General features: G+C 58.6%; 56 protein-coding genes and 4 pseudogenes (2 of these 60 cut by a window edge). 43 read left to right on the top strand and 17 right to left on the bottom strand.

The features are described from left to right. From AC13C0_RS19720 to flhB, 11 genes are all read left to right on the top strand, one after another. Positions 1-678 carry the 3' portion of a PP2C family protein-serine/threonine phosphatase gene (locus tag AC13C0_RS19720; protein ID WP_341582212.1) on the top strand. Its footprint begins 1,086 nt before the window's first position, so only the last 678 of its 1,764 coding nucleotides appear in the window; its start codon lies off the left edge, out of view; it ends in the stop codon at positions 676-678. 29 nt (positions 679-707) lie between these two features. After that, positions 708-1,055 carry an Hpt domain-containing protein gene (locus AC13C0_RS19715; RefSeq protein ID WP_117617611.1) on the top strand — a complete coding sequence of 116 codons (348 nt, stop codon included), beginning with the start codon at positions 708-710 and terminating at the stop codon, positions 1,053-1,055. Between the two features lie 277 nt (positions 1,056-1,332). Then, complete coding sequence (locus AC13C0_RS19710) at positions 1,333-2,388, top strand: flagellar hook-length control protein FliK (protein WP_482954905.1); 1,056 nt, start codon at positions 1,333-1,335, stop codon at positions 2,386-2,388. A gap of 165 nt (positions 2,389-2,553) precedes the next feature. Further along, entirely contained in the window at positions 2,554-3,063 is a 510-nt protein-coding gene (locus AC13C0_RS19705; protein ID WP_117617609.1) for a flagellar basal body-associated FliL family protein, read from the top strand. Between the two features lie 35 nt (positions 3,064-3,098). Continuing rightward, positions 3,099-4,097, top strand: coding sequence for a flagellar motor switch protein FliM (gene fliM / locus AC13C0_RS19700; protein ID WP_117617608.1), 999 nt, complete (start codon positions 3,099-3,101; stop codon positions 4,095-4,097). Then, the gene (fliN, locus tag AC13C0_RS19695; protein ID WP_117617607.1) at positions 4,090-4,581 is read left to right on the top strand and encodes a flagellar motor switch protein FliN; all 492 of its coding nucleotides are present in this window, start codon (positions 4,090-4,092) and stop codon (positions 4,579-4,581) included. Before fliM ends, fliN begins: the two co-directional genes overlap by 8 nt. Position 4,582: 1 nt before the next feature. Then, on the top strand, positions 4,583-5,032 hold the full coding sequence (gene fliO / locus AC13C0_RS19690) for a flagellar biosynthetic protein FliO (RefSeq protein WP_117617606.1): 450 nt from the start codon (positions 4,583-4,585) through the stop codon (positions 5,030-5,032). Between the two features lie 4 nt (positions 5,033-5,036). Next, on the top strand, positions 5,037-5,813 hold the full coding sequence (gene fliP / locus AC13C0_RS19685) for a flagellar type III secretion system pore protein FliP (RefSeq protein WP_117617605.1): 777 nt from the start codon (positions 5,037-5,039) through the stop codon (positions 5,811-5,813). 8 nt (positions 5,814-5,821) lie between these two features. Beyond that, entirely contained in the window at positions 5,822-6,091 is a 270-nt protein-coding gene (gene fliQ / locus AC13C0_RS19680) for a flagellar biosynthesis protein FliQ (RefSeq protein WP_053112477.1), read from the top strand. A gap of 3 nt (positions 6,092-6,094) precedes the next feature. Next, positions 6,095-6,880 carry a flagellar biosynthetic protein FliR gene (fliR, locus tag AC13C0_RS19675; protein WP_341582209.1) on the top strand — a complete coding sequence of 262 codons (786 nt, stop codon included), beginning with the start codon at positions 6,095-6,097 and terminating at the stop codon, positions 6,878-6,880. Between the two features lie 85 nt (positions 6,881-6,965). Next, the gene (gene flhB / locus AC13C0_RS19670; RefSeq protein ID WP_482954904.1) at positions 6,966-8,102 is read left to right on the top strand and encodes a flagellar biosynthesis protein FlhB; all 1,137 of its coding nucleotides are present in this window, start codon (positions 6,966-6,968) and stop codon (positions 8,100-8,102) included. Between the two features lie 358 nt (positions 8,103-8,460). Here the strand turns inward: flhB and AC13C0_RS19665 are convergent, their stop codons facing one another. From AC13C0_RS19665 to upp, 3 genes are read right to left on the bottom strand one after another with little or no spacing between them, the layout of a single operon-like run. After that, positions 8,461-9,315: a class I SAM-dependent methyltransferase gene (locus AC13C0_RS19665; RefSeq protein ID WP_482954903.1), complete on the bottom strand. Its 855-nt coding sequence runs from the start codon at positions 9,313-9,315 to the stop codon at positions 8,461-8,463. Continuing rightward, positions 9,296-10,552, bottom strand: a complete 1,257-nt coding sequence (locus AC13C0_RS19660) for a uracil-xanthine permease family protein (protein ID WP_117617601.1) — start codon at positions 10,550-10,552, stop codon at positions 9,296-9,298. Before AC13C0_RS19660 ends, AC13C0_RS19665 begins: the two co-directional genes overlap by 20 nt. 2 nt (positions 10,553-10,554) lie before the next feature. After that, a complete protein-coding gene (upp, locus tag AC13C0_RS19655) occupies positions 10,555-11,193 on the bottom strand; it encodes a uracil phosphoribosyltransferase (RefSeq protein WP_117617600.1) in 639 nt (212 codons plus the stop codon). A gap of 218 nt (positions 11,194-11,411) precedes the next feature. Between upp and flhA the strand changes: the two genes are divergently transcribed. The 15 genes and pseudogenes from flhA to AC13C0_RS19580 all read left to right on the top strand — a co-directional run. After that, positions 11,412-13,592, top strand: coding sequence for a flagellar biosynthesis protein FlhA (gene flhA / locus AC13C0_RS19650; RefSeq protein WP_117617599.1), 2,181 nt, complete (start codon positions 11,412-11,414; stop codon positions 13,590-13,592). A 60-nt stretch (positions 13,593-13,652) separates the two neighbouring features. Then, the gene (gene flhF, locus AC13C0_RS19645) at positions 13,653-14,945 is read left to right on the top strand and encodes a flagellar biosynthesis GTPase FlhF (protein WP_341582206.1); all 1,293 of its coding nucleotides are present in this window, start codon (positions 13,653-13,655) and stop codon (positions 14,943-14,945) included. Between the two features lie 87 nt (positions 14,946-15,032). Then, a complete protein-coding gene (locus AC13C0_RS19640; RefSeq protein WP_117617597.1) occupies positions 15,033-15,845 on the top strand; it encodes a MinD/ParA family protein in 813 nt (270 codons plus the stop codon). 32 nt (positions 15,846-15,877) lie between these two features. After that, positions 15,878-16,621, top strand: coding sequence for an RNA polymerase sigma factor FliA (locus tag AC13C0_RS19635; protein ID WP_117617596.1), 744 nt, complete (start codon positions 15,878-15,880; stop codon positions 16,619-16,621). A gap of 162 nt (positions 16,622-16,783) precedes the next feature. After that, complete coding sequence (gene cheY, locus AC13C0_RS19630; protein ID WP_008173086.1) at positions 16,784-17,167, top strand: chemotaxis response regulator CheY; 384 nt, start codon at positions 16,784-16,786, stop codon at positions 17,165-17,167. A 20-nt stretch (positions 17,168-17,187) separates the two neighbouring features. Beyond that, positions 17,188-17,973 (top strand): protein phosphatase CheZ, encoded by a 786-nt coding sequence (locus AC13C0_RS19625; protein WP_117620283.1) that lies wholly within the window; start codon positions 17,188-17,190, stop codon positions 17,971-17,973. A 16-nt stretch (positions 17,974-17,989) separates the two neighbouring features. Continuing rightward, positions 17,990-20,104 (top strand): chemotaxis protein CheA, encoded by a 2,115-nt coding sequence (locus tag AC13C0_RS19620; RefSeq protein WP_117617595.1) that lies wholly within the window; start codon positions 17,990-17,992, stop codon positions 20,102-20,104. 42 nt (positions 20,105-20,146) lie between these two features. After that, a complete protein-coding gene (locus AC13C0_RS19615; RefSeq protein ID WP_117617594.1) occupies positions 20,147-21,316 on the top strand; it encodes a protein-glutamate methylesterase/protein-glutamine glutaminase in 1,170 nt (389 codons plus the stop codon). Beyond that, a complete protein-coding gene (locus AC13C0_RS19610; RefSeq protein ID WP_117617593.1) occupies positions 21,316-22,056 on the top strand; it encodes a flagellar motor protein in 741 nt (246 codons plus the stop codon). Before AC13C0_RS19615 ends, AC13C0_RS19610 begins: the two co-directional genes overlap by 1 nt. 18 nt (positions 22,057-22,074) lie before the next feature. Further along, positions 22,075-22,857: a flagellar motor protein MotD gene (motD, locus tag AC13C0_RS19605; RefSeq protein WP_117617592.1), complete on the top strand. Its 783-nt coding sequence runs from the start codon at positions 22,075-22,077 to the stop codon at positions 22,855-22,857. Between the two features lie 194 nt (positions 22,858-23,051). After that, positions 23,052-23,849 (top strand): ParA family protein, encoded by a 798-nt coding sequence (locus AC13C0_RS19600; RefSeq protein WP_205422269.1) that lies wholly within the window; start codon positions 23,052-23,054, stop codon positions 23,847-23,849. Beyond that, positions 23,842-24,591, top strand: coding sequence for a chemotaxis protein CheW (locus AC13C0_RS19595; RefSeq protein WP_117617590.1), 750 nt, complete (start codon positions 23,842-23,844; stop codon positions 24,589-24,591). Before AC13C0_RS19600 ends, AC13C0_RS19595 begins: the two co-directional genes overlap by 8 nt. 134 nt (positions 24,592-24,725) lie before the next feature. Beyond that, positions 24,726-25,214 carry a chemotaxis protein CheW gene (locus tag AC13C0_RS19590; RefSeq protein WP_117617589.1) on the top strand — a complete coding sequence of 163 codons (489 nt, stop codon included), beginning with the start codon at positions 24,726-24,728 and terminating at the stop codon, positions 25,212-25,214. 67 nt (positions 25,215-25,281) lie between these two features. Then, positions 25,282-25,674, top strand: coding sequence for a DUF2802 domain-containing protein (locus AC13C0_RS19585; RefSeq protein WP_117617588.1), 393 nt, complete (start codon positions 25,282-25,284; stop codon positions 25,672-25,674). 248 nt (positions 25,675-25,922) lie between these two features. Further along, positions 25,923-26,191: pseudogene (locus AC13C0_RS19580) on the top strand (IS630-like element ISCARN21 family transposase); the annotation flags it as partial. A gap of 27 nt (positions 26,192-26,218) precedes the next feature. On the opposite strand, the pseudogene AC13C0_RS19575 reads toward AC13C0_RS19580, so the two are convergent. From AC13C0_RS19575 to AC13C0_RS19565, 3 genes and pseudogenes are all read right to left on the bottom strand, one after another. Beyond that, positions 26,219-26,360 (bottom strand): annotated as a pseudogene (locus AC13C0_RS19575) (IS66 family transposase); the annotation flags it as partial. 24 nt (positions 26,361-26,384) lie between these two features. After that, complete coding sequence (locus AC13C0_RS19570; protein ID WP_117617587.1) at positions 26,385-26,687, bottom strand: type II toxin-antitoxin system RelE/ParE family toxin; 303 nt, start codon at positions 26,685-26,687, stop codon at positions 26,385-26,387. Continuing rightward, positions 26,681-26,869: a hypothetical protein gene (locus AC13C0_RS19565; protein WP_117617586.1), complete on the bottom strand. Its 189-nt coding sequence runs from the start codon at positions 26,867-26,869 to the stop codon at positions 26,681-26,683. Before AC13C0_RS19565 ends, AC13C0_RS19570 begins: the two co-directional genes overlap by 7 nt. A 30-nt stretch (positions 26,870-26,899) precedes the next feature. Between AC13C0_RS19565 and AC13C0_RS19560 the strand changes: the two are divergent. Continuing rightward, positions 26,900-27,010, top strand: a pseudogene (locus tag AC13C0_RS19560) (hypothetical protein); the annotation flags it as partial. On the opposite strand, the gene AC13C0_RS19555 reads toward AC13C0_RS19560, so the two are convergent. Together AC13C0_RS19555 and AC13C0_RS19550 are read right to left on the bottom strand one after the other, a co-directional pair. Further along, the gene (locus tag AC13C0_RS19555; RefSeq protein WP_117617585.1) at positions 27,003-27,203 is read right to left on the bottom strand and encodes a hypothetical protein; all 201 of its coding nucleotides are present in this window, start codon (positions 27,201-27,203) and stop codon (positions 27,003-27,005) included. The pseudogene AC13C0_RS19560 and the gene AC13C0_RS19555 overlap by 8 nt on opposite strands. A 5-nt stretch (positions 27,204-27,208) precedes the next feature. Then, a complete protein-coding gene (locus AC13C0_RS19550; RefSeq protein WP_117617584.1) occupies positions 27,209-27,505 on the bottom strand; it encodes a BrnT family toxin in 297 nt (98 codons plus the stop codon). 154 nt (positions 27,506-27,659) lie between these two features. Here AC13C0_RS19550 and AC13C0_RS19545 point away from each other — a divergent pair. From AC13C0_RS19545 to AC13C0_RS19535, 3 genes and pseudogenes are all read left to right on the top strand, one after another. Continuing rightward, a pseudogene (locus tag AC13C0_RS19545) lies at positions 27,660-27,779 on the top strand (DUF2802 domain-containing protein); the annotation flags it as partial. A 26-nt stretch (positions 27,780-27,805) separates the two neighbouring features. Further along, the gene (locus AC13C0_RS19540) at positions 27,806-30,088 is read left to right on the top strand and encodes an ATPase, T2SS/T4P/T4SS family (protein WP_117617583.1); all 2,283 of its coding nucleotides are present in this window, start codon (positions 27,806-27,808) and stop codon (positions 30,086-30,088) included. Continuing rightward, positions 30,085-31,188, top strand: a complete 1,104-nt coding sequence (locus tag AC13C0_RS19535; protein WP_117617582.1) for an ATP-binding protein — start codon at positions 30,085-30,087, stop codon at positions 31,186-31,188. The genes AC13C0_RS19540 and AC13C0_RS19535 overlap by 4 nt, the downstream gene beginning before the upstream one ends. Here the strand turns inward: AC13C0_RS19535 and AC13C0_RS19530 are convergent. After that, entirely contained in the window at positions 31,174-31,482 is a 309-nt protein-coding gene (locus AC13C0_RS19530) for an EscU/YscU/HrcU family type III secretion system export apparatus switch protein (protein ID WP_341582205.1), read from the bottom strand. The two genes, AC13C0_RS19535 and AC13C0_RS19530, sit on opposite strands and share 15 nt — an antisense overlap. Continuing rightward, a complete protein-coding gene (gene fliK, locus AC13C0_RS19525) occupies positions 31,479-32,855 on the bottom strand; it encodes a flagellar hook-length control protein FliK (RefSeq protein WP_227539444.1) in 1,377 nt (458 codons plus the stop codon). Before fliK ends, AC13C0_RS19530 begins: the two co-directional genes overlap by 4 nt. Before the next feature lie 134 nt (positions 32,856-32,989). On the opposite strand from fliK, the gene ccmA reads away from it, so the two are divergent. The 9 genes from ccmA (at position 32,990) to ccmI (ending at position 40,242) form a co-directional block, all read left to right on the top strand. Continuing rightward, complete coding sequence (ccmA, locus tag AC13C0_RS19520; RefSeq protein ID WP_117617579.1) at positions 32,990-33,628, top strand: cytochrome c biogenesis heme-transporting ATPase CcmA; 639 nt, start codon at positions 32,990-32,992, stop codon at positions 33,626-33,628. Then, the gene (gene ccmB, locus AC13C0_RS19515; RefSeq protein WP_117617578.1) at positions 33,618-34,343 is read left to right on the top strand and encodes a heme exporter protein CcmB; all 726 of its coding nucleotides are present in this window, start codon (positions 33,618-33,620) and stop codon (positions 34,341-34,343) included. Before ccmA ends, ccmB begins: the two co-directional genes overlap by 11 nt. Positions 34,344-34,374: 31 nt before the next feature. Continuing rightward, a complete protein-coding gene (locus tag AC13C0_RS19510) occupies positions 34,375-35,118 on the top strand; it encodes a heme ABC transporter permease (protein WP_341582204.1) in 744 nt (247 codons plus the stop codon). Positions 35,119-35,121: 3 nt separating this feature from the next. Continuing rightward, positions 35,122-35,361, top strand: a complete 240-nt coding sequence (ccmD, locus tag AC13C0_RS19505) for a heme exporter protein CcmD (protein WP_341582203.1) — start codon at positions 35,122-35,124, stop codon at positions 35,359-35,361. Positions 35,362-35,374: 13 nt separating this feature from the next. Then, positions 35,375-35,845 carry a cytochrome c maturation protein CcmE gene (ccmE, locus tag AC13C0_RS19500; protein ID WP_117617575.1) on the top strand — a complete coding sequence of 157 codons (471 nt, stop codon included), beginning with the start codon at positions 35,375-35,377 and terminating at the stop codon, positions 35,843-35,845. 43 nt (positions 35,846-35,888) lie between these two features. Beyond that, positions 35,889-37,895 (top strand): heme lyase CcmF/NrfE family subunit, encoded by a 2,007-nt coding sequence (locus tag AC13C0_RS19495; protein ID WP_341582202.1) that lies wholly within the window; start codon positions 35,889-35,891, stop codon positions 37,893-37,895. Then, positions 37,892-38,428 (top strand): DsbE family thiol:disulfide interchange protein, encoded by a 537-nt coding sequence (locus AC13C0_RS19490; RefSeq protein ID WP_341582201.1) that lies wholly within the window; start codon positions 37,892-37,894, stop codon positions 38,426-38,428. The genes AC13C0_RS19495 and AC13C0_RS19490 overlap by 4 nt, the downstream gene beginning before the upstream one ends. Then, positions 38,428-38,910, top strand: a complete 483-nt coding sequence (locus AC13C0_RS19485; protein ID WP_341582200.1) for a cytochrome c-type biogenesis protein — start codon at positions 38,428-38,430, stop codon at positions 38,908-38,910. Before AC13C0_RS19490 ends, AC13C0_RS19485 begins: the two co-directional genes overlap by 1 nt. A gap of 63 nt (positions 38,911-38,973) precedes the next feature. Next, positions 38,974-40,242, top strand: coding sequence for a c-type cytochrome biogenesis protein CcmI (gene ccmI / locus AC13C0_RS19480; protein ID WP_341582199.1), 1,269 nt, complete (start codon positions 38,974-38,976; stop codon positions 40,240-40,242). A 16-nt stretch (positions 40,243-40,258) separates the two neighbouring features. Here ccmI and AC13C0_RS19475 read toward each other — a convergent pair whose 3' ends face one another. From AC13C0_RS19475 to AC13C0_RS19450, 6 genes are read right to left on the bottom strand one after another with little or no spacing between them, the layout of a single operon-like run. Continuing rightward, positions 40,259-41,980, bottom strand: a complete 1,722-nt coding sequence (locus AC13C0_RS19475; RefSeq protein ID WP_341582198.1) for a BatD family protein — start codon at positions 41,978-41,980, stop codon at positions 40,259-40,261. Then, positions 41,974-43,773: a VWA domain-containing protein gene (locus tag AC13C0_RS19470; protein ID WP_341582197.1), complete on the bottom strand. Its 1,800-nt coding sequence runs from the start codon at positions 43,771-43,773 to the stop codon at positions 41,974-41,976. The genes AC13C0_RS19475 and AC13C0_RS19470 overlap by 7 nt, the downstream gene beginning before the upstream one ends. After that, positions 43,763-44,791, bottom strand: a complete 1,029-nt coding sequence (locus tag AC13C0_RS19465) for a vWA domain-containing protein (protein WP_117617568.1) — start codon at positions 44,789-44,791, stop codon at positions 43,763-43,765. Before AC13C0_RS19465 ends, AC13C0_RS19470 begins: the two co-directional genes overlap by 11 nt. Further along, positions 44,785-45,255 carry a DUF4381 domain-containing protein gene (locus tag AC13C0_RS19460; protein WP_117617567.1) on the bottom strand — a complete coding sequence of 157 codons (471 nt, stop codon included), beginning with the start codon at positions 45,253-45,255 and terminating at the stop codon, positions 44,785-44,787. The genes AC13C0_RS19465 and AC13C0_RS19460 overlap by 7 nt, the downstream gene beginning before the upstream one ends. Further along, positions 45,252-46,193 (bottom strand): DUF58 domain-containing protein, encoded by a 942-nt coding sequence (locus tag AC13C0_RS19455; protein ID WP_117617566.1) that lies wholly within the window; start codon positions 46,191-46,193, stop codon positions 45,252-45,254. Before AC13C0_RS19455 ends, AC13C0_RS19460 begins: the two co-directional genes overlap by 4 nt. Before the next feature lie 37 nt (positions 46,194-46,230). Then, positions 46,231-47,193 carry an AAA family ATPase gene (locus AC13C0_RS19450; RefSeq protein ID WP_117617565.1) on the bottom strand — a complete coding sequence of 321 codons (963 nt, stop codon included), beginning with the start codon at positions 47,191-47,193 and terminating at the stop codon, positions 46,231-46,233. A 165-nt stretch (positions 47,194-47,358) separates the two neighbouring features. Between AC13C0_RS19450 and AC13C0_RS19445 the strand changes: the two genes are divergently transcribed. Then, positions 47,359-52,251: an NAD-glutamate dehydrogenase gene (locus AC13C0_RS19445; RefSeq protein ID WP_482954902.1), complete on the top strand. Its 4,893-nt coding sequence runs from the start codon at positions 47,359-47,361 to the stop codon at positions 52,249-52,251. A 65-nt stretch (positions 52,252-52,316) separates the two neighbouring features. Beyond that, entirely contained in the window at positions 52,317-52,997 is a 681-nt protein-coding gene (can, locus tag AC13C0_RS19440) for a carbonate dehydratase (protein ID WP_117617563.1), read from the top strand. A 331-nt stretch (positions 52,998-53,328) separates the two neighbouring features. Here the strand turns inward: can and AC13C0_RS19435 are convergent, their stop codons facing one another. Next, a complete protein-coding gene (locus AC13C0_RS19435) occupies positions 53,329-54,513 on the bottom strand; it encodes a Fic family protein (RefSeq protein ID WP_341582196.1) in 1,185 nt (394 codons plus the stop codon). Positions 54,514-54,807: 294 nt separating this feature from the next. On the opposite strand from AC13C0_RS19435, the gene AC13C0_RS19430 reads away from it, so the two are divergent. Together AC13C0_RS19430 and AC13C0_RS19425 are read left to right on the top strand one after the other, a co-directional pair. After that, positions 54,808-55,857, top strand: a complete 1,050-nt coding sequence (locus tag AC13C0_RS19430; RefSeq protein WP_117617561.1) for a class I SAM-dependent methyltransferase — start codon at positions 54,808-54,810, stop codon at positions 55,855-55,857. 165 nt (positions 55,858-56,022) lie between these two features. Then, positions 56,023-56,221, top strand: the 5' portion of a protein-coding gene (locus AC13C0_RS19425) for a class I SAM-dependent methyltransferase (protein ID WP_341582195.1). The gene runs 947 nt beyond the window's last position; 199 of the gene's 1,146 nt are visible here — the first part of the coding sequence; its start codon is at positions 56,023-56,025; the stop codon falls past the right edge of the window.

The following is a 56,221-nucleotide window of genomic DNA, read 5'->3' as shown; positions in this document are numbered from 1 at the left end:
ATGATGTCGGCGGTACACCGGTTTACCGGGGACCTCAAAGATGGCGACGATCTGACGCTCTGTTGTCTGGAAATGAGCGACCAGGCGGGTTTTTCCGCTTTGCCGGACCGGACGGTGCCTTCCTCGCTTGCCGGCCCTGCGGAGTGGCGTTGCAGCTATGAGATCCGGGAGCAGACCCTCGGGGAGTTCAGTCCGCTGCCGCTGCTTCTGCATATCTGCATGGAGGTCCCGGGCCTTCGCCGGCGAAGCGGCGAGATCTATACGCTGCTGGCGGAGCTCTACAACAATGCCCTCGAACACGGGGTGCTGGAACTGCCGTCGGAGTGGAAACATTCCCCGGAAGGGTTTGGCCGTTACTATCTGGAGCGTAAGCGGCGTCTGGGCAATGTCGAGGGCCATTATATTCGCTTTACCCTTCATCATTCCCTGAAACCGGATGGCGGCCGGCTGCGTGTGGTGTGTGAGGACAGCGGACGGGGGTTTGATTTCCAAAGCCATCCGGGTGTCACATCCAGCGCTTACCCCGAAGGTAGTAAGCGATATGCCGGGCGGGGCCTGCTGCTGTTGAAACGTCTTTCTGAATCCGTCAGGTTTCATGAGCAGGGTAATCATGTTGAAATTGTCTATGATTGGCACTTCAGTGGCGCCGCGGCAAACCAGGGCGATATGGCCCGTTAAATGTCATCAAACGTACCAGGGGGTCGGTCATGAGTGATAAACCACACCTTGACGAGGAAGCGCTGGCTGAGCTTCAGGACGTCATGGAAGACGAATTCGACGTTTTGATACAGACCTATCTTGCGGATTCCCGGGACAGGATCCGGAGTTTGCGGGAAGCGCTGGAGGCAAATGACAGCGATGCCTTCATCAAAACAGCCCATAGTTTCAAGGGCAGCTGTATCAATATCGGCGCTCCCCGGCTCGGTGAACTGAGCCTGAATGCCGAAATGGCCGGAAAAGAATCTCGTCTGGAAGAGGCTCCGGCATTGCTGGATGCCATTGAGGCGGAATTTCATCAGGTAACCCAAAGGCTGGAGGGTCTGCTGGTGCGTTAATTGGCGCCCGCTTTATCAAACCAGAGTGCCTGGCACCGCATTTGCTTAGCCTTTTGCAATAGTGGAACAATCGCCCGTGCATCGGCCAGAGTCCGGCAAGGTAAGGGCGCCAACGTGACAAAAGCGGCAAGAGGTTGCCATGGCCCAAATGGTTCTTCCCCAAACTCCTGCGCCCGGGATTCAGAAGGAATCCGGCCCTTCCAGATCCGCCAGCAGTGGCGATACGGCTGAAAGAAAACGCGATTTTGAGTCGGTCTCAGAGGCGGAGCAAAAACGTATGGATCGCCAGAAGGCGGAGCGAAACGACAAGGCAAGTTCCACCGATGAGCAACAGCCTGCCCAATCTGACACCGGCCAGAGTGAGGCTTCCGGCGCCACAGGCACCGTCACGAAAGGTGATGAAGAAGCCGTCGGGTCCTTTGACGCGGCGAGCTCAACCTCCGCTGAGACTGAGGTCGCCGAGGATGGAACAGACCCGGACGCTACTGTGCTCCCGCTTACCTTTGCCGAATTGCAGGCCTGGCTAAGTCCGCAATCCGCTAGCCCGGGCGAGGCCAGCCTGTTTGCAGCCGCACCCAAAACCGGGTCCGGGGTGCCGGCCGGAGTAGCCGGTCAGTTGACCCCGGGCAATGGACTGTTCAACGGGCTCCTGTCGAACGTTCCTGGCCAGAACGCCAAGACCCCTGCCGGTGTCACATCGGATGCAACGGTGACGGAAGCCGTGAAAGCTGCGGCGCTCACGGACCTTGGCCGGAACGCGGATTCGGGCACAGTGCTTACCTCCGGTCGTTTCCAGTCGGCCCTTGACCTGGTGTCGCAGCAAGGGGCAAGCGGCACCAATGCCGCTGCAAAGCTGACTGCCGAGACGGCGGGCCCGCTGAGGAGTTACGCCACCTCCATTGATGTACCGGTTGGCCACGCTGAGTGGGGTGACAAACTGGTCGGTAAGCTCAGTTGGCTGACCGCCCGGAATATGTCGGTGGCGGAAATTCACCTGACTCCGCCCGACATGGGGCCGATGGAGGTTAAGGTCCGGGTTCAGAATGAACAGGCGAACATCACTGTTCACTCTGCCAACCCTGTGGTGCGGGACCAGCTGGAACTGCATTCCCACCGGTTGCGGGACATGCTGGGAGAGCAGGGTCTGTCTCTGGCAGGATTTGATGTTTCTGATTCGCCCCGGCAGCAGACCGGTGACCAGGGAGCCGGCGACAGCCATGCCTCTGGTACAGCCACGGCATCGCCACTTGCCGATACCGGGCAGGATGACGACAGCCTGAACTCGGTTAACCTTGATCTCAGTTGGAAAGGCGAAGTGGACATCTTCGCCTGACGGCTCCCGACATGCTCTTCCAATCTCTTTTGCCCATCCTTCCCGGCAACGCTAAACTGCTGTCCTGAACGGGAAGGTTGGGGTTTCTGGCCCATCCCTTGCATCCAATCTGAAAAAGTCACGGAAAAACGCTCCCTCTGACGGATTTCTGGCAAAGCGAACACTATGGCTGAAAATAACGCGTCTGAAACGGCTCCCGCCAAAAAAGGCAAACTGAAGCTGATCATCATGCTGGTGGTGGTCGTGATTCTGGCGATTGTACTGTCTGTTGTGGGCACCCTGTGGTTTCTCGGTGGTGGTTTGCCAGGAATGGGCGAAGACGATGGGGAAGCGGGCGAGGCAGCAGAAGAAAGCTTTGTTCCCAGCACCTACGTACTGATTGACAAGGCTCTGGTTACGACGGTGCAAGCCCAGGGGCGCCAGCGTTATGCCCAGGTCTACCTGGCGCTGGAAGCGACTGATCCGCAGGCTCTGGCAGCGGCGCAACTGCACTTGCCACTGATTCGCAGCCAGTTGGTCATGGTTCTTGGTAACAGTGAGTTCAATGAGTTGCAGACACCCGAGGGGCGCCGGGGCCTGGCCGAGCGAATGCTGACGACCGTGAACCAGGTGCTGGAACAGGAAGGTGAGCCCGCCGTCAAACGGGTGCTATTCAGAAATTTTGTCGTGCAATAGGGCATGGGCGAAGCCTATCAGGGGCAGGATTAAGTATGCAGGACTTGTTGTCACAGGATGAAATCGATGCCCTCCTCCACGGGGTGGATGATGGTGACATAGATACCTACGAAGAGGCCGATGATTCCGGCATCAAGCCCTACGACCTCTCCAGTCAGGACCGCATCGTCCGTGGTCGCATGCCGACCCTGGAAATGATCAATGAGCGGTTTGCCCGCTATACCCGAATCAGTCTGTTCAACCTCATGCGCCGCAACGCCGACGTTTCCACCGGCGGCGTCAAGATCATGAAATTTGGTGAGTACATTCACACGCTGTATGTGCCCACCAGCCTTAACCTGTGCAAGGTACGCCCGTTGCGGGGCACCTCCCTGTTCGTGCTGGACGCCAAGCTGGTGTTCAAGCTGGTGGACAATTTCTTCGGCGGGGAAGGGCGCCATGCCAAGATCGAAGGCCGGGAATTCACCCCGACCGAGACCCGCATCGTCCAGATGGTTCTGAACCAGGTATTTCAGGATATGAAAGAAGCCTGGCATGCGGTGCTCAAGGTCGATTTCGAGTACCTCAGTTCGGAAGTAAATCCGGCTATGGCCAACATCGTCAGTCCCAGCGAAGTGGTGGTGGTCAGCACCTTCCATATCGAACTGGACGGTGGCGGCGGAGAACTCCACTTCGCCTTGCCCTATTCCATGATAGAACCTATCCGCGACGTACTGGACGCCGGGGTACAGAGTGATATCGATGATGTTGATGAGCGTTGGGTTAACGCGCTGCAGGAAGACATCAAGGAGGTGAACGTGCCGATCAACACCACGGTCTGTCGCCGGCGGATTTCCTTGCGGGACATCGCAAGAATGAAGGCCGGAGACATCATCCCCGTGGAGATGCCGGATCACCTGACCGTTACCGCTAACGGCATTCCCATCTACAAAGCCACGATGGGGACCCGTGACGGAAAACTGGCACTGAGAATTCACGAACGGGCAACGCTGCCCAAAGTAAAGAAACAACTGAAGGTGGGACGCAATGGCTGACGACAACAAGAACGACGAGCAGGAACTCAGCGAAGACGAAAAGCTGGCTGCCGAGTGGGAAGCAGCCATGGAAGAATCCGGCGATGAGGGCAGCCGTGAGGACGAGTGGTCTGCCGCCATGGCCGAGGCCGGTGAATCCGGGGAGGCCGACAATGGCGTTCAGACGGCCCCCATGGAGGAATTCGATACGGGAACCGAGCCCGCCCAGGGCAATGGCCTGTCACCGGATATCGACGTTATCCTGGATATTCCGGTCACCATATCAATGGAAGTAGGCAACACCCAGATTCCGATACGTAACCTGCTTCAGCTGAACCAGGGCTCGGTGATCGAGCTGGACCGGCTGGCGGGTGAACCACTGGATGTCCTGGTAAACGGTACCCTGATTGCTCACGGGGAGGTTGTTATGGTGAACGAAAAGTTCGGCATTCGCCTGACCGATGTGATCAGCCCGGGCGAACGAATCAAACGGTTGCAGAAATAATATGTGGTCAAAGTTCCCGGGCATCTCATTGTTGGTGCTGGTGACTCCGGCCCTGGCTCAGGAAACGGCCAGCACTGCGGCTCCGGCTTCCCCGATCCGGTCGCCGGATACCCTTGGCACCATTGTCAGCCTTGGTCTGGGCCTTGTCGCCGTGATTGCGGTGATCTATGGCTGCGCCTGGATCATCCGCCGCATGAACGGCATGACCGGCATGAACAACAACGCCATCAAGGTGGTTTCGGTCATGGCCATCGGAACACGGGAACGCATCGCCCTGATTGAGGTGGGTAGTCAGCAGATCCTGTTGGGGATTACGCCCTCGGCCATAAGAACCCTGCACGTGTTTGACGAGCCTGTCGTCGACGCCGGCAATGCCAATTCCGGTGATTTTGCCCGCCGTCTGCAAACCATGATCGGCAAATCCTGGACCGCCCCGACGAGGAACGACTAGGCCCATGCTTGCCGCGACTCTCAAGCGACTGATTCCGACCCTGGTTGTGCTCGCCGGCCTGGCCTGGGCGCCACTGGCTCTGGCTCAGGAATCTACCGGTATTCCCGGTATTCCCGCGTTTACGGTCACGCCGGGGGAAGGCGAGGGCGTACAGGAATATTCGGTGACCCTGCAGATACTGGCGCTGATGACCGCGCTCACCTTCCTGCCGGCGATGCTGATGATGATGACCTCATTTACCCGTATCATCGTGGTGTTTGCGATCCTCCGCCAGGCCATCGGCCTGCAGTCCACACCGTCAAACCAGATTTTGCTGGGGCTGGCCCTGTTTCTCAGTATCTTCATCATGAAACCGGTACTGGAAGAGGCCAACCGGGTAGGTTTGCAGCCCTATCTGCAGGAAGAAGTCACGTCTCTTGAGGCGGTTGAGCAGGCCAGCCAGCCATTCAAAAAGTTCATGCTGGAACAGACCCGGGAAAGCGATCTGGCCCTGTTCATGCGAATTTCCGACGTGCAGTACGACACCCCGCAGGACGTTTCCTTCTGGATCCTGATGCCGGCGTTTGTCACCAGTGAGCTCAAGACCGCCTTCCAGATCGGATTTATCCTGTTCATCCCGTTCCTGATTATCGACATGGTAGTGGCCAGTGTTCTCATGGCGATGGGTATGCTGATGTTGTCGCCCATCATCATCTCCCTGCCTTTCAAGATCATGCTGTTTGTGCTGGTGGACGGCTGGGCCCTGGTCATGGGCACCCTGGCTGCCAGTTACGGAATATAGGAGGCCTTATGACTCCGGAAACGGTTATCGACATCCTGCGCGAAGCACTCTGGTTGATAGTCCTGCTGGCGTCCGTAATCATCGGACCGGGTCTGATTATCGGTCTGGTTGTCAGCACCTTCCAGGCGGCGACCCAGATAAACGAGCAGACCCTGAGCTTCCTGCCACGCCTGCTGGTCACGCTTGTCGTTATCATCGTCTGGGGACCCTGGATGCTGACCCAACTGCTGGACCATGCCAACCGCCTGATCTCCAGCATCCCTTACCTGATCGGCTGACGGATGATACCGGCAGACATCAGCGCGGACATCATAGGCCAGTGGGTAGGCCAGCACCTCTGGCCCCTGTTCCGCATGGCCAGCTTTCTTATGGTCATTCCCATCTTCGGCAGCCAACTGGTGCCGGCCCGGGTGCGCCTGGGTCTCGCCCTGCTGATGACCGTGCTTATCGTGCCCATGATCCCGGCCGCACCCCGGGTTGAAGCCCTCAGTGCCGACGCCGTGGTAATCACCCTGCAACAGATCCTGATTGGCGTCGGCATGGGCTTTGCGCTGACCGCCCTGTGGCAGCTCTTTGTCGTTGCCGGCCAGATGATCGCCATGCAAATGGGCCTCGGCTTCGCCTCCATGGTCGACCCGGCCAACGGCGTCAACGTGCCGGTACTGTCCCAGATCTACACCATCACAATCACCCTGCTGTTCCTGGCCATGAACGGACACCTGGTGGCCTTCGAAGTCTTCATCGAAAGCTTCCGGACCCTGCCCGTTGGCATGGAGGGCCTGGGTCAGACCGGCGTATGGGAACTTGCCCACCGGATCAGTTGGATGTTCGCCTCCGCCTTGCTCCTGGCGCTGCCAGCCGTGACCGCCGTGCTCATTGTCAACATCTCCTTCGGCGTCATGACCCGTGCCGCGCCCCAGATGAACATCTTCGCCCTCGGTTTCCCGATTGGCCTGATTTTTGGTTTGTTTGCGATATGGGTGCTGCACGCCAATTTTCTGCCACACTTTGATCAGTACACGAGGGACACCTTTGACTTCATGCGGGGGTTGCAAGGGCAGCCCTGACCAAGCGTCACATGGATGTGCCGCAAGGAGCGTGTTTTGGGAAGTCATCACCCCCGACCGCAACTCAGAAAGTTGGATCCAGAGAATGGCCGAAGAAAACGACAACAGTCAGGAAAAAACGGAAGAGGCCACCCCCCGAAGGCTGGAAAAAGCCAAGGAGGAGGGCCAGACCCCCCGCTCCAAGGAACTGGCCACCATGGCCGTTCTCCTGGCCGGCGCCGGCGGCCTGCTCATGTTCGGCACCAGCCTCGGCGCCTCACTGGAAGCCATCATGCACGACAGCTTCGTTATTGAACGCTCCGCCATTTTCGACACCCGGCACATGAGCGTCCAGCTGCTAGCTTCCGCCAAGGAAGCCGCCTGGGCGCTCGCACCCATCCTGGTCATGCTCCTGATTGCCGCCGTATTCGGCTCCATAGGCATCGGCGGTTTGCTGATCAGCGGCAAAGCCGTAGCGCCAAAACTCAATCGCATGGACCCCATCAAGGGCTTGGGTCGCATGTTCTCCATGCGCTCCCTGATCGAACTGGTCAAAGCCATTGCCAAAGTCGGCCTGGTCATGGCCTTAGCTATCCTGATCCTCAACCTGCACACCGAAGACCTGCTCAGCATTGCCGAAGAGCCGGTGGTACCGGCGATGGAGCACGTGCTCTGGACCCTTGGCTGGAGTTTCTTCCTGTTATCCTGCGCCACCATCATCATTGCGATGATTGACGTGCCTTTCCAGATCTTCGATCACCAGAAAAAACTCCGGATGACCAAGCAGGAAGTGAAGGACGAGTATAAGGACACCGAGGGCAAGCCGGAGGTCAAGGGCAAGATTCGCCAGCTCCAGCGCGAGATGGCCCAGCGCCGGATGATGCAGGACGTGCCCTCGGCAGACGTGGTGATCACCAACCCGACCCACTACGCAGTCGCCCTGAAATACGACCAGAAGGCCATGGCCGCGCCCATGGTGGTGGCCAAGGGTGCCGACGAGATTGCCTTCAAGATCATGGAAATCGCCCGCGAGAACACAGTCGAAATCCTGCGCACGCCCCCGCTGACCCGGGCGGTTTACCACAACACCGAGATTGGCGAGGAGATTCCCGATGGCCTTTATATGGCTATCGCACAGGTTCTTGCCTATGTGTTCCAGTTGCGGCAGTTCCGCAAGGGGCGTGGGCCTAAGCCTGGTATGCCTGATTTTCCGATTCCTTCGGATTTGCGGCGGGATGTTTAGCCTGGTTTCCCAGCCTTTCAGGGTTGGAGGTTGCGTGGTTGTGGGCGGCCTTTTCAAGCCCATCGATATCGCCCAAAGATGTTTGGGCATCATTCCTGAGGCTTACTACAGTTTCGCCTGATTCAATACATCCGGTTGTTCCGCAACGCCTGGTCTCCAATCAAGTTCCATCGACATTGTTGATATATTACTGGGCTTGGATAGCGGAGGTACGGGCACCCCTCCCAAAAATGTTGGAGGCCAGGGATGGCCGGAAACAAGCGCACATGGACGTGCTCGTAGCGGTTTTTGGGAGGGGTGCCCGTACCTCCGCAAACTCCAAAACTCAGCAGGCTACCAGAATCCCAGAACAACGAACTCAGCAGCTAGCCTCAATAACCCGAACCATCGGCTCCCCGCGGCTTTCGGGTATCGGCAGAACCCCATACCAGGACCGGGGATCGTGAACCGTGGCCGAGGTGAAACCACAGGACAGGAAATGCTCCCGGGCCTGGTCGTCGGTCTGGAAGTGAAAGCTGACCTGGCTGCGGGTGGCGGCCCCGAGCAGACTGCCGAGGGCTTTGAGGGTGGTGTTCAGCAGTGGCTGGCTGGGTTGGTAGTAACTTTCGGACAGGTAAACGGAGCCGGGGCGTCTGGCCATGGCGGCGGACAGGCGGCGCCAGAAGTCGGTGATGGTCGCCAGTGAAAAATAGCTGGTGAGGCCTTCGGTGATGATGATCACCGGCCGGGTGTTGTCGAACACGCGGTCGATCACCTTTTCCAGTTGGTATTCACCTTGGTCCGCGAGGATGTCGATGGGGGTAACCTGATGATGGTCGCCCAGCCGGTTGGTGGCCAGAAGCCGTAGCGCTTTGCGGCCGGCCATGTCCGGAAGGTCGGCTTCGACCATGTGGATCAGGGGGTGTTTTTGCCGGAGGCGGATGCCGCGGGGTGACATGCCGCAGGCGATTTCCAGAACCTGGGTAATGCCCCGTTCGGCAATGGCGCGGTCAATCAGGTGATCAATGATCAGGTGGCGCTGGAGCAGGAACGTCCGGATGTTGCCGCCAACCGCTGCCTTGCTGACGGCCTCGAACGGTGTCATCAGGCGGTACAGCCAGCGACCCTTCCCGGTGGCCAGGGTGTCGTCCGACAGCCCGTGCCGGTGCCAGACGGCGCCGGTATAAAGGGCAGTGAAACTGATGCCGGAGCTGTCAGTCGGTCTTCTGCTCATAAATGGCTCTTCCCCAGGCCTCGTGGCTGCCGGGCAGCACCAGGTTCAGGGTGATGGCAACCACCGCGCTCAGCGAAATGCCTTCCAGGTTCCCCAGAACCATGCCGCCAATACCGAACACCAGGGTGACACCCACGATAACCAGGTTGCGGGACTGTGACAGGTCCACCTGATGGCGGATCAGTGTGTTAAGGCCAACCACGGCGATGGAACCGAACAGCAGGCACAGGATGCCACCCATGACCGGCACCGGGATGGTCTGCAGGGCTGCGCCGAACTTGCCCATGAAGGCCAGGACAATAGCAATGCAGGCGGCCCACCACATCACCTTCGGGTTGAAGTTCCGGGTCAGCATGACCGCGCCGGTGACTTCCGAGTAGGTCGTGTTAGGCGGTCCGCCGAGCAGGGAAGCGGCGCTGGTGGCCAGGCCGTCACCCAGCAGGGTGCGGTGAAGGCCGGGCTTTTCCAGGTAATTCTTGCGGGTGACATTGCCGATGGCCAGTACGTCGCCGATGTGTTCGATGGCCGGGGCGATGGCGACCGGAATCATGAACAGAACAGCACCCCAGCTGAACGCCGGCGCAACAAAGTTGGGGACGGCAAACCAGGCCGCTTCCTGAATCGGTGTGGTATCGACGATGCCCGCGAAGGCGGAGAGGAGGTAACCGGTAATAACGCCGAACATGATCGGGATCAGCCGGAAGATGCCCTGGGCCCAGACCGACATGATGATGGTCACCGCCAGGGAAATCATGGCGATCCAGATGGCGGTGTTGTACGGGATCAGTTGGGTGGCGCCATCACCGGTGCGGCCCGACGCCATGTGAACGGCGACCGGCGCCAGGCCAAGGCCGATGGTCATGATCACCGGGCCGATAACGACCGGAGGCAAAAGACGGCGTACAAACCCGGTGCCCCTCAGGCGAATCAGCCCGCTCAGGATAATGTAGAGGATACCCGCAGCCATCAGGCCGCCGAGGGTTTCTTCCATGCCAAACCGGCCCTTGGAGGCAATAACCGGTGCGATAAAGGCGAAGGAGGAGGCCAGGAAGATGGGAATCTGGCCGCCGGTGACCAGGTGGAAGATCAGGGTGCCAAGGCCGGCCGTGAACAGGGCCACGTTGGGGTCCAGCCCGGTAATCAGTGGCATCAGAACCAGGGCGCCGAAGGCCACCAACAGCATCTGGGAGCCGGCGATCGCCTGTTTCCAGACCGGGTCGTTGGTAGGGTCCTGCATGCTCAAACGTCCTTCTGCTTGGTGCCGAAGATCTTGTCGCCGGCATCGCCGAGACCCGGAAGGATATAGCCTTTCTCGTTCAGGCGTTCGTCAACTGAGGCCGTGTAGACAGACACATCCGGGTGTTTCTCCAGGACCTTTTCAATACCCTCTGGAGCGGCGACCAGAACCAGGGCCCGGATCTCGGTGCTGCCCGCCTTCTTGAGCAGCTCGATGGTGGAAATCATGGAGCCGCCGGTAGCCAGCATCGGGTCGACAATCAGTGCCATGCGCTGGTCAAGCTCACCAACCAGTTTTTCCAGATAGGTGCTGGCTTCCAGGGTTTCCTCGTTGCGGATCTGGCCGACAACGCTTACCCGGGCGACCGGGATCAGGCTGAGTACGCCGTCGAGCATGCCAAGACCCGCACGAAGAATCGGAACAATGGTGATTTTCTTGCCGTGGATCTGTTCCACCGTCACCGGGCCGGCCCAGCCATCGATGGTCTTTTCCTGCAGGTTGAAATCCTTGGTGGCCTCGTAGGTCAGCAGGGCACCGACTTCCTGCGCCAGCTCACGAAAATTCTTGGTGCTGATATCCGCCCGGCGCATCAGGCCGAGCTTGTGGCGGATAAGCGGGTGTTTTACCTCGTGGATTGGCATGGGGTCACCTGTGTGTCTGATTGTGGTTTCAGTGTCTCAATTAAATGGCGCAAGGATACCGTATCTGGCTAGGCGAGTCAGGCTGCGGAGCACTGCTCCGCGTGAAATTCCCTCAGGAGTGGTACGGATCTTGCCATAACCCTTTCAAACGACGTCCCGGCGTCAGAATCCCGACCTTCATAACGCCTTCAGGCGCGGCAATCGGAGAAGTTTCCGGCATGGACAGAGCTTTGGTCCTCAATAACGTCAAAACCCTGACGCGGGGCAATCTGGGCGTACCCGTCATGTTGATGGGGTTGCTGGGCATGATGATTCTTCCCATGCCCGCCTTCCTGCTGGACGTGTTCTTTACCTTTAACATCACCCTGTCGATCGTCATCCTGCTGGTGTGTGTCTATGCCCTCCGGCCCATGGAGTTCGCCTCTTTCCCGACTGTGCTGCTTGTGGCGACGCTGCTGCGCCTGGCTTTGAATGTGGCGTCTACCCGGATCGTGCTGCTGAACGGCCACGAGGGGGGGGATGCCGCGGGTAAGGTTATCGAGTCCTTTGGTGCGGTGCTGATAGGCGGCAACTACGCCGTTGGGCTGGTGGTCTTTGCGATCCTGATGATCATCAACTTCCTGGTGGTGACCAAGGGCGCCGGCCGGGTTTCCGAGGTAAGTGCCCGGTTTACGCTGGATGCCATGCCAGGCAAGCAGATGGCGATCGACGCCGACCTGAACGCCGGTCTGATCAACCAGGATGATGCCAAGCATCGCCGGGCAGAGATTGCCCAGGAAGCCGACTTCTACGGCTCCATGGACGGTGCTTCCAAGTTCGTGAAGGGCGATGCCGTTGCCGGCCTGCTGATTCTGGCCATTAATATTATTGGCGGGGTCGCCATTGGTATGCTCCAGCATGGCCTGGATTTCGGCCTGGCCATGGAGCGCTATGCGCTGCTGACCATCGGTGATGGTCTGGTGGCGCAGATCCCGTCGCTGCTGCTGTCTACCTCCGCCGCCATCATGGTTACCCGGGTTACTTCCAGCCAGGACATGGGCGGGCAGATTTTGCAGCAGATGTTCAGCGCGCCCAAGGCACTCTCAATTGCCGCAGCCATCCTGATCATTCTTGGCCTGATTCCCGGTATGCCCCATGTGGCCTTCCTGGGGCTGGGTACCCTGGCCGGCGGTGCCGCCTGGTATATCTGGAAACATCAGCGCCAGACGATAGAAGAAGAGGGCGTATTCCCGGGACGGAGTGGGGCCGGGGGCGCGCCTCGACCGGCTGGCCGCGATCTTCCGCCGGGCGGTGACGCCGGCTCCGACCAGGGTCGTCAACTGCCGGCGCCGGGCGAAACCAAAGAGTTGGGCTGGGACGATGTGGCCACTGTGGACATCGTGGGCCTGGAGGTGGGGTATCGGCTTATTCCGCTGGTGGACAAGTCCCAGGGTGGCCAACTGCTCAGCCGCATCAAGGGCGTGCGAAAAAAGCTGTCCCAGGATCTGGGCTTTCTGATGCCTTCGGTTCACATTCGCGACAATCTCGATCTGATGCCCAACGTCTACCGCATCACGCTGATGGGTGTGACCATCGCCGAGGCTGAGATTCACCCCGACCGGGAGTTGGCTATCGATCCGGGTCAGGTATTCGGAAAAATTGAAGGCATTGAGGGCAAGGACCCGGCCTTCGGCCTGGATGCCAGCTGGATCGAACCGGACCGCAAGGATCAGGCCCAGACTCTCGGCTATACGGTTGTGGACGCCAGCACGGTCGTGGCTACTCACCTGAATCAGGTGCTGCAGAAGCACGCCCATGAATTGTTGGGCCACGAGGAAGTTCAGCAGTGGCTGGACCAGTTGGAGAAGATTTCACCGAAACTCGCCGAGGAGCTGGTACCGACCACCGTTTCCATCAGTCTGCTTCTCAAGGTGCTGCAAAACCTGCTCCGGGAAGAAGTGCCGATCCGGGACATGCGCTCCATTGCCGAGGCTATCGTCAATGTCCATCCGAAGAGCCAGGATCCAAAGTTGCTGACTACCGTTGCCCGTCAGTCGTTGCGGCGGATGATCGTGCAGAGCATCTGCGGCAATGAGGCGGAGATACCGGTGATTACCCTGGATCCGGATCTGGAACAGTTATTGCTAAAATCTTTTCAGCAGAGTCAACAATCCGGCGGACAGGAAGACATTGGCCTGGTCCTGGAGCCGAATATGGTTGAAAAGCTCCAGCGCTCCCTTCAGGAGAGCGTCCAGCGGCAGGAAATGCTGGGTAAGCCAGCCATTTTGCTGGTTTCCGGGCCCCTGCGGCCGGTACTGGCGAAATTCGCCAGCTACGGGGTAGAGCGTTTGCATGTGCTCTCGTACCAGGAAATACCGGATAACAAACAGATCACGATCGTGGCGTCCGTTGGCCAGTAACGGCGCGGATGACAGAGCGGACGGCGCCGGCACGGCGTTGCCGGTGGAGGAAGAGGCATCATGAAAGTAAAACGGTTTTTTGCCAGGACCATGGCAGAGGCGCTGAAACAGGTCAGTGAACAGATGGGGCCAGACGCCGTAATTCTTTCAAACCGCCGGGTAGACGGCGGCGTCGAAATAGTGACGGCGCTGGACTACGACGAAAACATGGCGCGTCAGCGATTGGGTGACCAGGCGCAGGAAGCCACTAACGGCTCCCGCCTGGCTGAAATGCAGGCGGACCAGCACCGTCGTCTTGAGGACGAACTCGGCCGGTCCCGGGATCGAATCCGAGAGGTCCGGGAAAAGCGGGCCGCCCAGGGGGGCGGTTATGCCGGTACGTCGTTCCCGGCGGTTCAGGAGGTGGTGGGTTCCGGATTTGATGATCAGGATCCGGCTCCGGTCCGGTCCGGGGAGGCCTATTCCGATGAACTGGCACAGATGCGTGCGGAGATCCGTTCCCTGAAGGACCTGATGCAGGGCGGTAAGCCTGAGCCTGAGGTGCCGGCAGCCAATGCGGTTCAGCAGAGACTGGCCGAGCGGCTTCAGGAGTTCGGTCTCGGTAGCGGTCTGGCGGGGTCAATTTCTCGCCGCCACAAGGCCGGGCGACTGGAGGATGGCTGGAAGCAATCCCTCAAAATGCTGTGCACCGGCGTACGGACTTCCCGCATAGAATGGCTGGATCAGGGCGGGGTCTTTGCCCTGGTGGGGCCCACCGGTTCCGGAAAAACCACCACCATCGGCAAGCTGGCGGCGCGGTATGTGCTCAGGCATGGTGCCGATTCCGTGGCCCTGGTCACCACTGACCGCTACCGGGTGGCGGCCCACGAGCAGTTGTTTGTCTTCGGTCGCATCCTGAATGTTCCGGTGCGAGTCGTCGACGAGAGCCACGGTCTGGATGATATTCTGGACGAGCTGTCAGACCGTCATCTGGTACTGATCGACACTGCCGGGCTGACCAGTGCGGACAAAGGCTATCAGGAACAGCTGGCCGAACTGGCGCGCAGCCATCACAATGTCAAGACGCATCTGGTGGTCTCGGCCACCAGTCAGCCGCGCATCATGAAATCCGTCTGGCATTGCTATAAGATGGCAAATCTTGCGGGCTGCGTGATGACCAAGATCGACGAGGCCCTGACACTTGGCGAGTCTCTCGGCTTTGTGATGGAAACCGGTTTGCCGGTGGCCTACTACACTGACGGGCAAAAGATTCCCGAAGACCTGCACCACGCGGAAGCGGTTCCGCTGGTGCGGCTGGCCGTGGACCGGCTTAAAACTCTCCAGAAACAGCAGGCGGTCGCAGAAGGAGCCTGAGAGAGCGGGCGCTGAGAGCGGACAGACTGACAGCGAGCGTCCGAAAAGACAGCACCCGGCTAAACGTGGCGAGAGACAAAAAACAGTATGAGCAAAGCACAACCGGTACAGGTGATTGCAGTTTCCGGCGGAAAAGGTGGAGTCGGCAAGAGTAACGTGTCGGTTAACCTCGGGATTGCCCTGGCACAGAAAGGCCGGAGAGTCGTGCTTCTTGATGCCGACCTCGGGCTGGCCAATATCGATGTACTGCTCGGTATTACCGCCAACCGGAACCTTCAGGATGTGCTGGCGGGCGACTGTGACCTCAAGGACGTTCTGGTCGATGGCCCCGGTGGCATCAAGATTGTACCGGCGTCCTCCGGTACCCAGCGAATGACCCAGCTCAGCCCCATGGAGCATGCCGGGCTGATCAACGCGTTCAGCGAACTCGGTGACCAGATTGATGTGCTGATCGTAGACACCGCCGCGGGCATTTCCGAATCAGTGGTGAGCTTTCTGAGAGCCTCCCAGGAGCTGCTCCTGGTGGTGTGCGACGAGCCCACCTCCATCACCGACTGCTACGCCCTGATCAAACTCATGAACCGTGATTACGGCACCAACCGTTTCCGCATTCTTGCCAATCAGGTGAGAAATGAGCAGGAAGGCCGGCACCTGTTTGAAAAACTGACCCGGGTCACCGAGCGCTTCCTGGATGTGGCACTACAATATGTCGGCATGGTGCCTTACGATGAAGCCGTGAAAAAAGCGGTTCAGCGGCAGCGGGCAGTGCTGGATGTCTATCCCAGGGCGAAAGCTTCCCTGGCGATCAAGGCGCTGGCGGAAAAAGTTGATAACTGGCCGCTGCCTTCCTCTCCCCGTGGGCATCTGGAATTCTTTGTGGAGCGGCTCGTCGAAGTCTGAATCGGATCCAGTCAAACAAAAAAACCGGATACATGACATTGGCGAAAAACCTCGGAATCTATAACCAGTCAGGCGCGCAGAAGCCTTCCCAGCTCGTTGAGGAGCACGCGCCTCTGGTCAAGAAAATTGCCCTTCATCTGATGGCCCGGCTACCAGCCTCTGTGCAGCTTGACGACCTGATGCAGGCCGGAATGATCGGCCTGCTCGAGGCGGCTCAACGCTACAGCGCCACCAGGGGCGCAACCTTCGAGACCTACGCAGGCATCCGGATTCGCGGTGCCATGGTGGATGAGATCCGCAAGGGCGACTGGGTTCCCCGTTCTGTGCACCGTAATACCCGCCGCATTTCCCAGGCCATCAAGGCCGTTGAAGATCGTCTCGGCCGGGAAGCCCAGGATCTGGAAGTGGCTGAAGAACTGGGCATGGGGCTGGCCGAGTACCATTCCTACCTCTCCGACTCCAACAGCGGCCGACTTTTTAGTCTCGATGAGCTCAATGAATCCGGCGAGCTGCCGATAGAACAGACAGAGCCACGGGATAATCCGCTCGAAGGACTCTCGTCCGACGCGTTCCGCCGCAGTCTTGCTGAGGCTATAGAGGAACTGCCGGAGCGGGAAAAACTGGTGCTGAGCCTGTATTACCAGGACGAGCTGAACCTCAAGGAAATCGGCGCGGTGCTCGGCGTCAGTGAAAGCCGGGTCAGCCAGATTCACAGCCAGGCGGCCTTGCGCCTTCGCGGACGGTTATCGGACTGGCGCCAGGATACGGGCAACTGATCACCGCCTTTGTGTGTCTGCAGCGGAGCAGTCTGTAGTTTTTGGTAACCGATGCTTTACAACCGAAGCAAAGATCAGACAATAAGCGGTTAAAACAGCGGCCTGCTAGACTTCGAGCCGAAAGGTCAAACGAATTCCGGGTGTTACTAACTGGAGGTCCCATTGGACAAGAACATGAAAATTCTCATTGTGGATGACTTTTCCACAATGCGACGGATCATCAAGAACCTGCTGCGCGATCTTGGCTTCACCAATACCGATGAAGCCGATGACGGCAACACGGCGCTGCCGATGCTCAAAAGCGGAAAGTATGATTTTCTGGTAACCGACTGGAATATGCCGGGCATGTCCGGTTTCGATCTGCTCAAGGCCGTCAGGGCTGACGAGAACCTGAAAACCCTGCCGGTGCTGATGGTAACCGCAGAGGCCAAGCGGGACCAGATTGTTGCCGCTGCCCAGGCAGGCGTGAATGGCTATGTTGTCAAGCCGTTTACTGCTGCGGTGCTCAAGGAAAAGATTGAGAAAATCTTTGAAAGAATCCAGTAACCAGAGGTCGGATGGCTCTCATGAGCGATAGCAAAAAGAACCATCGGGGCCTCGAACCAGAGGTGACGGAAAAGCTCCAGCGTCAGGCAACCGAACTGGCTGAAAGCGTCAATGCCGGCGAATATGCCAAAGCCATGACCCTGATCAATGAACTCAGCGAAGTCAGGGATCAGAGTCTGTACCGGGAGGTCGGGCGACTGACCCGAAGCCTGCACGAAGCGATCCGGAACTTTCAGATAGATCCCCGTAACGCTGAACAACAGGAAGCGCTGTCAAAAATGACAGATGCCTCTGACCGTCTCGAATACGTGGTGCATATGACCGGTGAAGCGGCCAACCGGACCATGGATCTGGTCGAGGCAACCATGCCGGTAGCCAACGCACTGAGAGACGAGGCGGCAGCCTTGCGGGACGAGTGGCAACGTTTGCGCCGCAGGGAGATGCAGCCGGCAGAATTTCGCCAGTTGTATGGCCGGATCGACAAGTTCTTCGCTGGCATGGCCACGGACGCGGACACCATGTACAACAATCTCTCGGAAATACTGCTGGCCCAGGATTTCCAGGATCTCACCGGGCAGGTCATCCAGAAAGTCACCACGCTGGTGAAAGAGGTTGAGGAACAGATGCTCAGTCTGGTGGTGATGGCCAGTCATGTTGATCAGCTGACGGGCACCGTGCACCAGATTGATGACCAGGAAGAATCTGCGGAAAAGGGCGTCGGGCCCCAGATCAAGGCCGATGAGCGTGAAGATGTAGTCTCGGGACAGGACGATGTGGATGACCTGTTGTCCAGTCTCGGTTTCTGAATAGAGAGGGTAACGCATGGCGTTTGATGCTGATGACGAGATTTTGCAGGACTTTCTGGTAGAGGCCGGCGAAATACTCGAAAAGCTGTCAGAGCAGTTGGTAGACCTTGAGCAACATCCTGATGACAGTGATCTGCTCAACGCCATCTTCCGTGGTTTCCACACTGTCAAGGGTGGGGCAGGCTTCCTGCAGCTTGATGCTTTGGTCAATTGCTGCCATTCCGCCGAGAACGTGTTCGATATCCTGCGCAATCACAAGCGCAAGGTGGATTCAGAGCTGATGGATGTGGTTCTGGAAGCCCTCGATAACGTCAACGCGATGTTTGAGCAGGTCCGGAACCACGAAGAACTGACGCCCGCCCCCGACGAATTGATTGCAGCGCTCGACGCTCTGGCACGGCCGGAGGTCGAAAGTGTTGCCCCGGCCACCACCCCACAGCAGGAACAAACGACGGAAGACGACCCGACGGAAGACGGGGGCGACATCACCGACGACGAATTCGAGAAGTTGCTGGATGCATTGCATGACGAGCCATCCGGCGCCCCCCCATCGCCGTCCAGCCCCGACGCTGGAGCCGGCAAGAACGAGAGTTCCGGTGATGACGAGATCAGCGATGATGAGTTTGAGGCGCTTCTGGACCAGTTGCATGGCAAAGGTCAGTTTGCCGGTGCGCCTGCCAGGGATGAGACTCCCGGCAAGGAAGACGAAAAACCGTCCCCGAAGACTGAAACCGGCGGCAGCGATGACCTGATCACAGACGATGAATTCGAGAAGCTGCTGGACGATCTCCACGGCAAGGGCGGAAGCCCGACCGTCGGCGGCCAGCCGGCTTCGCCGCAAAAACCGGAGAAGCCGAAAGCCGAGCCACCCAAGGCGGAAAAACCGAAGGAAGAACCGAAATCCGCTGACAGACCGGGCACCAAAGGCGGTGCGGCACCGGCCATGCCATCCAGGGAGCATGCCCCGGCCGCAGAAACCACCGTGCGCGTCGACACCAAGCGCCTGGATGACATCATGAACATGGTGGGCGAGCTGGTGCTGGTTCGGAACCGTTTACAGCGCCTCGGTGCGGCAAGCGAAGACGAACACATGCACAAGGCGGTCTCGAACCTGGATGTGGTAACGACCGATCTTCAGTCTGCCGTGATGCAGACCCGCATGCAGCCGATCAAAAAAGTGTTCGGGCGTTTCCCGCGGGTGGTCCGGGATCTTGCCAGAAGCCTCAAGAAAGAGGTGAATCTGGTGATGCATGGCGAGGAAACCGACCTCGACAAGAACCTGGTGGAGGCACTTTCCGACCCACTGGTGCACCTGGTCCGCAACTCCGTCGATCACGGTATTGAGGCGCCGGATGTCCGGGAAAAGGCCGGCAAGCCGCGCCAGGGCACGGTCACGCTGTCGGCAGAACAGGAAGGCGATCACATCCTGCTGTTCATCGAGGATGATGGGGCCGGTATGGATCCCGAAGTGTTGCGTCGCAAGGCGGTGGAAAAGGGGATTTACGACCAGGATGCAGCTGATCGCCTGACCAATACCGAGTGCTACAACCTGATCTTTGCCGCGGGCTTTTCGACCAAGGATCAGATTTCGGATGTCTCCGGCCGTGGGGTCGGCATGGATGTGGTCAAGACCAAGATTGGCCAGCTCAATGGCCAACTGAGCATTGAGTCGGAGTTGGGTAAAGGGTCGCGAATTGTTATCAAGGTTCCGTTGACGCTCGCGATCATGCCCACCCTGATGATCATGCTCGGCGACCAGTCCTTTGCCTTGCCGCTGGTGAACGTGGTCGAGATTTTCCATCTGGATCTTACCAAAACCAACGTTGTCGACGGCCGGGAATGCATCGTGGTTCGGGAAAAAGTGTTCCCGCTGTTCCACATCAAACGCTGGCTGGTGCGTGACAACGGATCCCGGGAAGCGCCGGAGAATGCCCACGTGGTGATCGTCGCCATGGGCACCAAACAGGTAGGCTTTGTGGTCGACCAGCTGGTCGGGCAGGAAGAGGTGGTGATCAAACCGCTGGGTCGTGCACTCCAGGGTACTCCGGGTATGGCCGGCGCCACGATCACCGGTGATGGTCGAATCGCGCTGATTATTGATGTTCCCAGCCTGCTGCAACACTACGGTTAAGTCGTGACCGGCAGGTGACAATGGAATGGGTAGGAGAAGTGGATGACAGTTTCTGTCCTGGTCGTTGACGATTCAGGGTTTTTTCGAAAACGGCTGACGGAAATCCTGACCAGCTCCGGCCAGATCAAGGTCGTCGGCGCTGCCACCAACGGCCGGGAAGGCGTGGAGCTTGCCGAGAGGCTGCGTCCGGATGTGATAACCATGGATTACGAAATGCCGGTTATGGACGGTATTTCTGCCGTGCGCGAAATCATGCGCAAGCATCCGGTGCCTGTTCTTATGTTTTCCTCGCTCACCTACGAAGGTGCGCGGGTGACCCTGGATGCCCTGGAAGCCGGCGCTGTTGACTTTCTGCCGAAGAATTTCGAGGAAATTGCCAGGGATAACAGTCAACTCCAGAAAATCCTGATCGACCGGGTTCTGGATGTCGCCCGCAGCCGACCTGGCGCCCGTCCGGCTGCTCCGTCCCGGCCCGAAGTGCCATCTCCTGCGGCGCGGGCGCCCGTTGATGCGGCACCGGTTCGCTCCAGGCCTGAACCAACCCTGCGTCCGCGCCACGGCATTCAGGAGCGGGCCCCGGGTGTGGGAGCCACAGGCGAGGCTGAAGTCCCGAGGCGTCATGCCCGCCGGGGCCCCGCCAAACATTACGCGGTGGTCGGCATTGGTACGTCAACGGGCGGGCCGGTGGCGCTGCAGCGGGTACTGACCGCCTTGCCTGCTTCGTTCCCGGCGCCACTGGTGCTGGTCCAGCATATGCCGGCCAGTTTTACGCCGGCGTTTGCCGAGCGGCTGAACAAACTCTGCCGCATAGAGGTTCGGCAAGCAGAAGATGGCGATGTCCTTCGCCCGGGGCTTGCCTTACTGGCGCCCGGCGGTAAACAGATGATGATTGAGAACCGGGGCGGGCAGGCCCGGGTCCGGATCCTGCCAGGTGACGAGCGGCTCAATTACAAGCCTTGCGTAGACGTGACCTTTGGTTCACTGGCCCGGAGTTTCCCGGGCAAGACCCTGGGCGTGATCCTCACCGGCATGGGGTCTGACGGCAAGGAGGGCTGCCGGATGATGAAGCAGAGTGGGTCGGATATCTGGTCCCAGGACGAAAAATCGTCGGTCATTTACGGAATGCCCATGGCCGTTGCCAGGGCAGGATTGACCGATGAAGTTCTGTCACTGGACGAAATCGGGCCGCGGCTGGTGGAAGGTGTCAGCTGATGGATATCCTCAGCCTTCTCGGGGTTGTTCTCGCATTTGCCGCCATACTGGGCGGCAACCTGTTGGAAGGCGGGGCGCTGGGCTCGCTCTTTAATGGCCCCGCGGCGGTGATTGTTGTTGGTGGCACATTCGCCGCGACGATTCTCCAGACCTCGTGGCCCATGCTCAAAAGAGCCTTTACTCAGGTGCGCTGGGTTTTTGTTCCGCCGTTCATCAACATGGAAGATGGCTTGGGGAAAGTCATTGACTGGAGCGTGAAGGCTCGCAAGCAGGGGCTTCTTGGCCTTGAGGGGTTGGCTGAGAGAGAGCCGGAACCGTTTGCCAGGAAAGGGCTGCAGCTGCTGGTGGACGGTGCGGAAACGGAAACCATCCGGGGTGTTATGGAGGTGGATCTGGAATCCCGTGAACAGCGGGATCTCGAGTCCGCCAAGGTGTTTGAGGCCATGGGCGGCTATTCCCCGACCATCGGGATTATCGGTGCGGTCATGGGTCTGATCCAGGTGATGACCAACCTGGAAGATCCTCAGTCACTCGGTAGCGGTATTGCCACGGCCTTTGTTGCGACCATTTACGGTGTCGCCCTGGCGAATCTGCTGTTTTTTCCGGTGGCCAACAAGATGCGCGGCATCGTGCGGGAGCGGACCCGCTACGAGGATATGATGATTGACGGCATTATTGCCATCGCCGAGGGTGAAAACCCGAAATCCATCGAATTGCGGCTGCGGGGCTTCCTGCAGTGAGCATGCGCAGGCCAGACTATGCGGCGCCGTAGGCAACCTAAGGACGATCTGCACAATAAAGAGCGTTGGCTGATTTCCTACGCCGACTTCATCACCCTGCTGTTCGCCTTTTTCGTGGTGATGTACTCGGTTTCGTCCGTGAACGAAGGCAAGTACAAGGTGTTATCTGAAACCCTGACCGGGGTTTTCAACGCGCCCCAGCGGTCCTTCCAGCCCATCGAGATCGGCGACCAGCCTCCGCAGTCTCTGAACGCGCCCGCTGAAAACGTGATACCCCCGGCGGTCACCGAAGCTCCCCGAAACCCGGAAATGGACGCCCAGGCCCGGACCGAGGCCCTGCGTGCCATGGCTGACCAGTTGACCATGGAGTTCGACGAGCTTATCAGCCAGGGTGTGGTGACGCTGGAAACCAGTGACCGTTGGCTTGAGCTGAACCTGCCCAACAGTCTGCTGTTCGGAAGTGGTGATGCCGAACCCCATTACGATGCTTTCGAGGTGGTCGAGAAGATTGCCACAGTCCTGAACAACCGTGATAACGCTGTGAAGGTTGAGGGTTTCACCGACAATTTGCCCATCAGTACGCCCCGTTTCCCTTCCAACTGGGAGCTGTCCGCTGCCCGAGCGGCGGCCGTTATCCGGATGCTGGCCATGGAAGGCATTGAACCGGAGCGCCTTGCCGCGGTCGGTTACGGCCAGTATCAGCCGGTTGCGCGGAATGACACGGAAGAGGGGCGGCGCAGAAACCGGCGGGTGGTGTTGCTGATTTCCCGCGACGCCAGTATCCGGGGTGCCATGCGATAATACCGTTCCTCGGCAGATGCGTATGGTTCCGTTGGCACGGTTCCTGTATTCATTCCCGGTCATAAAAGGCGACGGCAAGAGCTTGCCGGAAATCCCCCTGCTATTCGTTCAAGTTGCCCGGGGGGCTGCCGATAAACGGGACTGTGGCCCCTGTGAATCCGGCCATACCGATGTGTTCTCTGGAGAGTCAAAGCGTGCGAATCTGGGCAGTAGCCAATCAGAAAGGTGGTGTCGGCAAAACCACATCCGTTGTTGCGCTGGGCGGCTTGCTCGCTGAGCGGGGCAAGCGCGTTCTTGTTGTCGATCTGGACCCCCATGGCTCGCTTACCAGCTGGTTCGGATACGATCCGGACACCATCGCCCACAGTGTGTTCGATCTGTTCCAGCATCAGGGCAAAGTCCCCGAGGGGCTGCCGGCCCAGCTGATTACCGAGACCAGTTGCCGGGGGCTGTCCCTGCTGCCGGCCAGCGCTGCACTGGCCACCCTGGAGCGCCGGATGATCGGCGTGGAAGGCATGGGGCTGATTGTCTCCCGGGCGCTGACCCAGCTCTGGGATGATTTCGATTATGTGCTTCTGGATAACACGCCGTCCCTTGGGGTGCTGATGGTCAATGCCCTGGCTGCGGCCCAGCACCTGATCATTCCGGTGCAAACCGAGTTTCTTGCCATCAAGGGCCTTGAGCGAATGCTCCACACGCTCAAGATGATCATGCGTTCCCAGAAGAACGAGCTGGCTTACACCATCGTGCCAACGCTCTACGACCGGCGCACCCAGGCTTCGGTGAAAAGCCTCAATTTGCTACGCAAAACCTACCGGGAATCCCTGTGGCAGTTTGCCATTCCCGTGGATACCAAATTCCGGGATGCCAGCCAGGCTGGTTTGATTCCCTCTGCGCTGGACGCCGAGACGCACGGTGTCCGGGCGTACAGCCATCTCCTTGACGACCTGATGGCCCGGGTAGGGTCCGTGAAGGAGCGTCGGCATGGCTGACGAGAAATTGACAAGGCTGGCGAGCCCTGAATCCGCAATCGCCAGTTATCTTGACGAGTTGCTACATACCGCGACCGATACGGCGTTGCGAGAGGAGGTTGTCGCTCCGGAGAAAACCGCCGAAAAACCGGCGGCTCGGCCAGAGCCGCCCAAACCTTTGCGGGAAAAGCCCGCCGAGGCTGTCCGGCCAGTGGGTCGTCTGGCACCGGAAACTGCCGTGCCGGAACCAAAAGTCGTTGCCACGCCTGAACCAGGGCCGGCCGCGCCACCCTCGCGCCCCGAGTGGTCCGGGCAGCCTTTTGAGTGCCTTATTTTCACCGTCGCCGGGCTGCAACTGGCGGTGCCGCTGATTCTGCTCGGCGCCATCCACCGAATTGAGGAAGAGATCCGGCCGATACCCGGAAGCCCGCGCTGGTATATGGGCATCCGGCCCGACCGGGACCAGAATCTCCGGGTGGTGGATACCGCGGAATGGATTATGGCGGACCGGGCGCCGGCGGATGCCCGCGTCAACTACCGGTTTGTGATCCGGCTTGATAACAGCCAGTGGGGGCTGGCCTGCGACGACGTGGCCCAGTCCTTTACCCTGAGACCCGATGAAGTGCGCTGGCGAACAGCTCGCAGCAAGCGCCCCTGGCTGGCGGGAACCGTGATTAACCAGATGTGCGCGCTTATTGATGTACGCACCATGGCAGACCTGCTGGTGCGGGCCGAGCGGGAGCACCATCTGGATCTGAGCTGACGCAAACAATGGTTACTGAATGAAACCGAGCCATGCTGGCACGGTTTGTGCCCTTAACTATAGTATTGGGCACTGACGATATTTTTTTGACGATCAGGTTGCCCGCCGGGCAGCCCAAGAGGAGACACATCGCTATGGCATCCCCGAGCGGACAAACCAATCAGGCCCAGGGTAATCAGGTACTGCAATACGTTACTTTCCGGCTGGATGATGAGACTTACGGTCTGAACGTCATGCAGATCCAGGAAGTACTGAGATACACCGAGATTGCGCCGGTTCCGGGTGCTCCGGATTACGTGCTCGGCATCATCAACCTTCGGGGTAACGTGGTTACGGTAATCGACACCCGCCGGCGCTTCGGTCTTTCGGATGCGGAGGTGACCGATGCAACCCGGATTGTGGTGATGGAATCGGCCAATCAGGTGATGGGTATCCTGGTGGATTCGGTGGCCGAGGTGGTTTACCTGAAAGCCAGTGAAATTGAGACTGCACCGAACGTGGGTAACGAGGAAAGTGCCAGGTTTATCCAGGGCGTGTGCAACAAGGATGGCGAACTGATCATACTGGTCGAGTTCGACAAGATGCTGTCAGACCACGAGTGGGCGGAAATCGCGGCACTGTAAACCGGAGCACTCCGTTACAGGCCAGATGATGGATGCCTTCCGTGGCAATTAACGGGAGATATCCGTCATGTTTGCAGAAATTCCTTCCTATCTTCCCTGGGCGCTGACTGTTGCCGCCTTGTCTCTGGTGCTCGTTCAGGGGCTGATTCTGGGGCGCCAGGTGCGCAGCCTGAAGGCATCCCTGAAAGAGCGTTGCGACACCCTCGGCCGTGAATTGCATGCCACCACCAGTGGCAGCATGGGGGTGGGGCAGCGCCTTGTGGCCTGCGAGCGCCAACTGCATGAACTGCGGACCACACTGGACGAGATGCGCCAGAACGATCCGCTGCGAATCTCCTACGATGAAGCCTCAAGACTGGTGGATCTCGGTGCCGATATCGACGATCTTATGAACACGTGCGGAATATCCCGTCCCGAGGCCGAGCTGGTGTCAGCACTCAGAAAACGTCAGGCGGCATGATACGAAGCTGTTACGGACGCTGCTGGAGAGAGTTTATTACACCTCAGGGCGGGGAAGTCAGCCATGTTGTTCAGCGGCTGTCTGGCTCCTGCGACACTTTTATCTTCCTGGTTAATTCCCCTGTGTTTTGTCTGTGGCAGGTCTGTATGATCTGTGAACATAAACGGAGTTAAATGTATCGGTTTAGGGACAGGGAGTTAAGGTCAGTGGTTTTCTTTGCAATCTGCCAAGTGTGTAGTGGGTATAGCATAGCCTGCACCAAACCGAAGGAACTTGGGCTGGCGGCCGAGTTGTGGAGTATCTCGGCATTGGCGCGCTATGTGTCCGAACAAGCGGAGCGGTCGGGATTTGCGCGTCTTGCCAGAGCCGGCAAGAGTACGGTTTGGCGAATTCTCGACGAGAACCAGCTCAAGCCCCACAAGATCACCTATTACCTGGAGAAGCGCGATCCCGACTTCAACCGGAAGATGCATGAGTATTGATGGTCTACCGGGAGTACGCCGTTAAATCAATCCACTTGACTCAGTAATATGCCGGAGCAGATGGCGCTTGCGTTTGCCCCCTTGGGGGGGTGTCTGCGAATAACCATGCCCGGCGTCCCAGGGCAAATGGACGGATGTCGTTTCGGCCAGGGCATTGCGGATCTTCAGGTCTTCATGTTCGCAGTAACCGATCAGGTACAACCAGGCCCGCTTTGGCGGGCTCGTACGTTATTGCTCCCTCGGAATATCCTCCGGCTCTACATGCCGTCGTTTATGAATCACGGCCAGCACTTCAATGAGATGATCAGATTTGATCTCGTAAAGAATCCGGTAGGAGTAAAGGCCCAGTTCTCGCACGGCGCCTTCGTTCAATTCCGGCACCTTGTGCCCCTTGCGGGGCAATTCATCCAGGCCAATGGTTTTCTGAACCAGCTCTTCACTGACGCGCTTGGCATAAAGCGGCGAATCTTCAGCGATGTATTGGCAGATATGATGAAGTTGGGCTTTGGCGTGAGCCGTCCACTTCACCATGTTTGAATTTCCTTGAGCACCTCTTCAGCCGGTTGGGTTTTGCCTTCGGCGGCATCCTGCTGGCCGCGCCGGATATTCTCCAGCACATAGAGTCGGTACATAATCTCTTCGGTGTCGGCGTTGTCAGGCATGCGCTCGATGGCATCCAATGCTTCTTGTTTCGCGGTATGAGCTTGCTGCACGATTGAACCTCCTTTACGGGGCGGCAACGGAATAATGCCAGCGTGATGGTTAAAGTTGGTAACGGCAATGTTACAAGCCATGAACGTGTTAGTGGGTATATGACTCCAGCAGAAAAAGCTCTGGGATTCCCTTTTACTTAACCCCTTCAATCAAGGCAATGTCTTTCTTCAGCAGGTCATTGACCAGAGTGTTTAATTCAACGCCTTTGGCTTTGGCCTTCTCTGAAAAATAGTCCAGCACCTCAGCTTCCAGGTAAACAGGCAAATTCTTTTTCGCGTTTGGATTAAAAAATTTACCACGTTCGCCTTTTGAAAAATCATACTCTTCACGCATAGAGATCACCCTTGTTCGTACTGCCGAATCTCGTGTTTCGTGGCTGGCCGCGCTGAGATCAGACGGATGGTCACGGCATCTTCATTGGCGTTGCGGAAAGTGTGTACCACAACCAAATAATGCTGCCCGACGATTTGACCAAGCGTTACCCAGCGGTCCTCTGTCTCGCTGGATTCCTCATCATCAAAAACCGTTAAGGCCATCGGATCATCGAAGACCTTGGTGGCTTCCTCAAAGGTTACACCATGCTTACGAGCATTGACGTGCGCTTTGTTGGGATCCCATTCAAAATTATATTGCATTTAGCAACCCTTAGCTGCTTTTAGTTGCCTGTGCTTCCAGTACCCATCATGAACACTCGTTCTGGTGAATATTTCATGAAAACCTCTGTCTCGCCCAACTTTATTGAGAGAGTCTAACATCGGGTGAGGTTCCAGCTACCCTGACAGAGGGGGCGACGAAGCCTCGAGACTGGTTGATCTCGGTGCCGATATCGACGATCTTATGAACACGTGCGGAATATCCCGTCCCGAGGCCGAGCTGGTGTCAGTACTCAGAAAACGTCAGGCGGCCTGATATAAAGCTGTTACGGACGCTGCTGAATGAAGAGAGTTTACACGAGGGCCCTTGAGGCCCTCCGATCTGTATCCCGCCATGATTTTGTTTCCGGTTCCGATCTGGTTCCCTCAATCACCGGGCACTCCATCCCCCGCGAGGAAACCGTCAGTCATATCCTGTCCCTGATCCCCGAGATCGAACCGGATCAGGTGGTGATGCATGTCGGCGGCGGCTCCGGGTATCTTGCCGCAGTGCTCTCTGAGCTGGCCCATCGGGTGGTTTACCTGGAGAAAAATGCGGTTGTTGCGGAAGCCGCCCGGGAGCGGTTTTTCCGTCTTGGCATGCACAATGTGGACGTTCTGGTTGCCAGCGTGGAAGAGGCTCCGGAGCCTGACCAGCTGTGCGATCTTGTCCTGTGCACCACGTTTATCAAAGAGCGCAATCCTCTGGCTCGTTTCCTTCGGGAAGGGGGGCACCTGGTTTGCCTTGAGGGTCGTGCCGGTCCGGTGCCGAGTCTGGCCATGTTTGTGAAGCGTGATGCCCGGCTGGAACGGGTCCGGACTCTTGGTTGGGTCGACTTCAACCGCAATGTGGAACAGATTCTGATTGATCAGGGCGTCGTGGATGACAAGGTCCTGGCCGAGGCGAAAGCGGAAGCGGCGAAACAGAATTGCCGGGTACTTGATGTTCTCCGGCGCAAACTGAATCTTGAAGAAATTGATCTGTACCGCTCCCTCGCACGGCAGCGGGGCATGACCTTCACCGACGCGGATGAACTCCTTCCGGATCTCCACCCTGCGCTGTTCCGACGCTTCTCCCGGACCTTTCTGGACCTGTCACGGCTGATTCCTGTCGCCCAGGACGATGGAACGATCACCGTTGTGACCGATGATCCGGACGCGCGCACGGACCAGCTCGAGCGCCTCAGCTCAAATCAGGTGATCGATTGCCTGCTGGTGACACCGACGGATTTCCGTCGCATCTGGTCGGCCCTGGACCTGACGGTCAAGGGCAGTCATTTCGCCGCGAACCATGGTGCCTGCACCGATCCCAAGCCTGAGGCGGGAGAGTGCAATGATCAGTTGCTTTGCAGCGACGCCAAAAACAGGCACATCAGTCCCTATCTGGTGTCGGTCTATGAGGCGATCCTGCTGGATGCTGTAAGTGAAAAAGCCAGCGACATTCATATAGAACAATACGGAGAGCGGATTCGCATACGCCTCAGGGTAGACGGCGACCTCCACGATCTGCCCCAGTACCAGTTGTCGCCCCGGGAAATCAAAGGGGTGATCAACGTGATCAAGCTTCGGGCGGAACTGAACATCGCTGAACACCGGCTCCCGCAGGGTGGCCGTTCACGGCTGCAACTGGGTGACATGGCCTACGACCTGCGCATCCAGACCCAGCCGTCGCTCCATGGCGAACACGCTATCATCCGCTTGTTACCCCAAACCGGGCGCGCCATGACCATTGCCGAACTCGGCATGTCGCCGGTGATCGGTGGACGTTATCAGCGCTTGCTGGATAACCCGGCAGGACTGGTTCTGGTCGTGGGACCTACGGGGTCTGGCAAATCGACCACGCTCTATGCCGGACTGCAGACCCTGGCCGATGACGGCCGCCGGAAAGTGATCACGGTGGAAGATCCGATTGAGTACTCTATCGATAACATCCAGCAAACCCGGGTGCGCTCGGAGATAGGTTTTGGTTTTGCCGATGCCATGAGAGCGTTTGTCCGCGAGGATCCGGATGTCATTCTCGTTGGCGAAATCCGCGATCAGGAAACCGCACTGGAGGCAATCAGGGCCTCGCAGACCGGGCATGTGGTGTTGTCGACGCTGCATTGTAATGACGCAGTGGATTCCTTGCAGCGCCTTTACGATCTTGGTGTTCACCCGAACTCCATTGCCGGTGAGTTGCTGGCGGTAATTGCCCAGCGCCTGGCCAAGCGAATCTGTACGCACTGCCGCAAACCTGCCAGGCCCGACCCGGTGATTCTGTCCGAGATGTTTCCGGACGGTCCGCCGGCAAATTTCCGGTGTTTTGAGGGCGCCGGCTGTGACAAATGCAACGGCCGGGGTACCCGGGGCCGGGTGGCGATCGTGGAATATATGGAAGTTGATTCCGATATCCGTAATGCGATTTCCTGCCAGCCGCCGATCGGAGAGCTTCGCTGGCGGGCCCTGGATGCCGGTCTGATTACCATGCGGGACAGTGCGCTGGACCATGTCATTGAAGGCATTATCCCGCTTTCGGAATTGCCACGGATCCTTCCCAGAGAGCGTATGGCGCCAGAAGTTCGCGGCGGCCGGAGGAGTCAGGAATGAGCACCAGGAATCAGGCAATCAAGGCCGTGCAGCGTGAGCCCGCAGAAGTTGTGTACGCTCAGGAGCTGGAGAACCTGAAAGGGATGGATCATGGCCCGGTGCCACCTGGCTGGCAGATGTCACCCCGTGCTGTGGAAAAGTTTGTGAGGGGGGATGAAAAGCTGGGCATCGAACGAAAGTTCGTCGCCGACCGTGCCATGGTGGTCCGGACCATCATTTCCCTGTGTACCAGCCGCGGGTGCCTCCTGGTAGGGGAGCCGGGGACGGCCAAATCCTGGCTTTCCGAATTGTTGTCGGCCGCCATATCCGGCAGCTCCACCCTGACACTCCAGGGCGGGGCAGTCAGCCATGTCGGGCAGTTGCTGTATAGCTGGAACGAATCCGTTCTGCATAACGAAGGGCCCTGCCTCAAAGCGCTGGTGCCAAGCCCCTTGTTGCGGGGAATGATGGAAGGACGGATGGTCCGCTTCGAGGAGATTGCCCGTTGCCCCCAGGCGCTGCAGGATGCGCTGCTGTCCGTACTGTCTGACCGGGTGGTGGTGATTCCGGAACTGGCTGGCGAGGAAGGCGTGGTTCTGGCGCGGGAAGGGTTTAATGTCATTGCCACCTCGAACAGTGTCGATCAGGATGTTCACCGGATGAGTGCCGCCCTGAAACGACGAATGGACTTCGAGGAAATTCGCCCGATTCGCAACCTGTCGGATGAAATGGACGTAGTACTCCGTGAGGTCCGGAAAGCCAATGTCCGGGCAGGCGTCGAACTGGACCTTGATGAACCGGTGATCGAGATTCTGGTGACCATGTTCCACGAGCTGCGCAACGGTCAGACTCTCGATGGCCGCAGTACTGATCGTCTGGCGGGCTCGGCCCTGTCCACCGCCGAAGCGGTCTCCGTGGCCCACGCGGCGAGCCTGAATGCCTGGTATTACGGCGGCGGCAGCATGACGGTTGAGCTGCTGATGCACCATATCATTGGCTCAGCCCTCAAGGATCAACCGGAAGATCGCCGCCGGCTGAGGCATTATTTCGAGACAGCCGTTGCGCCCCGGCGCGGTGGCAACTGGCAGCAGGCCTGGGCGCTCCGTTCACTGATCCACTGAGGCATCCGGTTTCCTGTCGTCCGGCGTAACCCCCCGGATATGGAAGGCAAATGCCAGAATTTCGGCGATAACCCGGTACAGCGCCTCGGGGATTTCCTCGTTAAGGGACAGTCGGGCCAGGATGCTTGCCAGTTCGGCGTTCTCATACAGCGGAACGTTATGCTCCCGGGCGATGCGGATGATTTCCTCCGCCAGTTCGTGGGTGCCGGTTGCGCTGATGGTGGGGGCTTTGTCGCCATCGTATTTGAGTGCGACGGCGGCCCTGGTGTCCGTGTGCTGTGTTTCTGAAGTCATGCCCGGGTATCCACCAGTCTGTGTTCAAGCCGGGTGACGCTGCTAAGGGGTGTTCCGCGGCGGCACTCCAGGTCCGTCACTTCCAGCCCGAGGTCTGCCAGACTCCGCCTCAGTACGGGGAGCTCCTGGTTCACCCGTCGCAGCGTCGTCTGTTTCTCCGCCCAGACCCGGGCGCTGACCGCCTGCTGTCGCAAAGCGACGTCAAAATGAAGCGGGCCGGCCTCATCCAGATCCATCGCCAGTGCAAGCCGCCATTCGGTGGTAGCCGGCGTCGCGGATTTCCGTTCCGACTCCTTGTCCTCCGAATATTGTTCAATTCGCAGTTGCGCCAGCCTGGGCTCGTTCTGGGGGGTCAGCCAGGGCAGATCCAATAGCAGGGTAGCGGTTGGCGCTGCGGCATCACTACCGCCCCGGGCTGTCAGCACCTGACTGTGCAACTGATTCACCGTAATGCGGTTGAGCATCCCTGCCAGCAGACGGAGCATCTGCCCGACACCGGGTGGCTCGCCGTCTCCGGACGCCTGGGGCGTCGCCAGAGGTTGTGGAAATTGCAGGGGTGCCTGCATTAATCCGGGTGTTGATATGGGTGTCAAACGGTTGAACTGTTCCGGAGTGCTGCCCTGCTGCGCCAGCAATGCGGTAATTACCCTGCCAAGGGCCAGTTTGAGATCCGGGAGTTGGGCAGCGGGCGTCCGGGACAGGCGGGATTCGGCAAACAGGCCACTTTCGGAAAGCCATTGCCGAACCTGCTGTGGTGTTGCAGCCTGACCGCCAGTGCCGGGTGCCAGACTGGCTCCCGAGGGAAGCCTTGCCACCAGCTGTTCGATCGCCTGCCGGGCGGCCTCCGGGAGGGGTTGGGTCAGCCGTGGTGAAGGCAACTGGCCGGGCAGCGGGTCCTGCTTCAGGCCCTGGGTCAGGGTGCCCATAAGTTTTGCCAGACCGGTGTCGAGCGTTTGCTGCCAGGGCAATCGCTGGGCCAGGGCCCGGGCAATGCCTGCTTCGGGAGCCGGCGCCAGTTTGCCCATTAGCTGAAGCTCGTTACCCGCCCGCATCACCTTTACCCAGTCACCTGGCGAGAGCTCGGTTTTACCGATAGTTGCCTGAACCAGAAGGGATTTGCCACGAATATCCAGCAACACATCGGCACTGCTTCCGCTTTGCCGGTTCACGATCTCCGCAACTCGGGCCAGGGTGGTTTCCCGGTTTGCCAGCTGGATCTGGGCCAGCAGTTGTCTGGCTGACGCGGCGACGGGCTCGCGGCTGACTTCTGTGGTGCCGGCTGGCCGGGCCGTCTGGGGTGCCGGCTGGGCAGGAGGAGTAGGAGGCTGTTGTCCGCTGGGTAGTTTCATCGTCGCTGATTTGATGTTGGACAAGAGTAATCCGCAAGCTATTTCGTTATAATACGCCGCGCCGGCCGGCCATGCGCGAATAATGGCGCATCCGCCGTCTCTGTCACGAATGCACCCGATGCCGTACACACGCGCATCGTCCTGGTTACGGGGCCCTAATGTCTGAGCCGTTATTACAGGCTGTCGATCTGCAGTGCGAACGGGACGAACGGATCCTTTTCCGTGACCTGTCGTTCTCCATACTGCCCGGTACAGTTACCCGTGTCGAGGGTCCCAACGGCTCCGGCAAGACCACCCTGCTGCGAATGCTGGCTGGCCTGAACGATGCCTGGTCCGGCGAGCTTCTATGGTGTGGCAGGCCAAGGTCCGGCCAGCGGGAAGAATTCTTCAGAAATTCCCTGTACCTTGGCCATCGGCCGGGCATCAAGCCGTTGCTGACGCCAGTGGAAAATCTTCGGGCACTGACGTCCGGGCGACGCCCTGTGCCAGACCCGGTGCTGCGCCAGGCACTTGAGGGCACCGGGCTGGCCGGCTTTCAGGACGTGCCCTGCCGGAATCTTTCAGCCGGCCAGCAACGGCGCGTGGCCCTGGCGAGACTGCTGATAGCCGACGAACCGCTGTGGTTGCTGGATGAAGTTTTTACCGCGATTGACGCGGACGGCGTTAGCGCAATTGAAAATCTACTGCGGCAGCGCGCCGCCGAAGGTGGTGCAGTGGTCGTGACGACCCACCACGATCTCCGGATGCCGGGAATGCAGCGTATTGTTCTGGGTGGAGGATCATCTGATGAATGCTGATGTCCGACCCGTTCTGAAGCTGCGGGATGATACAGTAGGAGCCCTGGCGGCAATGCGGGGCGTCTTTGGCCGGGACCTGAAGGTGGCTTTCCGGCAACGACAGGATTTGCTGAATCCGTTATTGTTCTTTGTCATGGTTGTAACCCTTTTCCCCCTCGGGGTTAGCCCGGAAGTGTCATTTCTGCGGGAGGCCGGTGCCGGTATCCTGTGGGTAGCTGCGCTGCTTTCGGTATTACTTTCGCTGGATCATCTGTTCCGGCATGATTTTGATGACGGCACGCTGGAGCAACTGGTGCTCCAGCCTCAGCCCCTGTTTCTCCTGGTGTTGGCGAAAACCATGGCGCACTGGGTGTTAACGGGGTTGCCGCTGGTGATACTGACGCCGGTTCTTGGCGTCATGGTGCATCTTGACGGGAACTCCATCGGAGTTTTGTGTCTAACTTTGCTGATCGGAACGCCGGTGCTGAGTCTGATTGGTTCAATTGGTGCAGCCCTGACCCTGGGGTTACGTTCGGCAGGGGTGCTGTTGTCCCTGCTGATCATTCCGCTGTACATTCCGGTCCTGATTTTTGGTACCGGGACAGTGGCCGCCGCGGCGGAAGGAGCCCAGGTCGGTGCCTACGTGGCCCTGATGGGGGCATGTCTGGTGCTGGCGCTGACGCTGGCGCCCTTTGCATCGGCTGCAGCGCTGCGTATCAGCCTGTCTAACGGCTAAAACAAGGTAACGGTAGGACGGTGACTATCTGATGTGGCAATTTTTTCACAAGCTGGGTTCTCCCAAATGGTTCTTCGGGATTGCAACCCGGTTGATGCCCTGGCTGCTGGCGGGCGGCATACTCCTGTTGATGGCGGGCATTGTCTGGGGGCTGGCATTCGCACCCAGGGATTATCTTCAGGGCAACAGTTACCGGATTATTTTTATCCACGTACCGACCGCCTTTCTTGCCCAGTCCGTTTACATCATGATGGCCGTAGCGGCGGTGGTGACCCTGGTATGGCGCATGAAGCTGGCGGATGTTTTCATTAAGGCGGTGGCACCGGTAGGGCTGGTATTAACGTTCCTTGCGCTGTTTACCGGAGCTGTCTGGGGCAGGCCGACCTGGGGAACCTGGTGGATCTGGGACGCCCGGCTGACATCCATGCTGATCCTGCTGTTTCTTTATGGCGGCGTGATTGCCCTGGACCGGGCCATCAATGATGAAAAGTCGGCGGCCCGGGCGGTGGCTATTCTCGTACTGGTCGGGGTAGTGAATATCCCGATTATCAAATACTCCGTGGAGTGGTGGAATACCCTGCACCAGCCGGCTACCTTCAAGCTGACTGAAAAGCCCTCAATGCCCCCGGACATGTGGGTTCCGTTGCTGCTTTCGGTTCTTGGCCTGTATCTGCTGTTTGGCTGGCTGGCCTGTTTACGGATGCAGACAGAGATTCTGCTCCGCGAGCAGCGAACTCGCTGGGTAAAAGAGTATGTTATGGTCGGGAGGGGCTGATGTATGGCGTTTGAATCCTTTTCGGCATTTCTGGTGATGGGAGGCCACGGACCCTATGTCTGGGCCTGTTATGGTGTCTTCTTCATCCTGATGGTCGCGATGATGGTCTGGTCTGTACTCCGCCGCAAGGCAGCGATTGAATCCTGCCGGCGCGGTTATGAGCTTCAGGCTGGCAGGAGCGAACAACAGGCTGTCCGCGGCTCTGCGGCTTCCTTCACCCGCGTAAACGTTTCCCACGACTGATGGCAGGTATCTGATGCATCCGATCCGAAAAAAACGCCTGACTATTGTCCTGTTCCTGCTAGTGGGGCTGGGCATCGCTGTAGCGTTGACAACCTATGCCCTGCGCCAGAACATCAACCTGTTCTATGACCCCAGCCAGATCTCCGCCGGTGAAGCGCCGGTGGATGTCAGAATCCGGGCGGGCGGAATGGTCGAGGAGGGATCGGTGGTGAGGGATCCGGACAGCCTCACGGTCGAGTTCCGGGTCACCGATTTCAACGCTTCGGTACCGGTTGAATACACCGGGATCCTGCCGGATCTGTTTGCCGAAGGGCAGGGCGTGGTTGCCATGGGCAGACTGGATAATTACGGCCGCTTTGTGGCCGATCAGGTTCTGGCCAAACACGATGAGAATTACATGCCGCCGGAAGTCGCTGATGCGCTGGAGAAGGCATCAAAAGGCCAGAACAAGGCCAGTGAGAGTGCGAAAACTGTATCCTATTGAACTTAAACGCTTCACCTAACAGCCTGGTTTCTGGAGGGCTTTGATGTATCCCGAACTCGGACAGCTTGCACTGATACTCGCGCTGTTGTTGGCAGTGCTCCTTTCCGTAGTACCCCTGACGGGGTCCCTGACTGGCAGAGACAATCTTCAGGCATTTGCCAGGCCTCTGGCGGCCGGCATGTTTGTCTTTGTTGGCCTTGCCTTCGCTGTGCTGACCCACGCTTTTGTGACAGACGACTTTTCAGTGGCCTACGTTGCCAACAACAGCAACAGCATGCTGCCCTGGTATTTCAAGTTCAGTGCCGTCTGGGGCGGCCATGAGGGCTCGCTGCTGCTCTGGATATTCATGCTCTCAGGCTGGACGCTGGCCGTGGCAATCTTCAGTCGTCGACTGCCTTCGGTGATGATTTCTCAGGTGCTTTCAGTCCTGGGTATGGTCAGCGTCGGATTCCTGTTGTTCATCGTGGTCACCTCGAACCCGTTTGATCGCCTGCTGCCCAACGTGCCCGCAGACGGGGCGGACCTTAATCCGTTGCTCCAGGATTTGGGCCTTATCATTCATCCTCCCATGCTCTATATGGGGTATGTGGGTTTTGCCATAGCCTTTGCCTTTGCGATTGCGGCGTTGATCAACGGCCGCCTCGATGCTGCCTGGGCACGCTGGTCACGGCCCTGGACTACCGTCGCCTGGGCCTTCCTTTCCCTTGGCATCGCTCTGGGCAGTTGGTGGGCCTACTATGAGCTTGGCTGGGGTGGCTGGTGGTTCTGGGACCCGGTGGAAAATGCGTCGCTGTTGCCCTGGTTGTCGGGCACCGCGTTGATGCACTCGCTGGCGGTCACTGAAAAACGGGGCGTATTCAAGAGCTGGACCGTGCTGTTGGCGATTGTCACTTTCGTCCTCAGTCTGCTGGGTACCTTCCTGGTCCGTTCGGGAGTACTGACCTCCGTTCATGCCTTTGCCTCCGATCCTGAGCGGGGTACCTTCCTGCTCGCGCTGCTGGCGGTAACCGTAATTGGCAGCCTGGCGCTCTATGCGTTTCGGGCGCCGGTGGTGCATGTCCGTTCCCGTTATGGGTCGCTGTCCCGGGAAATCTTCCTGCTGCTGAATAACGTGCTGCTGGTTTCAGCCACGCTGCTGGTGGCCGTTGGCACGCTTTACCCGCTGGTTCTTGATTACCTGGAACTTGGCAAACTGTCGATCGGTGAGCCGTTCTTCAACCTCACCTTCAGCCCGCTGGCCGTGGCGACCGGCCTGTTGCTGGGTGCCGGGATATTCTCCCGCTGGAAGAAGACCGACGGTGGCTGGCTGGCACGCAAACTGTTGTGGCCCCTGGCGGTCAGCGTTATCGCCAGTACTGTCGTGGTGACCGGCTACGGCGGCTTCAGACCCTGGGCATTCCTGGGTGTGTTTGCCGCCATGTGGGTAACCGTTGCTACTTTCTGGGACCTGTGGGACAAGTCGTCCTCCAGAAAAGGTCGCATCCACGGCCTCAGGCGCCAGTCCCGCAGCTACTACGGCATGGTGCTCGGCCACCTGGGCCTGGCGATTACCATGGCAGGGGCCACGGTGGTGTCCAACTACGGCATTGAGCGGGATGTTCGCATGGTGCCCGGCGATGTGGCGATCGTGGGTGATTACCAGTTTGTATTCAAGGACATCGGCGAGCGTCGCGGAGCCAATTTCACCGCTCAGTACGGCAGTTTTGATGTGATGCTGGACGGTGAGCCCATCGCCGAGCTGCATCCTGAAAAGCGCCAGTACTCCGTTGGCATGAGCGTGATGACGGAAGCGGACATCGATGCCGGCCTGTTCCGGGACATTTTCGTGGCCATTGGCGAACGCATTTCCGACGATGCCTGGGCCATCCGTCTGCAATACAAGCCGCTGGTGCGCTGGCTCTGGTTGGGCGCGCTCTTCATGGCGGCCGGAGGCTTCCTGGCCATTTCCGATCGCCGTTACCGGATCCGGGAGCGGGCAGAGGAGAAGGCCGGCACCGGTTCGCCCGTTACAGATGCTGGCTCGGCACGCCCTGCAGGAGCCGTATCATGAAGCGGTTCCTGCTCTTTCTCCCGTTACTCGTTGCCGTCGTGATTGGCGTAGTGCTGTTTGCAGGCATCGGCAGGGACCCCACCAAACTGGAGTCGGCACTGATTGGCAAACCAGTCCCTGAGTTCAGCCTGCCGGATCTGCACAACCCCGATGCCATGCTGGATCAGAGCCTGTTTCGCGGTCGGGTTACCCTGTTGAATGTGTGGGGCACCTGGTGTCCGGCCTGCCGGGATGAACACGATGATCTGATCTGGCTGGCGGAAGAAAAAGGCGTGACCATCATCGGCCTCAACTACAAGGACAACCGTGAAGATGCCCTGGTCTGGCTCGACCGTCTCGGTGATCCATACCGGGACATTATCTACGACCCGAGGGGAACACTCGGGTTTGATCTGGGCGTTTACGGTGCCCCCGAGACTTTCGTCATTGATGCCGGGGGCATTGTTCGCTACCGCCACGTTGGTGTGATCAATGAGGCGGTCTGGGAACAGGCATTGCAACCGGTGATCAACGAATTGCAGGGGAATGGCTGATGCCGAGGATTGTTTTTCTTGCCCTGGCGGTTCTGATCTCCGGGGTAGCAGCTGCGGAGGTGGCTGACGTCTATGATTTCGGGGACCGGGCCCAGGAACAGCGGTATCAGAATCTGATCGCCGAGCTGCGCTGCCCGAAATGCCAGAACCAGAATATCGCCGACTCCAGCGCGCCGATCGCCAGGGATATGCGGGATGAGGTCTACCGAATGATGAAGGACGGTGCCGGCAATGACGAGATTGTCGAGGCGCTGGTCGGGCGTTTTGGTGAGTTCGTGCGCTATAAACCGGAGTTCGACAGCCGCACGTTCCTGCTCTGGGCGACACCAGTGATCGGCGTATTCGGTGGGTTGTTGGCCGTGGCTGTCGTGATTATCCGCTCCCGGCGGCGGGCAGGAGCTGAAAATCCCGCGCTCAGCGCTGAAGAGAAAGCCCGTGTAGCCAGGATGCTGGCAGAGAAGGAACAGGACGGAACCTCCTGAAATTTTGCCCTCTGGCTTTCACACCGTTACCCGATTTAATTCTGAACCTGTGACTGGAATTCCATGACTCAAACTTTCTGGATTGCCGCAACGGTACTCATCATTATTGCCCTGGCGTTCGTACTTTACCCGGTGCTTTTTCACCGGACTGGTACCAGAAAACAGGCGGATCTTAAAAGCCAGAACCTGATGGCTTATCGCTCCAGAATGAAGGAACTGGACAGGGAGTATGAGGCCGGCACCCTGGACAACGAAAACTATCAACAGCTGAAGGAAGAACTGGCCGGTGCCATGCTGGATGACGTGCCGGAGGACGAGCGCCCGAGACCGGTCATCAGTGGCCAGGGAAGCGCCATGGCCGTCGCTCTTGTGTCTATCCTTTTGGTTCCGGCGGCAACGTTCTACCTGTATCAGCGGTGGGGCGCGATGGACCGGGTTGAACAGTTCATCACCATGCAGGAAATGGGCGCCACCGATGGCGCGCGGCAGACTCAGATGGCCGGGCTTGCCGAACAGCTGCGCGAGCGCCTTGAAGCCAGCCCGGATAACCCGGAGGGTTGGGCCATGCTGGGGCGCACCTATATGAGTCTGGAGCGGTACGACGATGCGGCCTGGGCATTCCGGCAACTGGCAGAGAGCGTCGCGGGTGATGACCGCTCCGAATCCGTTGCCTATGGCCTGGCGGCCCAGGCGTTGTTCTTTGACAGCGAGGGCGCCATGACAGAAAAAGTCACTGCCGCCATCGAACAGGCGCGCAAGCTGAACCCGGATGAGGTTAATGTCCTTGGCTTGCTGGGTATCAACGCGTTCAGCCAGCAACATTATCGCGAGGCCATCGAATACTGGGAGCGGATTGAGACCGTCGCTCCGGATCATCCCCAGATTGCTTCCATCCGTGAGGGAATACGTGAAGCCTACACCCGGTTGGGAGAGAAACCGCCGGAACTGGCTGCCGAATCCGAAGCTGCCGGCACAGGGGTTACCGTGCGGGTAACACTGATTGAAGCTTTCAGGGATCAGGTGCCTGCGCATACCACGCTGTTCCTGTTTGCACGCCAGGCTGGCGCCCAGCAAGGGCCGCCGCTGGCAGTGGCAAGACTGACGGCGGATCAGTTGCCTGCAGAAATACGCCTGGACGACAGCTATTCCATGTCACCCCAAGCCAGAATTTCCGATGCTGAAGAAGTGGTGATTACTGCCCGGCTCAGCCGGTCCGGAAGTGTGAGCGCCCAGCCGGGAGACTGGCAGGGCAGCACGGATATGCCGGTGGCGGTGGGCGATGGCCGGGGCGAGCCGGTCGCCATTGTGATCGATCAGCAGCTGACCAACTGACCGGCCCCGCAGGCTCTTAGGCAAGCCCTCGGGGATAGAGCGGCGGCAGGTCAGCCCGGGCCTCCGGCTTTGCGGTCGCTTCCCTTATTTGCTCCAGTGCCCCGACCATGGGGCGTCCATCCCAGTCGTCCGTGCCGTGTCCGGGCGCGAAAAGGCGAGCCTGCAGTTTTCTGATCTCCGCGGTTAACGCCTCGTTCCGGAAATGGCTGGCAACGTCTGCCGCAGAATGAAAGCCGTGACCGGGTGTGTGCAGGCTGGCCCATTCCACCAGCAGTTCCGGCGTTGTCGCAGAACCGTCCCGGGCGGCCTTGATGAGTCGGTTAAAGGCGGCCCGATCATTTCTGTTTTCGCTGGTAACCGGCAGTTTTGCCGGATTCCTCCGTGACCGCCACCAAGCCAGCAAAGTGCCGCCCCATAGCACCGCCAACACCAGACTGAGCCATTGCCAGAGGCTGGTCCGGTCCGGAGCCTGGTTATCCGGCGAATCGGACGCCACGTTTTTTGCGGGTGTCTCCCCGTCTGTTTTAGCTGTGTTCTCCGGCGGTACTGCGCCAGCAGCATCAGGGCCCGTTACCGTCAGCGTTTTTTCCGGAATCTCAGCAACACGTTCGCGATCAGCTTCCGTGTCCCACCAGTGAATGCGGATGGCCGGCAGGGTCATCTGCCCGGCCTCAACGGGCACCAGGGCCACTGACTGCGTCAAGGATGAGGAAAGACCGTCGGGCATTGTCTCGGTGATTCGCTCGGGTTGTTCCGGATAACTCCTCAAACCCGGTGGTACCGCATCCGGCAGTGGCGGCAGCGTCTCCGAGGGCAGGTTGGCTGCTGTCAGGCGGATTTCCCGGGTGATGTTTTCACCAGTTTTGACGTCAAGAGTTGGCGGCAACCCGGCTTCTGTCAGGCTTACGCTGCTTGCCGGCAACCAGGTTTTCCCGGTGAACTGCGATGGCACCTCCTTGACCGGTATTTCAAACAGCTCCTCGCTGTCCCTGAGGAATTTAAGCTTGCCTTGGGCGTCCCGGGACTGCCCTTCAAACCGGATCGGCGGGAGCCTGAAGTTGCCCGGGCGCTGGGGAAACAGGGCATAGCGGCGTTCCACCACACGATAGCGCACCCCGTCACGGTAGCGTGAGAATTCCTGTTGCTTGCCGAGCGGTTCGATAACGACATTGGGGTGCTGGGGTTCCGACAGTTCGCCCCGGATCAGGTTGCCGCGGAAGAACAGGCGAATGGTCAGAATCAGTTGCTCCTGCACATAAACCTCGGCCTTATCGGCAGACAGTTCAATAAAGCTGTCACGGCCGGTGTCCGCCTGATCCGGTGGCGTGCCGTCCACAACTTCCACTGTGACAGGCTCGGAAACGGCGCCCTTGAAAGTGAGGGCGGGAATGGTGAGTTCACCGGTGGTTGTCGGGGCAAGCTGGTAGGTCCAGGTGATCTCACCCACCATCTGGTTGTTGATGGTCTGGATGCTGTACTGCTGGTTCTGCGCGAGGATCTCGAAATCCGGCTGTACCTTCTCGATATCGGGTTTGGGCAGGTTGGACATGTCGAAATCGAACAGGTTACCCAGGTTGATATCGATTTCCATACTGCCTTTGACCGTCAGGGTCATCACCTCACCCTCGTAAAGCCGGGTTCTGTCTGGCTCGACTGTGAGCTCTTGCGCCTGGACCGGCAGCCAGATTGCCGCCAGAAGAAAAAGACAGACAGCCGCTGTGATCAACCGTTTTACCATGGTGTATCGCCCTCATCGGATGGAGTCTGGCGTTGTTGATACTGTTGCAGAAACTTGCGCTGTAACAGGCCGCCCGGGTTGTCGGGAACCCGTCTGAGCGACTGCTCCTGGCTCTGTGTCAGGGGTGTTTCAGAAATTGGCGCAGGAGCCCGGGGCTGGTTCGTCTGTGACTCCTGTTCTCCCGATGCCTGTTCCGGAGTCTGCCCCTCCTGTTCATCCCTCTGCTTATCCGGTTCGCCTGGTTCTTCGCGGTTCCCGGATGAACGCTGGCTGTTCCCGGAGTTCTGCTGCTGCTCGTTGCCAGAGTCACCGGGATTTTTATCGTTTCCCGGCTGGCTCTGATTATCCTGCGGCTTGTTGCCATCGCTGCCCGGGGATTCTGATGGGTCTTTCTGTTTGTTGCTCTGACTGTCACCATTGCCCTGATTTTTCTGCTTCAGTAATTCTTCGACAATCTTCAGATTGTGGCGGGCATCTTCCATATCCGGACTCTCTGCCAGGGCATGATTATAAGCTGCGAGGGCCTCTTCGAGTTTGCCGGCTCTGGCCAGTGCGTTGCCCCGGTTGTAACTGGCGCGGGGCCCTTCGGCCCGGGAAAAGACCTGGGCGGCCGCATCATACTGGCCAGACCGATACAGTGCGGAGCCTTTCCATTCGGGATCATCCAGCCGGGCGGCTGCCTGCTTCGGATCGTTCTGGATCAGTTCGGGGGCTCTCTGATCCTGGCGCTGCCAAAGGTCGGCCCAGGTCATGGCTGCTGCCGGCTGTGGAAACGCCGGTAAAAGCACCAGGGCCAGGGCGGTAAATGCGCCCCGGCGCCATCCCAGAAGAATCAGGGGGGCGGCCAGCCAGAGCAGCCAGTAACCGTCATCCTGCCAGCGGCTGACGGTCAGCCCTGCACTTGTATCCTGCCAGCCACCGGTGTCTTTCGGACTGAGTTCAAGGGATTCAATATCGGTGTTGTTGAGGGTCAGTTCGTGGCTCTGGCCCCCGGTGCTCCGGGCCAGTTCCGACAGGGCATCGGGGGTGGCACGGCTGATCACAATTTCGCCGTTTTCACGAATGAATCCGCGGCGGGCCAGGGGAATGGGGCCACCTTCTTCGGTTCCCACAACCAGGCTGTTGAGCGCATATCCGGTTTCGGACAGGGTATCCCGTATTTCAGGCCAATAGCGTTCACTGATCTGGTCGGTGATTATCAGAATCCGGCCGTCACCCGGTGCACCCTGTGTCAGCAGATCGGCCGCCCTGGCGATGGCAAGGTCAGCGCGATTGCCGGTGGCTGGCATAATCACCGGATCAAGCACGTCCAGCATGCCCTCAATGGTTCTGGTATCGTCGGTCAGCGGTGTGACCACGTGGGCATCACCGGCGTACACGAGCAGCCCGGTCAGGCTGCCCTGCCGTACCGCGAGAATATCCCGGATTTTCCGTTTGGCCCGGGTCAGACGGTCGGGTTCTACGTCTGTTGCCAGCATGGAGAGTGAGAGATCAAGTGCAATCACAAGGCTGTCACCCGGCTGTTTAAGCGGGGTAGGCGCTTCCCGCCATGCTGGTCCGGCAAGGGCAGTGGCCAGAACGACCAGGGCAATGGCAGCCGGTAACATAGGGGATTTCGAGGTTCTGCCTGATGTGCCTTCGTGGCGTATGACAGGCGACAGCAAGCGGGCCGGAATGAGCCGGGACCAGCCGCTGTCCCCCAGATGTAACTGGCGGAACGCCAGATACATCAATGGCAGCAGGAGAACCAACAGCAGCCAGAGCGGGCGCAGGAAGTGAAAATCAGCCAACATCCGGTTCCCCCTCTCTTTGCTGGCGACGCGTGGCCATTATCTGGCCCATCCGCCGGTACAGAAACAACATGCCCCACAAGGCCACCGCAAGGCCGGCGGGCCATGCATAGAGTTCAGTGACAGGGCGGTAGTATTTGCCCTCCAGTTCGATGGGCTCCAGCTGATCAATGCTTTCATAGATGAGCTCAAGCTCCGGCAGGCTACGGGCCCGGAAATACTCGCCACCGGTCTGCTGGGCCATCCGGGTCAACAGGCTCTCATCCAGATCGCGGGACGGGTTGACGCGGCGCGACCCCAACAGGCCACGTTGCACTATGGACTCTGCGCCGATGCCGATGGTGTAAATCCGAATGCCGGCGGCAGTGGCAATCTCGGTGGCCTTGTCCGGTGTTATTTCGCCGGCGGTGTTGGCGCCATCAGTGAGCAGCACCATCACTCGCTGGCCTTCGGGTCTGTCCCGGAGCCGCTTGGTGGCAAGGCCAATGGCGTCACCGATGGCGGTGGCACGGCCGGCCATACCGAGGCCGGCTTCCCGCATCAGGGTTCTGACGGTTTCAAGGTCAAAGGTCAGGGGCGCCTGGACGTAGGGTTCGGTGCCGAACAGGATCAACCCCAGCCGGTCGCCCTGGCGGCGGGAAATGAAGTCATCAAGGACCCGCTTTACAGCTTGCAGCCGGTTAATGCTCCGGCCCTGAAGCACCATGTCCTGCTCATCCATACTGGGAGAAATATCCACCACGAGCATCAGGTCCCGGCCGGACACCGGCATCTGCGTTTGTTCGCCAACGTGCTGCGGCCGGGCCAGGGCAATGACCAGTAATACCCACATCAGGAGCAGCAGCAGTTTCTGCCACAGCGGCACAGCGTTGCCCCGGCGGCTGACGCCGGGCAGGTCTGACAGCCAGTGGCCAACCGGCAGAACCGGCGCATCCACCGACTGCCCCTGAGGTTTGCGCCATTGAAGCAGCAGGGGAATGATGACCAAAGTCAACACCCAGGGCCAGGCAAGGTTCAGCATTTCTGGCCTCCCAGCCACAGTCTGGCAAATGTCAGTGCCTGAGCAGGCTCGCTTGAAACCGAAGGCCGCCAGGCGCTTTCTACCAGGGCCTCAGTCACCGGTCTTGAGGCAACCCGGTGTTCGGGGGCTGTGGCTAACAGGAATTCCACCCAGGCATCACCGGTCAGGGCTTCCGGGTGCGATTGAGGGTATCGTTCCCGGGCGGCCTGCTTCAGGAGCGTATTCAGTTGCACAAACCATTGGGGATCGGGGGCCGCTGAGCGCTCCAGCATGGCCAGTTCCGACTGTGCCGACCGGAGCCAGCGGTTCCTGCGCCTGCGCCTGAGGATCAGCCAGGTCACTGCAGCGATAAGAGCGATCGCCAGAATGGCCAGAATCCACCAGCCGGGCGCCGGTGGCCAGAAACCTCCAGGACCGGGCAGGTGAATGTCTCTGAGTTGGCTGAGCGGGTCTTGCGGATTCACCCGATTCGCCCCCCTGGTCCGAGCAGTGATTTCAGGGCCACCGCTGGATCGTCTCCGGTCGAAACAGTTGCCGCAGTAACGCCAGAGGTCCGGAAGCAGTCTTCGAGCTGCCGTTCATGGCTGGCCACCTTCTCATGCCAGGCCCTCTGGAAGCGCGGATTGGCGGCATCAAACCAGACCGGGCCGTCCGGGCCCGCTACCGCGAACCGCCCGGTTTTTGGTAATTCCCTTTCCAGGGGGTCGACAACTCTAAGTGCACTGACAGCATTGTGGCGGGCCAGGGCGCCCAGCAGTTTCCCGGTCTCCGGGGAGATCTCCAGAAAATCGCTGATCACGAAAATCCGGCTGCCGGTATGGGCAACCCGGCGTGCCTCAGTCAGGGCGGTATCCAGTCTGCCCTGGCTGGCACCTTCATTCAGCGCCGGTTCGTGACTCGCCCGGTGTTGCTGCTCCGCCAGGGTATCCAGCAGCCGTAGTACCGATTTCTTGCGCCGGGCCGGGCGCTGAACGCTCAGTGTTTCACCATTAAAGACAATGCTCCCCACCTGGTCTCCGGACCAGAGAGCCAGCCAGGCGAGGATAGCGGCAAGCTGGGCACAGCGCACCTGTTTAAAGGCGCCGGTACTGGCAAAAAACAGGCTCGGGCCAAGATCGCACAACAGCAGTACCGGCCGTTCCCGCTCTTCCTCGTAGAGCTTGGTATGCGGCGCCTGGCGCCTGGCGGTTACCCGCCAGTCAATACTGCGGATGTCATCGCCGGGCTGGTATAGCCTGACTTCGGCAAAGGCCATGCCCCGGCCCCGCTGGGGCGATCGCTGAAGGCCGGCCTGACGGGAACGTGCCGGCCGTGCCGAAGGCAGCTTCAATGCCCTGGCATCCGCCTGCAGGCGGATGAGATCCGCCAGCCTGATGTAGGTTGCTGTGTCGGTGTTCGGCATTCCTGACGGCTCCCGTGAATTACTTCCGTCGTCGGTTTCAGGCACTCACCGGAACACGTTCGATCAGCCGCTCGATCACGGTGTCTGCAGTCATGCCTTCGGCCTCGGCCTCGAAGGTCAGCAGAATGCGGTGGCGCAGCACATCAAAGGCCATGGCCCGGACGTCGTCGGGCGTGACATAGTCGCGGCCATCAAGCCATGCCAGGGCTCGGGCGCAGCGATCCAGGGCGATAGTGCCGCGGGGACTGGCGCCGAAGGCGGTCCAGCGGGCGAGTTCCGGGTCCAGGGCTGCCGGGTCCCTGGTCGCCAGAACCAGTGCGAGCAGGTACTGCTCGACCGCCTCTGCCATGTAGATGTCGGCCACCTCCGTCCGGGCCTCAAAAACCTGTTGGGCCGTGAGGCGGAGGTCTGTCTTTGGCATGCCCTGCCGATAATCGTTCCGGGCGAGCTGGAGAATGGCTTTCTCAGCTTCCGCCGACGGGTAATGGATGACCACGTGCATCAGGAATCGGTCCAGTTGCGCTTCGGGCAGCGGATAGGTGCCTTCCTGCTCAATCGGGTTCTGGGTGGCCATCACCATGAACGGCTGGTCCAGAGCGAAGGTGCGCATGCCCACGCTGATCTGTCTCTCGCCCATGGCCTCCAGCAACGCCGATTGCACCTTGGCGGGCGCACGGTTGATCTCATCGGCAAGCACCAGGTTGTGGAAAATGGGGCCGCGCTGGAACTCAAACTGTCCCGTTTCCGGCCGGTAGATTTCGCTGCCGGTGACGTCTGACGGCAGCAGGTCCGGAGTGAACTGGATTCGGTGGAAATCCCCTTCCAGGTGTTCTGCCAGGGCCTTGATGGCGGTGGTTTTAGCCAGGCCGGGAGCCCCTTCCACAAGCAGGTGACCGTCTGCGAGCAGGGCGATCAGCAGGCGATCCACCAGTTTTTCCTGCCCGATTATCCGTTTGGCTAACTGTGCCCGTAACTCACCGAACGTATGCTGTAACGACATTGGAAGTGACTGCTCCCTCTCTGTTTGAGGTTTTTCCGGAGAAACCCGTATCGTGCGTAGGTAGTTGCCGCAGTTTTGGCGTCTGGCCGGCAAAAATCAAGGGCTTGACTATGCTTATGTGACGATACTGCGATTACGTTTATTTCACACTAACTGAGGTCGACCATGAATGCGCTGACAGTGGCCAGCAAGGATCAGTTCTTTGAACAGTTGGCTGACGCCTTTGCAAAGAAGATTACCAAAACCGAAGCCAAAAGAATCAGCGAATTTGCCAAGCAGCATTATGCGCACATCCCCCTGGAAGAGCTGGTCAGCCGACGATTCTCAGATACCTACGGTGCCGTACTGGCGGCCTGGCAATTTCTGCAGAAGCGCTCCGCCGAAAAAACCTCGGTTGCGGTTTTCAATCCGGACCTGGAAAGCGACGGCTGGGAGTCGACCCATACTGTCGTTTTTATTCTGCACCCCAATATGCCGTTCCTGATTGATTCCCTGCGCATTGCCATTAATCAGCGCGAAATCGGTACTCACTCGATCCAGCACTCAATTCTTCAGGTCGAGCGGGACAAAGAAGGCAAACTGAAGAAGCTGCACAGCACAAAAAAGAGTACCTCCGGATCCGCCTATGAGGCCTTTATCGTTCTGGAAATTGACCGGCACAGTAACCCCGAGGATCTCCGGGATCTGGAAGACACGCTGCAGAACGTGCTCCATGAAGTCCGGATTGCAGTATCCGATTTCCCGGTGGTGACCGAGAAGGTGACCGAGATTATCGGGGAGCTGGACAGTACCACCGCCGGTATCAACGACGAGCAGAAAGCGGAGGCCCGGGCGTTTCTTGAGTGGCTGGCACGGGATCACTTCACCTTCCTGGGTTACGACGAATACGATTTTGCCAAAGACAAGAGCGGAATGGTGGTCCGGCGGGTCGAGAATTCCGAGCTGGGTATCCTGAGAGTCAACAACGAGCGGCCGGACAGGGTGCGTCTAAACGAGCTGCCCCAGCGCACCCGGCATGAGATGACCCGGACCGACGATATCTTTATCTTCGCCAAGTCGGCCCAGCGTTCAAGGGTTCACCGCCCGGCCTACCCGGACTATATCGCGGTCAAGAAGTTCGACAGCAAGGGTGAGGTTGTTGGCGAGCGTCGCTTCCTGGGGTTGTATACCGCCCGGGTCTATAACGAGCGGCCGGATGAGATTCCGTTGCTCCGCCGTAAATTCCAGAGTGTGATAAAGCGCTCCGGGTTCCTCCGGGATGACTACGCCGGCAAGGAGCTGGAGCAGATTCTGACCCTCTATCCCCGGGATGAGCTGTTCCAGATCGAGCCGGACGAGCTGCTGAAGGTGGCCAAAAGCATCCTGTACATTCAGGAACGCCGCCGTATTGAGCTGTTCATGCGGGAGGATGTTTATGGCCAGTTTGTGACCTGCCTGGCGTTTTTCCCGAGAGATATCTACAACACCGAACTTCGCCTGAAAGTGGAGCAGGTGCTGGTTGACCGGCTCGGCGCCGAGGACGTTGAGTTTGTTACCCATTTCTCGGAATCCGTGCTGGCCCGGGTCCAGTTCACCATCCGTGTACCCCAGGTTGAAAACCGCCAGCTGCCAACGGCCGAAATCCGTGAGAAAGTCATTGAACTGGCGCAATCCTGGCGTGACGGCCTCGCCGAGGCACTGAGCGAGGCATACGGTGAAGAGCAGGGCAATGAGCTCTACCGGCTCTGGGCCGGCGGCTTCCCGGCCAGCTATACCGACATGTTCTCGGCCAGGCGTGCTGCGATCGATCTTGAGCATATCTCGGCGTCCGCCATCAAAGGCGACCTTGCCATGAGCTTCTATCGGGCGCTGGAAGAGGATGAGAGCACACTGCATTTCAAGTTATTCTATCCGGACGAACCGCTGCCCCTTTCAGACGTGATGCCGATCTTCGACAATCTGGGCTTCCGTGTCATTGGCGAGCATCCGTTCGAGGTGACCGACCGCCATAACAAGACAGTCTGGATTCACGATTTCACCCTTCATGCTCACACCGGCGATGTGGTAGACATTCATCGTATCCGGCCGATTTTCGAAGAATTGTTCCGACGGGTCTGGTACGGGGAGGCCGAAAACGATGCCTTCAACCGGATGCTGCTGTCCTCATACATGAGCTGGAGGCAGATTGCGCTTCTGCGAACCTATGCCCGTTATATGCGCCAGATCCGTTTTTCCAACAGTCAGACCTTTATCTCCAATACGCTGGTGAACCACGTTGAGCTGACGCAGCTGCTGCTGGAGTTCTTCGAAGTTCGTTTCAACCCGGAGCGGTACCAGAGTCCGGGCAAATGCCAGGCGGCCCAGCAAAAGCTGGAGATCGAGTTCAATGCGGGTCTGGAAGAGGTGGAAAATCTCAGTGAAGACCGTGTGCTACGGCTTTTCCTGGAGCTGATCCAGGCCACCCTGCGCACCAACTATTACCAGCAGGATGAAGCGGGCGGCCCCAAACCCTATATCAGTGTGAAATTCGATCCATCCAGGATTCCGGATGTACCCCTGCCGCTGCCAATGTTCGAAATTTTCGTCTATTCGCCGCGGGTTGAGGGTGTGCACCTCCGGGGTGGCAAGGTCGCCCGTGGCGGCCTGCGCTGGTCTGACCGGTTTGAGGACTACCGTACGGAGATTCTGGGCCTGGTGAAGGCTCAGCAGGTCAAGAACGCGGTGATCGTTCCGGTGGGCGCCAAAGGCGGTTTTGTTGCCAAACGCCTACCGGACCCCACGGACCGGGAAGCCTTCCAGGCAGAGGGCATCGAAGCCTATAAAACCTTTATCCGTGGTTTGCTGGATGTTACCGACAATCTGGTCGATGCCGGCATTCACCCACCGGAGCGGGTGATCCGCCACGATGAAGATGACCATTACCTGGTCGTGGCGGCAGACAAGGGCACGGCAACCTTCTCGGACATCGCCAATGGCCTGGCGGCCGAATACGGCTTCTGGATGGGCGATGCCTTCGCCTCCGGTGGCAGCAATGGCTACGACCACAAGAAGATGGGCATTACCGCCCGGGGGGCCTGGGTCTCGGTGGAACGCCATTTCCGGGAGATGGGCATCAACCCGGCGCTGGATGAATTCACCGCCATCGGCATCGGTGACATGGGCGGCGACGTTTTCGGCAATGGCTTGTTGTCCTCGGAGAAAACAAAACTGGTCGCTGCCTTTAACCATGTCCATATCTTTATCGACCCGACCCCGGATCCGGAGCGGAGTTATATAGAGCGTAAACGATTGTTCGCGCTGCCCCGTTCCGCATGGACCGACTATGACAGCAAGCTTATCTCCAAAGGCGGCGGGGTGTTCAGCCGGAACGCCAAGTCGATTCCTGTCAGCCCGCAAATGAAAAAACTGCTGGGCATCAAGCCGGACCGGGTGCCGCCGAACATGCTGATATCCCATATTCTCAAGGCACAGGTGGATCTGCTCTGGGTAGGCGGTATCGGCACCTACGTGAAGGCAAAAAGCGAATCCCACAGCGACGTCGGCGATAAAGCTAACGATGGCCTTCGAATCAATGGTTCGGAGCTGCGCTGCAAGGTTGTCGGCGAGGGCGGTAACCTGGGGTTGACCCAGCTCGGGCGTATTGAGTACGCCCTCAGGGGCGGGCGCCTGAATACCGACTTCATCGACAACTCCGGCGGCGTTGATTGTTCAGACCATGAGGTCAACATGAAAATCCTGCTGAACCGGGTGGTGGCCATGGGTGATCTCACCGGCAAGCAGCGCAACATCATGCTTGAGGAAATGACCGACGATGTGGCGGAGCTGGTGCTTAAGAACAACTACCGCCAGACCCAGGCCATCAGTATTGCCAACGAGGATGCGGCGACGCGCCTGGAGGAATACCGCCGACTGATGAACACCTTTGAGAGTGAGGGCAAGCTGAATCGGGCTCTGGAATTCCTGCCGGATGACGAAACCCTGTCTGAGCGCAAGCTGGACAAAAAAGGGCTGACCCGGCCGGAGTTGTCGGTTCTGATCTCCTATGTGAAAGGCGATCTCAAGCAGACCCTGATTAACAGCACGCTGCCGGACGATCCGATGCTGGCGGGTGAAATGTACAAGGTGTTCCCGCGGGATCTGACCCAGAAATTCTCGAAAGAGCTGGGTGAGCACCAGTTGCGCCGTGAAATCATTGCCACCCAGATTGCCAATGACATGGTTAACCACATGGGTATTACCTTTGTGGAGCGGCTGAACCAGTCCACCGGTGCTGATGCGGCCTCCATAGCACTGGCCTGGATCATTGCCCGGGATGTTTTCCGCATCGATAACTGGTGGGACAGGATTGAGAATCTGGATTTTCATGTGCCGGCCCAGCTTCAGATGCAATTGATGCAGGACCTGATGCGGCTGATGCGCCGTTCGGTGCGCTGGCTGTTGCGCAACCGTCGCGCGGAACTGAGTATCCAGAATCACATGGAACGTTTTGCCGACAGCGTCTGGGCCATTACCGCAGGACTGCCGGAGTATCTGGGAGAGCAGGCCCGGATCACCTGGGAAAAGCGGCATCAGGCACTGGTGGAAGCCGGATTACCGACAGAGCTGGCTTCCGTGGTTTCCGGTACCGGGCACCTGTACTCGTCCCTCGGTATTATCGAGGCACAGGAAGCGTCAGGAATGCCGTTGAAAACGGTCGCCAATCTTTACTACGAGCTGGGTGACCGCCTTGATCTCAACTGGTTCGCCAATGCCATTGCCGCTCTGACTCCGGCTTCCCACTGGCAGGCCCTTGCCAGGGAGAGTTTCCGTGAGGATCTGGACTGGCAGCAGCGGGCTTTGACCACGGGTGTACTGAGGCTGGCAGAAAAACCGGCAGACGTACCTGTCTGTGTGGAGGGCTGGATGGCGCGGCATCACCAGATGATCGGTCGCTGGAAAACCATGTTGTCCGAGCTTAAGGGCGTGAGAGAGCCGGAGTATGCGATGTTCTCAGTGGCCTTGCGGGAGCTTCTGGATCTGGCTCAGGCTACCATGCATCAGCCTCATGACGAGGTTGAGGTTGAGGCTCAGACAAACTGAGTATTGCTTTGAGACCATGATTCCCGTTCAATCGTCGGCGGGGAATCACTAAACGGAGTAAGGTAATGGGTCAGCTTGACCATCTTCTGGAAAAAAACCGGTCCTGGGCAGATGGCATCAAGGCCCAGGACCCCCAGTTTTTCCATCGCCTGTCCAACCAGCAGGCACCGGAATATCTCTGGATTGGCTGTGCGGACAGTCGTGTGCCGGCCAACCAGATTGTCGATCTGCTGCCCGGTGAGCTGTTTGTTCACCGGAACGTGGCCAACGTGGTTGTGCATACGGACTTCAACTGCCTGTCGGTGCTCCAGTTCGCCATTGATGTGCTTAAGGTCAAACACATTCTGGTGGTCGGGCATTACGGTTGTGGTGGCGTGAGAGCGGCACTGCTCAACGAGGGCTTCGGGCTGATAAGCAACTGGTTGCGACATGTGCAGGACGTGCGTGACCGGCACCAGAAGGTGCTGGATACCCTGCCGGATGTGCAGGACCGGGTAGACCGGCTGTGTGAACTGAATGTGGTTGAGCAGGTAGGGCATGTGTGCCAGAACAACATCGTCCAGGAAGCTTGGAAGCGTGGCCAACCGCTGACGGTTCATGGTTTCGTCTATGACGTTGCGGACGGTATTCTCAGGGATATGGGGCTGTCGGTTTCCGGCGAAGAAGGTCTTGAGCGTGTCCGGCAAACCAGCCTGGATGAGTTGGTTTTGAGGCCGGTGCGCTCCGGACGCCAGAAAACCGTCTAGCAGGAAATGTAAAATTGCGTCAAAAATTCGTGATGAGTGTCACTTCCTGACCCTCGGTGTCATCACAGTTGGTCACCTCCCGTTTTGGTAGAGTAACTGCTGCTGTAAGCGAGGAGGTGAACCGTGAAAGAACTGATGCAAAAAGCCCTGACAGCCTTCAGCCATCGTAAGGGTGTCTCCGCCGGGTCAGATGAGCGCGCCCGGGGGGCGCAAGCCTTCTGATAACAGGCAGCCCGAGGACTGGGGTATGTCCCCGGAAGATGCTCTCCGTGTGGGCACCGTTGCCCGATACAAGTGACCCTTGCCCGCTGTTATGTGTGTCTGGCCTCCCTCACCAGAGGTGAGGGAATAGCATTTCGATTGAGCTTGGTGATAAGGCGAGTGCGACCGGCTTTTTCGCAGGTGCCTCAACTAGTCCGGCATCAGACATTTGCGAAACAATCGTCCGCAAAGTCCGTTCGCTGGTTTCTAAACTTCTCTGCAAGTCAGCGCGTTGTTGCGGTCCGGAACGCAGAAGCTTGAAATATACTTCTTTAGATTCAGGTTTGAGTGGCTTTAAAGTTTCGCCTGTTGATGACAGTAGAGCGCCCCTGTTCCTCATTTCAAAATAATAGTTAATTCTTTCATCCAGTTTTTTCGGTTCGAGAAGTGCCGAAAAATACTTCACCTGGTCAAGCGCAGTATCAAGAAAGTATTCGGTAAACTGGAGAAGTCCCTTGTCCGACAGTATACCCCGGCCGTCTGTAGAGCCTTGTCTTTCCATATCGGCCCGACTCAAAGCCTCGTAATATGCGTCTGTATCTCTTCCAAAGCCACGGCACATTGACCAAAGTCCATAGCCCCCGAGACCTGAGCAATGCATATAATTGTCAGTGAATAGCCTCCCCACACGACCATTTCCATCTAAAAACGGGTGAATCCACATAAACCGATGATGCGCTGCCGCAGCGGCAAAGAGGCGATTAGTTCCATGGATATGTGCTGGATTAAAGACTTTTTCGAACCAGCCCATATATCTGGATATCTCTTGATGCTCGGGAGGAACGTGTTTTCCTACCTTTACGTTTCGGGTTCGAAACTCGCCTGGAGTAATAGGTATGATTTCATCGGTGTCAGGATTTTTTATTTCAAGAAACTTTTTGGGCAGCCCTTGGTAGAACTCTTTATGGACCTCTCTAAAGAATTTGCTGGTGCAGATGACACCTCTGCCAATTTCCAGGTTTGCTAGCCGGGCTTGTACCTCAATGTGCTGCTTTATTTCGAGCAGGTCATCCGAGGGATCGTTCGCCCCGCCTTCCTCCTGTGCATGCAGTATCTCTGCAGGGTGAGTTGGGTTTCCCTCAATTTTATTGCTATAAAAGGAGTTGACCACCCTAAGTAGTTTGACCATGGGAAGGCGTAGCGATTCCGGGATGTTGGCGTTCAGCGCAGAATCAAGGGTGTAGAGCTCCACTACGGCATCTTGAAGCTTACCGGGAGCGTTTTCTTGCGATACGAAAGGCGTTACTGATGTCATTTGCCGGTATCCAAAACTTTAACTATATGATTTAAAATGAAAATAAATTTCAAATTCGATTATTTTGCCGGTTAATTTACCGAATTATACGCACGTGAATACACATAGCAAGTGCAGGCACGGCAACACCCTTCCCATTGCGCCTTGGGCTCCATTCCAAGGGCGCGCATGCCGCAAGCCTTCGTTTCCTTTCGTTCTGAAGCCCCCGGGATCTGGCCCGCCATGGGAGACTCGACGGCGCATTCCGGTTAAAGTATCCCGTTTCCGAGCCACCCAAGCGGGATTGTCTGTTCAATGTCTCTACCCAATTCCCACGAAGCCCTGTTGAAGAATCGCCACCTGCTCACAGGGGAGGTGGCCCTGTTGGGTGTTACTTCCGCTGGCCTGTTGTCTGAGCTGTCTGAGTACGGCGGCATGGCCATGAGTGAGCATGCGGGTGTGTGCGAGACTCTGCGGGGGCGGGACAACTGGAAGGTCGCCTTCGGTTACGATGATCCGACCTTTGATGCGGGTGCCTTCAACACCCTTGTGGTGTTTTTGCCAAAGGCTCGGGCCGAACTGGAGTTGCGGCTGGCACTTGCCCGTTGGCTGGCGGCAAAAGGCGCCCGGCTGGTTGTGGTTGGCGAGAAAAAAGAGGGGATTGCCGGGGCTGCCAAACAGTTGAAAGCGGTGGCGCCACTGGCGGCCAAGGTAGACAGTGCCAGGCACTGCCAGGTGTGGTGTGCGGAAGCCGTTGAACCGCTGGCAGAGTTTGAGCTTCAGGAATGGATGAGCTGGACGGGCATGGAATGCGCGGGTATTCACCTGGAGGCCGCCGGGCTACCGGGAATCTTCAGCCAGGGAGAGCTTGACGACGGCACCCGGATGCTGCTCGAAACCCTCAGCGACCACCCACTGCGCGCCAGTTACATTCTCGATTTTGCCTGTGGTGCCGGGGTGATCGGCGCCTGGCTCGATGCCTGGCAAAAGCAAATGGAACAGCCGGCAATCACCGTTGACGGGGTGGATGTGCAGTCCCAGGCCGTGACCTGTGCCCGGGCAACCTATCAGCGTAACGGTGTTTCCGGTGAAATAATGGCGTCGGATGGCCTGACCCGTGTTGAAGGTGTCTGGCCGGCGATACTGAGCAACCCTCCCTTCCACAGCGGCGTGAGAACCGATATGTCCATGACCGAGCGTTTCCTTCGCGAGGTTGCACGCCATCTCCGACCTGGCGGTGAGGTTCGCCTGGTCGCAAACAGTTTCCTGCCCTATGAGCCCCTGATGAAGCGGTGTGTCGGCCCGGTTGAGCGGTTACGGGAAGATCGCCGGTTTACGGTATACCGGGCTTTTCGCCGGCCCTGAATTAAAAAAGCCCCTGGGGTGAGGGGCAAAAGGTTCGCGTCCAGAACAACGGAGCAAACCGGAAAAGGGATGTTCAGCGTGAACATCTGTAACCTTAGGGTTAATTTCTAGAATAATCAGCCTAAAATGGCGACTTTGTGACAAAACGCCCGCAGGATGCCTGAAATGACAACTGCCGAACTGGTTTATGCCGACGGTGAACTGACCCTGAGCCGGCCTGGTACCGACGACCCGACGCTGCGGGCCTGGGATGCGGCAGACGAGCTTCTGCTTGAAGGGTGCCTCAACGCTGCCAATGGTGTTACGGAGCCCAGAGTCCTGATCGTGGATGATCAATATGGTGCCTTGTCACTCGGGCTTTCCG

This window comes from Marinobacter sp. B-21, from assembly GCF_056857895.1.
The sequence above is the reverse complement of the archived record's forward strand: the minus strand, read 5'-3'. Positions and strand labels throughout refer to the sequence as shown.

Bases quoted from the DNA above. Each gene is read 5' to 3' on its own strand.
- AC13C0_RS19665 (WP_482954903.1), bottom strand. From the start codon at position 9,315: ATGAGCAGAAGACCGACTGACAGCTCCGGCATCAGTTTCACTGCCCTT.
- ccmD (WP_341582203.1), top strand. From the start codon at position 35,122: ATGGCGTTTGAATCCTTTTCGGCATTTCTGGTGATGGGAGGCCACGGA.
- AC13C0_RS19555 (WP_117617585.1), bottom strand. From the start codon at position 27,203: ATGCGTGAAGAGTATGATTTTTCAAAAGGCGAACGTGGTAAATTTTTT.
- AC13C0_RS19625 (WP_117620283.1), top strand. From the start codon at position 17,188: ATGAGCGATAGCAAAAAGAACCATCGGGGCCTCGAACCAGAGGTGACG.
- upp (WP_117617600.1), bottom strand. From the start codon at position 11,193: ATGCCAATCCACGAGGTAAAACACCCGCTTATCCGCCACAAGCTCGGC.
- AC13C0_RS19660 (WP_117617601.1), bottom strand. From the start codon at position 10,552: ATGCAGGACCCTACCAACGACCCGGTCTGGAAACAGGCGATCGCCGGC.
- AC13C0_RS19465 (WP_117617568.1), bottom strand. From the start codon at position 44,791: ATGCTGAACCTTGCCTGGCCCTGGGTGTTGACTTTGGTCATCATTCCC.
- ccmI (WP_341582199.1), top strand. From the start codon at position 38,974: ATGACTCAAACTTTCTGGATTGCCGCAACGGTACTCATCATTATTGCC.
- AC13C0_RS19635 (WP_117617596.1), top strand. From the start codon at position 15,878: ATGACATTGGCGAAAAACCTCGGAATCTATAACCAGTCAGGCGCGCAG.
- AC13C0_RS19510 (WP_341582204.1), top strand. From the start codon at position 34,375: ATGTGGCAATTTTTTCACAAGCTGGGTTCTCCCAAATGGTTCTTCGGG.
- fliP (WP_117617605.1), top strand. From the start codon at position 5,037: ATGCTTGCCGCGACTCTCAAGCGACTGATTCCGACCCTGGTTGTGCTC.
- AC13C0_RS19530 (WP_341582205.1), bottom strand. From the start codon at position 31,482: ATGACTTCAGAAACACAGCACACGGACACCAGGGCCGCCGTCGCACTC.
- AC13C0_RS19455 (WP_117617566.1), bottom strand. From the start codon at position 46,193: ATGCCGAACACCGACACAGCAACCTACATCAGGCTGGCGGATCTCATC.
- fliO (WP_117617606.1), top strand. From the start codon at position 4,583: ATGTGGTCAAAGTTCCCGGGCATCTCATTGTTGGTGCTGGTGACTCCG.
- AC13C0_RS19715 (WP_117617611.1), top strand. From the start codon at position 708: ATGAGTGATAAACCACACCTTGACGAGGAAGCGCTGGCTGAGCTTCAG.
- AC13C0_RS19610 (WP_117617593.1), top strand. From the start codon at position 21,316: ATGGATATCCTCAGCCTTCTCGGGGTTGTTCTCGCATTTGCCGCCATA.
- AC13C0_RS19615 (WP_117617594.1), top strand. From the start codon at position 20,147: ATGACAGTTTCTGTCCTGGTCGTTGACGATTCAGGGTTTTTTCGAAAA.
- AC13C0_RS19620 (WP_117617595.1), top strand. From the start codon at position 17,990: ATGGCGTTTGATGCTGATGACGAGATTTTGCAGGACTTTCTGGTAGAG.
- AC13C0_RS19595 (WP_117617590.1), top strand. From the start codon at position 23,842: ATGGCTGACGAGAAATTGACAAGGCTGGCGAGCCCTGAATCCGCAATC.
- AC13C0_RS19445 (WP_482954902.1), top strand. From the start codon at position 47,359: ATGAATGCGCTGACAGTGGCCAGCAAGGATCAGTTCTTTGAACAGTTG.
- ccmB (WP_117617578.1), top strand. From the start codon at position 33,618: ATGAATGCTGATGTCCGACCCGTTCTGAAGCTGCGGGATGATACAGTA.
- fliR (WP_341582209.1), top strand. From the start codon at position 6,095: ATGATACCGGCAGACATCAGCGCGGACATCATAGGCCAGTGGGTAGGC.
- can (WP_117617563.1), top strand. From the start codon at position 52,317: ATGGGTCAGCTTGACCATCTTCTGGAAAAAAACCGGTCCTGGGCAGAT.
- AC13C0_RS19705 (WP_117617609.1), top strand. From the start codon at position 2,554: ATGGCTGAAAATAACGCGTCTGAAACGGCTCCCGCCAAAAAAGGCAAA.
- AC13C0_RS19590 (WP_117617589.1), top strand. From the start codon at position 24,726: ATGGCATCCCCGAGCGGACAAACCAATCAGGCCCAGGGTAATCAGGTA.
- flhA (WP_117617599.1), top strand. From the start codon at position 11,412: ATGGACAGAGCTTTGGTCCTCAATAACGTCAAAACCCTGACGCGGGGC.
- flhF (WP_341582206.1), top strand. From the start codon at position 13,653: ATGAAAGTAAAACGGTTTTTTGCCAGGACCATGGCAGAGGCGCTGAAA.
- fliQ (WP_053112477.1), top strand. From the start codon at position 5,822: ATGACTCCGGAAACGGTTATCGACATCCTGCGCGAAGCACTCTGGTTG.
- motD (WP_117617592.1), top strand. From the start codon at position 22,075: ATGCGGCGCCGTAGGCAACCTAAGGACGATCTGCACAATAAAGAGCGT.
- AC13C0_RS19585 (WP_117617588.1), top strand. From the start codon at position 25,282: ATGTTTGCAGAAATTCCTTCCTATCTTCCCTGGGCGCTGACTGTTGCC.
- ccmA (WP_117617579.1), top strand. From the start codon at position 32,990: ATGTCTGAGCCGTTATTACAGGCTGTCGATCTGCAGTGCGAACGGGAC.
- ccmE (WP_117617575.1), top strand. From the start codon at position 35,375: ATGCATCCGATCCGAAAAAAACGCCTGACTATTGTCCTGTTCCTGCTA.
- AC13C0_RS19435 (WP_341582196.1), bottom strand. From the start codon at position 54,513: ATGACATCAGTAACGCCTTTCGTATCGCAAGAAAACGCTCCCGGTAAG.
- AC13C0_RS19640 (WP_117617597.1), top strand. From the start codon at position 15,033: ATGAGCAAAGCACAACCGGTACAGGTGATTGCAGTTTCCGGCGGAAAA.
- fliN (WP_117617607.1), top strand. From the start codon at position 4,090: ATGGCTGACGACAACAAGAACGACGAGCAGGAACTCAGCGAAGACGAA.
- AC13C0_RS19540 (WP_117617583.1), top strand. From the start codon at position 27,806: ATGAAGAGAGTTTACACGAGGGCCCTTGAGGCCCTCCGATCTGTATCC.
- fliM (WP_117617608.1), top strand. From the start codon at position 3,099: ATGCAGGACTTGTTGTCACAGGATGAAATCGATGCCCTCCTCCACGGG.
- AC13C0_RS19710 (WP_482954905.1), top strand. From the start codon at position 1,333: ATGGATCGCCAGAAGGCGGAGCGAAACGACAAGGCAAGTTCCACCGAT.
- AC13C0_RS19495 (WP_341582202.1), top strand. From the start codon at position 35,889: ATGTATCCCGAACTCGGACAGCTTGCACTGATACTCGCGCTGTTGTTG.
- flhB (WP_482954904.1), top strand. From the start codon at position 6,966: ATGGCCGAAGAAAACGACAACAGTCAGGAAAAAACGGAAGAGGCCACC.
- AC13C0_RS19570 (WP_117617587.1), bottom strand. From the start codon at position 26,687: ATGGTGAAGTGGACGGCTCACGCCAAAGCCCAACTTCATCATATCTGC.
- AC13C0_RS19470 (WP_341582197.1), bottom strand. From the start codon at position 43,773: ATGTTGGCTGATTTTCACTTCCTGCGCCCGCTCTGGCTGCTGTTGGTT.
- AC13C0_RS19485 (WP_341582200.1), top strand. From the start codon at position 38,428: ATGCCGAGGATTGTTTTTCTTGCCCTGGCGGTTCTGATCTCCGGGGTA.
- AC13C0_RS19430 (WP_117617561.1), top strand. From the start codon at position 54,808: ATGTCTCTACCCAATTCCCACGAAGCCCTGTTGAAGAATCGCCACCTG.
- AC13C0_RS19490 (WP_341582201.1), top strand. From the start codon at position 37,892: ATGAAGCGGTTCCTGCTCTTTCTCCCGTTACTCGTTGCCGTCGTGATT.
- AC13C0_RS19450 (WP_117617565.1), bottom strand. From the start codon at position 47,193: ATGTCGTTACAGCATACGTTCGGTGAGTTACGGGCACAGTTAGCCAAA.
- AC13C0_RS19550 (WP_117617584.1), bottom strand. From the start codon at position 27,505: ATGCAATATAATTTTGAATGGGATCCCAACAAAGCGCACGTCAATGCT.
- AC13C0_RS19535 (WP_117617582.1), top strand. From the start codon at position 30,085: ATGAGCACCAGGAATCAGGCAATCAAGGCCGTGCAGCGTGAGCCCGCA.
- AC13C0_RS19475 (WP_341582198.1), bottom strand. From the start codon at position 41,980: ATGGTAAAACGGTTGATCACAGCGGCTGTCTGTCTTTTTCTTCTGGCG.